Source organism: Flavobacterium sp. P1_E4, assembly GCF_056405915.1.
In genome coordinates, this window is sequence record NZ_JBFUBE010000021.1 from 1 (window position 1) to 55,766 (window position 55,766).

Below are 55,766 nucleotides of genomic sequence, written 5' to 3' on the forward strand. Positions count from 1 at the left end.
CCACAAAAGCATCTATAAAACGCTATAAAACGAACTTGATTATCGGGACTTATAGCGTCTTCTAAACTAGAAAAACGCATCTGATGACGGGAAATTCCTGTGATATGCTGCATTCTTAAAAATACGAAAATTCCTGTTTTGACACAACTTTTTTGTTATATTTGGTGATATACAAACGGAGGTTTTTTCACAGACTGACGTTATGCGTCAGGCTAAAACAGACGTAAAAAAGACAAATGAAATTATTTATAAAAATACTTTTACTGACAATATTTGACTTCATCATTATTTGGTTTTGGGTAAAACAAATTGACCCTAGTCCAAGTATGGCAATTGGTATAATGATAGTAATTCCAACAGTAATTATTATTAACCTCGCCATAGCTTTAGTATTTTACTTTACTAAAAAAGAATACTCGAAACTTTTTTTAATAAACTCTTTAATTTCGGCAATTGTGATGAATTTTTTATTTACAAAAGGGATAGACCGAAATGTAAATAAAAATCTTGAAATGTGGGATTTTAATGTAAAGGACACAATTTTTACGATAACACATTGGAAACTACACAACACTTTTGATATTACAGAAAGTACTAATTCGGGTTCATCTACTAGCTTTTTGGACGGAAAAACTATTAAAAAAGATAGTGCCTTTTATTTGAAAACAGACTCAACACAATATAAAATCAAAAACGGATACTTATTTGGATTTAGAAATACTTCAGACAGTATTAAATTGACAAAAATTGAAAGATAACTAAGTACTAAGCAAAAAAAAGCCCGAACGCATAACAGCCACAACGGATTTGGGCAATTGGCTTAATGGAAAGTTAGTTTTGTATTTATGATGATTTACTTCGTCTATTCGTCCCGCAAAAAAAGCGGGACTCGGGTGGCAAATCCGAAGAATAGGCTTAATTTAGTCCCAAACCTGCTGGTAGTACCAGAACGCTATTCTGGATTGCTACGTTAACGATAAACAACTTCCTATAATTCTGACTTTTATAAGTTGTCATTCTAACAAAAAACATTAGAATTTAAAACTGAATTCGTATATTGCTCTGCTAAAATCAACTATGCCAAGCATATACATTTTAAAATATCTGCTTTCAAACGTTTTTCAATTCATTTTAATAGAAATCATCTAGATTATGAAAAAATCATTAATACTCTTCATTGTATTCTTAGCTTTTACAGCGTGCTCAAAACATCAAGGACAAAAAAATGTTGCTATCACTGGAATTGATTCCACATTGCGCCCTGGTGATAATTTTTTTAAATATGTAAATGGTAAATGGTACGATTCTGTACCAATACCTTCTTCTCAAGCTGGAGTTGGTGTCTATATGTTTATGAATTACCCACAACGAATACGCCTACAAGGAATATTGGACAGTATTTCACAAAGCAAGAATCCAGAAGGAAGTGTAGCACAAAAGGTAGGAGACTTTTATGCATCAGGTATGGATACTGTAACCATTGACAAACGCGGTTTTACACCTATCAAGCCCCTACTTGCCAAAATTGAAGCAATCAGCGATTTACCGTCCTTAATGAATTTTATAGTTAATGAAGTAAAAGTGGACAATTCTTCTATTATAGCTTTTGGAGTGTCACCCGATGATAAAAATAGCAGTATGAACATTGCTCACGCCTATCAAACAGGTATTGGTTTGCCTGACAGGGACTATTATTTCAAATCAGATTCATCAACTGTTGCCATACAGGAATCCTACAAAAAATACCTTGTTACATTATTTCAACAAACAGGTAGCAATGCCAACGAAGCTAAAAAGAACGCTAATCTGGTTTACGATATTGACAAACAGCTCGCCGTTTCGCATAAAACAAAAGTTGAACTTCGAGATGTACAAGCAAATTATAATAAATTAGCTGTGACAGATCTTGTAAAAAGACAACCCAACATAGGCTGGACTGTTTTTTTAAATAATTTAGGTATCAAAACCGATTCAATTAATGTATGCCAACCTGCCTATTATGATGCCCTTAATAAGCTCTTAAAAACCATACCCATCAATAACTGGAAAATTTATTTGAAAGCAAATTCTATAGAAAGATATGCAGATGATTTAGGTAAACCTTTTGTAGATGCCTCATTTGAGTATACCAAAGTGCTTTCTGGTCAAGCTGTTCAAAAATCACGTGGCGAAAAAATGGCTAATGTCATTGACAATTACCTAGGCGAAGCCTTGGGGGAATTGTATGTAAAGAAATATTTTTCAGAAGATGCCAAAAAACGCATGTTGATCCTCGTGAATAATCTACAAAAAGCATATGCCATAAGAATTGACAAATTGGAATGGATGAGTCAAAGCACAAAACAAAAAGCTAAAGAAAAACTGTTCGCCATTACTAAAAAAATTGGATATCCAGATAAATGGAAAGACTATAGCAATGTACATATAGCTAGGCAAACCTATTTTGAGAATGTTCTTTCGGCCGCTACAGCTGCATATCAATTTCAATTAGCAAAATTGGGCAAACCAGTCGATAAATCAGAATGGTTTACAACACCTCCAACAGTTACCGCATATAATAACCCTACTGCAAATGAAATTGTTTTTCCTGCAGGTATTTTACAACCCCCGTATTTTGATAATAATGCAGATGATGCACTTAACTATGGAGGTATTGGAATGGTTATAGGCCACGAAATAACCCATACTTTTGATGATCAAGGTGCTCAATATGACAAGGATGGCAACTTAAAAAACTGGTGGACAAAAGATGATTATACAAAGTTTAAGTCAAGAATACAACAGGTTATCGATTTGTACAGTACATATACCGTTTTAGGCGATTTACACATTAATGGCGCAATGACAGTTGGCGAAAATACGGCAGATATAGCTGGAATAGCAGTTGCCTATGATGCTTTTAAAATGACTCAACAAGGAAAAGGGAACACAAAAATTGACGGTTTTACTCCAGACCAACGCTTCTTTCTTTCTTTGGCCAAAATATGGAGAGTAAAAATGAAAGACGAGTACCTACGTTTGTGGATTAACAATAATCCACATTCTCCACCAAATTGGCGTGTTAATGGTCCTTTGATGAATACTACTCCTTTTTACGAAGCATTTAATGTACAACCTGGGGATAAAATGTTTTTGCCGAAGAAAGATAGAATAACAATTTGGTAGTACTAAGACAAAACCAATGGACTTTCGCGAAGGCTGATATTGGCATTATGCAATTGCAAACCAAATGCAACTCTTGAAAACTTGATGAATTATGCCCAAATTTAAAAATTAGTCAAATGAAAAATTTCAACAATAAAGTAGATGATTACATTGCAAAGTCAGCCGAATTTGCAAAACCAATTCTCAATTACTTAAGAGAACTTGTTCACGATACTTGTCCCGATATAGAAGAAGATATTAAATGGGGAACTCCTCATTATTCATACAAAGGTGATCATCTGTGTATGATGGGGGCTTTTAAAAATCATTGTTCTTTTAGTTTATACAAAGCCGAACTAATGAAGGACAAAACTATTCAAGACAGTGTAATGGCTGGCAAAAAATTTGGCTATATGGATAAGCTGAAAGACATATCTGAATTGCCCACAAAAAAAGTTTTAGTTGCTTATATAAAAGAAGCAATGGAGCTTAATGCAAACGGAACGGCAAAACCAAAACCAGTAAAAGAAAAACCAGCAGAAGAAGTTGTTGCACCGGAGGCATTTATTAATGCATTGACGAAAAATAAAAAAGCAGGTTCTGTCTTTGAAAGTAAATCGGCATCGTTCCAGAAAGAATACATCAAATGGATTGCAGAAGCCAAAACGGACGAGACAAGAGACAAAAGAATAGAGCAAGCTCTTGATTGGATAGCAGACGGGAAGGGCAGATTTTGGCAGTATGCAAAAAAGTAAGTAACTGACAAAAAATGCCTCCAAGTAACACGGCCGAAGATTGCAAAATGGGTTGGACATAAAATTAGAGAACGAACAACTATCTGAGCTGTCTAAGAAATAATTTGTCTTTATTCATCACTCAAGAAAAATAGAAAACTATTAATAAAATGAAAAGAATTCAAGATTATTTTACAATTTATAAGCAATCGGCATGGGAGAAGGATACCGAAAGTATGATTGGATTGTATGATGACAACGTTGTCATTCTTGATATGTGGGAAAAAGGACATCAAACAGGCTTGACAGAATGGTCTCTTGCAATAAAAGATTGGTTAGGTTCCTTAGGAGAAGAAAAAGTCAATGTTATATTTGAAATGATAGAAATTCACGAAGGTGATACTGTTGGGTTTGGAAGTGCTATAATTACATTCCAAGCAATTTCAATAAGTAATATTATTATAAGAAGTATGAAAAATAGAATTACCCTGGGATTTATCAAAAATAATGATACATGGAAAGTAGTTCATCAACACACTTCAGCTCCTATCAATTCCGATCTCGAAGCTATTCTTAATTTTTAGATAAAATGGAAAAGGGCCCTACTACGAACAAAATGTATATGCCATTGCTGGGCGCAGTTTAAATTCTCAATTCAATTTTCAAAATGACATTTTGTTTTGCGAGACAGTTTAGCATTTCAATTATTAAGAGATATGCGATTGTTTAAACACGACTAGCCATTGTTTTAGGAAGAGTCACCATTGTTTCGATACAAAATGCCATTGTTTGAACACGAACTGCCATTGCGACAGTCTAGATTGTACTTTTTTTTAAATAATGAGGTAACGGGTTCAAATAATACCATTTGTTTCATAAGTAAAAGATGTTCCGATAAAAACATATCAATTTTAGTCTCAACTACTCTCTTTGGCAACGAACACCTATCTATATAACAAAAAAAATGCAGCTTTTACAACATGGGTAACTAAAACCGGAGCTTCGTTACAAAACAAATAATAGACTAAAAACCAATATATTAAAGCAAAATTTTAGAAATATTTTGTAAATTCATACCTTTAAAAAATTATGAATTATGCGAATAAATTACTTTCTACTTTTTTGTTCAATTTTAATTTGCTGTTCATGTACAAAAAATAAAACAGTAAATAAAATTAAGTCCGTGTCTAGTAACTTTAGTTGCACCACACCCGAAGTTACAGACAAAAATTGGTATTCGTCAGGAAAAAAGGCTCCCATATTTACAGGTCTAGACGGTCTTCATTTTCCTATATCCACAAAAAAAACAGAAGTTCAAAAATATTTCGATCAGGGACTGATGCTTTCCTTTGGGTTTAATCATGCTGAAGCTGCCCGCTCCTTTTTTGAAATTACCCGACAAGAACCTAAATGCGCAATGGGTTGGTGGGGTTTTGCATATGTTCTTGGGCCAAATTACAATGCAGGAATGGAAAAAGATAATTTTCTAAGAGCTTACAATGCTTTAAAAAAGGCAAAATTATATTCGCTCTCTTCCTCAGAAAAAGAAAAAGATTTGATTAATGCCTTAACTTATCGCTATTCCAACGACACCACTATTGTGCGTTCCGTACTCGATTCATCTTATGCTGTCGCCATGCGTAAAGTGTATAAAAAATATCCAAAGGATGTAACTGTTGGTTCACTGTTCGCCGAATCATTAATGAATCTGCATCCCTGGAATTTATGGAATAAAGACGGAACAACTCAGCCTTGGACACCTGAAATAATAGCAGTTCTCAAAAATTGCATACAATTGGAGCCAAAACATCCCGGCGCAAACCATTTTTACATACATGCCGAAGAAATGTCCCAACATCCCGAAAATGCAGAAGCCAGTGCAGACTTACTCCGTAATTTGGTTCCTGGTTCTGGGCATTTATTGCATATGCCATCACATATTTACATAAGAACCGGGCGTTATCACGACGGTGTTACAACCAATCTAAAAGCAGTCGAAACTGACAGTTCCTATGTGGATGCTTGCCATGCCCAAGGGGCGTATCCCCTAGCCTATTACCCTCATAATTATCACTTCATTGCTGCTTGTGCCACCCTTAGTGGAGAAAGTAAAGTTGCCCTAAAAGGTGCAATAGCAACTGCAGACCACGCCCATAAAAAATTACTTCTCGATCCAGCGTGGTCCACTTTACAGCATTATTATTCAATTCCTTGGTATGTGGAGGTAAAGCTTGGTCTATGGACAGCTATTATCAATAGTCCTGCTCCCAAAAAAGAGTTGGAATATCCATTGGTGGTTTGGCACTATGCCCAAGGAATGGCTATGCTTTCTAAAAACCAACCCAACGAAGCAAAAAAACATCTTGCCATAATGAGAGAAATAATGACCGATCCCAAAATAAAAGATTTGACAATTTGGGGCATCAACAAGGTATTTGACTTATGTGAAATAGCCTCGAAAACTTTGGAAGGAGAAATTAACGCCAAAGAAAAAAATTATGCCAAGGCCATTCCACTTTTGAAAGAAGCTGTCGCAAAAGAAGATTTACTGAACTATAATGAACCGCCGGATTGGTTTTTCTCAGTTCGCCATCATTTAGGCGCTGTTTTGATTGATGCAGGAAAATATAATGATGCCGTAAAAATATATGAAGAAGACTTAAAAACCTTCCGTAATAACGGCTGGGCCTTGAAAGGACTAATGAATGCCTACGAAAAGCTTGGTGATAAAAAAAGATATGAAGAAGCAAAAACTCGCTTTAATGAAGCTTGGAAATATACTGATTTTGAAATTAATTCTTCAAGGATATTATAAAACCTAAATTAACTTGAGTTCAATTAATAATTAGAAGCACCACATTTGATGTATTCAAGACCATTAGTCCCGCTATCCACTTCAATCTTATAAGCCGAACCCCGGCTTATAAGGATTTTTGTTTCTATCGGGGCTAAAAGGAGAAATTTAGTATTTTATCCATCATCCAAAAAAGGAAAGACTGCCATAATCGAACACAGATTAAATTAATCATATCTACTTAAAAACCAACTAATTTTCAACAAACAGCAATGCATTTTTGTTATATTTTCCTCTATATTCCAATGGAGACATCCCTGTAATTTTTCTAAAAACTTCACGAAATGCTTTTACATCAGAATAGCCTACTTCATACATTACTTCATTAACAGTTTTGCGATTTGTTTCAAAAGCTTTTTTGGCAAATTCAATTTTTACCCGTTGAGAATATTCAATGGGTGTATTCCCTGTGGCTTTGATAAATCTTCGGTCAAAATTCCTCCTTCCTATATTGAAAGTTGAGGATAAATTGTCAATTATTATTTTTTCATTCAAATTTTTCTCAATATACTCTTGTGCTTTTAGTATTTCTACATCATCATGCTTTTTTTGACCTGAGAAAATAGAAAATTCTGACTGCGTACTTCTGTCTATTTCTATCTGAAAAACTTTGGAACAATAAATGGCCGTTTGTCTGTCATAATATTTTTCAACCAAATAAAGCATTAAATTCAGAAACGAATAAGCGCCACCATTAGTGTAAATTCCTTTTTCATCAGTGATCAGTTTATCTGTCCGCAAATTTACTTTTGGAAACATTTTTCTAAAGTTTTCCGCAACCGACCAATGGGTAGAGCAATTTTTTCCATCTAATAATCCAGATGCCGCAAGCATAAAGGCTCCCGTGCAAATTGTAGCTATTTCCGCTCCATTTTTATATTGGTCAACTAACCATTTTACTAGTAAATCATTTCCTTCCAACGCAAGATTATAGTTGTGATTCAAAGATGGTATAATGATAAGATCGGTTTGGGATATAGCCGAAATTGAAGTATGGGGTTTTACCGTGAATAATCCATCGTTGAAATCTACCGTTTCAGAAATCCCAGCTAACTGAATGACAAACAACTGATTATTACCCAAATCTTTCCAATAATTATTAGCTTTGTTAAAAATTTCAAATGCACCCGAAATGCTGCTTAGATTGTTGTTCCCGTTTGGAACTACTATTGTTAAATGTTTCATTATTTTTTTTTCATATAAAGATATAAATATTACTTGTCCAAATCAACCCATCATAAAGTCTATTTAGCACCTTATAAAAGCTAATATTAGACATTAAATTTGAAGTACAAAACTTTAAATAGTTACTTTACAGCAAATTAAATAATAATCAATATGGCAAAGATGACTGTGATTTACAAAACACCAAAGGATAAAGATTTTTTTGAAAGACATTATTTTGAGGTTCACGTTCCATTAGCAAAACAATTACCTGGTCTAATAAAATATGAAATAAATACTGGGGCTGTTGTTTCTACAACAGGACATTCAGAACCTTATCGAATAGCCAACTTATATTTTAACTCATTTGAAGAAATGATGAACGCTTTTCGTTCTGATATAGGACAAAAATGTGCTGCCGACAGAAAAATTTTAGCAGACAATGAAGACGTTCAGATTTATTTGTATGATACCAAAAATACCTAATAACAACAAACATAAAATCAAAAAAAAATGGCAACAACAGAAACATTTCTAAAAATGACATTCGACAGATGGAATGGATCCATTACAAATTGGGATAAAATTCTCAATAGCTTAACTGATGAAACCCTGCAAAAGGAAATTGCTCCCGGCAAAAACAGAGGTATCTATCTATTGGGACATCTCATTGCTGTACACGATGAAATGCTGATCCTATTGGATATGGGCGAAAAACAATACCCTGAATTGTATGAACCCTTTATTAAATCTCCCGATAAAGCAACAGCCCAACTCCCGTCTATAGTAGAATTAAGAAGCTTTTGGACTAAACAATGTGAGGTATTAAAAGAAAAATTTGACAGCTTGAAACCAGAGGAATGGTTTGAAAAACATACTGCTGTTTCTGCCGAAGATTTTGCCAAAGAACCACATCGCAATAAGTTAAATATCATTATTACCCGAACTTCTCATTTGCAATACCATTCAGGACAATTAGTCTTACTCAAATAATTTCCAAAAAAAAACAACAATGGCGACAACAGATTTTACAACTACAATATTAGTTGACAATACTCCAAAAGAAGTATTCAATGCCATCAACAATGTTCGAGCTTGGTGGCAAGGAGAAATTGAAGGCAGCACCGAAAAATTGAACGATGAGTTTATCTATCGAATGGAAGAAATTCATTACTCAAAACAGCAAATAGTAGCGTTTATTCCAAATGAAAAAATAGTTTGGCTTGTAACCGACAGTAAATTAAATCCACTTAAATTCAAAGATGAAAGCGAATGGACAGGTACAAAAATCATTTTTGAAATATCTGAAATAAATAATAAAACTCAAGTCCGTTTTACTCACGTTGGTTTGATTCCCACATTTGAATGTTACGGAGACTGCTCGTGGGCTTGGGGACAGCTTATTGAAGAAAGCTTGTTTAGCCTAATTACAACTGGTAAAGGTATAAACGTTTTTGGATAGAAAATAAAGCATATGCCAACGAAAATCAACTTAAATTAAAGTTATAGTTAGTTAAATTTGGTCTGTTCATTTATTCAGTTTTATTACCTTAGCGTGATAATTAAATGTTCCCCAACCAACTTTTGGGCAACACTTTTTCACTGCAAATAGTAAATAGAAAAAAATGACAAAAATTGCTTTAATAACTGGCGCAACTTCAGGAATAGGAAAGGCTACCGCAATCAAATTAGCCGAAAATGGATATAATTTAATAGTGTGCGGAAGACGTGCAGAGAAACTGGAAGAATTAAAAAATTCAGTATCAAAGACAGTAAAAATTCACAGTTTGATATTTGATGTTCGCGATAGAAAAGAAGTTGAACTTCAAATTAATTCGTTACCGAATGAATGGAAAAATATTGACGTTTTGGTAAACAGTGCAGGAAATGCACACGGACTCTCCACTATCCAAAATGGAGATATTGATGATTGGGATGCAATGATTGATGGAAACGTAAAAGGATTATTATATGTATCAAGAGCCATAATTCCGCAAATGGTGGAAAGAAAAAAAGGACATATCCTAAACTTGAGTTCTATTGCCGGAAAACAAACCTATGCAAACGGTGCCGTTTATTGCGCTTCAAAAAAAGCTGTGGAAGCCATAAGTGAAGGGATGAGACTTGACTTAACCGAACACGGAATCAAAATAACCAATATCGCTCCAGGTGCCGTTGCAACAGAATTTTCGGAAGTTAGATTTAAAGGGGATAAAGAAAAAGCTCAAAAAGTGTATGAAGGCTACGATCCATTATTAGCGGAAGATATAGCCGATTTTATATCTTATGCAGTCAACGCTCCAAATCGAGTAACTATTGCAGATGTAACAATATATTCTAAAGCACAATCTGCACCGACAACCATTTATAAAAAATAAAAAAAATGACAAACAAAAAAACTGTTCTCGTTATAGGTATAGATCCGTCGATAATTGATTTTACTACACCCGAATTTGCAGCAATGCCAGGTCTTACAGCTGAAAAGGTTGAGATGGGAATTAAAAATTCAGTCGCTCAACTTAACGAAATTGGATATGATGCACATTTATGCTGGACTGATTTTGGAGAGACGGCAATCGATGTTATTAAAAATCAATTAGAAGAAAAACATTTTGATTGTGTACTTATTGGTGCGGGAATCAGAAAACCAGAATCCAATTTTATATTTTTTGAAAAAGCAATCAATGCAATTATTGAATTTTCGCCCAAATCAAGAATTTGTTTTAATACGAATCCAATGGATACAGTTGCTGCGGTTCAACGATGGGTAAAGGCTTAAATTAAAACTTCTCCAAATTTTGAAACGCTTATAAAATTCAAAAAAAAATCAGAAGCCATTAAAATAGCCTCGCTTAATTATTTTTAAGCGAGGTTGTTTTTTTATAACTTAAAACTAATGAACACATTATTATAAAAATAAATTTGCATACAATAAGTACACTTACTATATTTACACTTATTAATTTAAACAAAAAATAGTAATGTGGACAAAATCATATTCAATCGTATCAAATGAAGTTAGCAAAGAGCAAATGTGGAAACTTTTCTCTGATGTGAATAATTGGCATACTTGGGACAGCGGAATTGAATTTGCAAAATTAGAAGGCAAATTTGAAAAAGGGAATCATTTTATGTTTCAACCAAAAGGTGGCCCAAAACTAAAAATTGGAATAATTGAAGCTATTGAAAATCAAAATTTCACTGACTTCACTAAATTTCCATTAGCAAAAATGTTTGGTGAACACACGTTTGAAGACACTCCAAATGGACTAAAAATTACAACAACTATGAAAGTGGAAGGGATTTTGAGTTTTCTTTGGATAAAATTGGTAGCACAAAAAATCGTGGACACCTTACCTACTGATATGGAAGTGCAAATAAAAACGGCTTCAAAACTATGAGCAACGTTAGATATTGGATAGCCACAATCTCAAAAGAACACACAAGTCGAGGTGTTGCTGGTGGTTTTATGCAAGTGTGTCACGGCAAAGAGGCTCCTTTAAAACGAATGAAAAAAGGAGATTACTTGCTTATTTATTCTTCGAAAATCACAATGGAAGGAAACGAGAAATGCCAAGCGTTTACTGCAATTGGAAGAATAAAGGATGATGAAGTGTATGAATTTCAAATGACTGAAACCTTCAAACCATTTAGACGAAACATTGAATTTTCAGAATGTGTGGAAACCTCAATTATTCCATTAATTAATGATCTTGAATTTATTCCAAACAAAAAATCTTGGGGATATCCATTTCGCTTTGGTTTCTTTGAAATTAACGAAAATGATTTTAACTTTATAACTTCCAGAATGCTTCAAAATCAAGCAACTTCTCAGATTCCTTTAAACCAATAAATACAAATGAGTAAATCCACAGACAATACTTTTAGTGTAGAAAAACCAGAGGAAAGTTCAGGCTTTTTATTATGGCAAGTTACCAACCTTTGGCAAAGACAAATAAAAAAAGCATTGGAACCTTACGGACTGACACATTCACAATTTGTATTATTGGCTAGTATTCATTGGCTATCACTCCATCAGCAGGAAGTAACACAAATAGTGCTTTCCAACCACACCAAAATTGACCCAATGACAACCTCAACAGTTTTGAGAACTTTACAACAAAAAGGTTTTATTCAAAGACAGGAACATCAAACTGATACTAGAGCAAAAACCGTTGGACTAACCGAAGAAGGGAAAGAAATTATCAAAAAAGCAGTGATAACAATCGAAAAATTTGATACCGATTTTTTCTCCATACTCGGTACTAAAACAACCGAATTGAACCAAAATTTAATAGCGTTACTTGGTCAACAATAGAAAAAAGTACAGAATAATAATGAGTCAATTTAGATAAGATGAGAAAACAATTTGGTGCAAAAGCAAAAAAATCTGACATTGAAAAATATTCAAAATCAAAGTATTGGAATGGAAAAATCTTCGAAAATTTAGAAGTGACCAAAATGAATATAAGCATTCAAACCTTACCGAAGTTATTATACAAACAATTTTGTAAAAAAGAAGCTAGAGAACCTCAGAAACCCTTATCTATTATTCCATTCGATAAAAAACTTTTTATTCAACCACATCAATCTATGCGAAGCATTTGGTACGGCCATTCGGCAATACTGATGCGATTAGATAATAAAACAATCCTAATCGACCCTATGTTGGGTTCAAATGCGGCACCTATTGCTCCTTTTGCAGTTCAAAGATTTAGTCAAAATACATTAGACCTCATAGATGAATTTCCAGAAATAGATTTAGTCTTAATTTCCCACGATCATTATGATCATTTGGATTATGACAGTATTCAAAAGCTAAAAAGCAAAACCAAACAATTTTATGTGGCATTAGGAGTTAAAAGACATTTGGTCTCTTGGGGAATTCCAGAAGATACAATCACCGAATTCGATTGGTGGGACGAAAATCCATTTGGAGGAATCCAAATCACCTTCACTCCTACCCGACATTTTTCTGGCAGAGGATTGGCAGACAGAGCAAAATCACTTTGGGGTGGCTGGGCATTAAAAACTGCTAATGAAAACATTTGGTTCAGTGGTGATAGCGGTTATGGTGAACATTTTAAAGAAATAGGCACGCGCTTAGGTCCATTTGATTTTGGTTTTATGGAATGTGGCCAATACAATGAAAACTGGCACCAAATTCATATGTATCCTGAGGAAAGTATACAAGCCTCAATAGACGCTAATGTAAAAAATATGATGCCGGTGCATTGGGCAGGTTTTGCCTTGGCTCAACACACTTGGACAGAACCTGTAGAACGTTTTACTCAAGACGCAATTAACAAAAATCGCAACTATTGTTTACCAAAAATTGGCGAATTATTTGGGCCTGATCATTCAGCAAAAGACACTTGGTGGGTAAGCAAAATCTAAACAAAAAGGCAAATACTAAATAAGCTATACAAAACATCATACGAATGAAAACATCTTTGCTATCCATTATTCTAATTGTCTTCTTCAACTCAGCTCACGCTCAAGTCAATCCTGAAATTACCAAAATAGGAGTTCCTATAGAAATGCTCTTTCCGGAAGGAAAATCCAAAGCATTAATTTTGAGCTACGATGATGGACGCTCTGAAGACAGAAGATTGGTCAAACTAATGAACAAATATGGATTAATAGGGACATTTCATCTCAATTCAAATAAACTGGGACTTACTAATTACCTCAACAAAGCTGAGATAAAAGAGCTTTTTACTGGTCACGAGGTTTCGGTTCATTCGGCGAATCACCCAAATTTAACTGCCTTATCCAAAATTGATATCGTTTATGAAATTGCTGAGGACAGAAAAGAATTAGAACGATTAGTCAATTATCCTGTTAGAGGAATGGCTTATCCCTTTGGTAATTATAATGACTTTTTAATTGAAACCATCAAAGGATTAGGGATTGAATATGCCAGAACGGTTTATGATTCTTATAACTTTGACATCCCCAAAGATTTCCTTCAATGGCGACCAACTATGCACCAATTTGGAAAAGCATACTCAGAACCCAATAACCCAGAAAATGACAGAAGAGAATTGGAACATTTTTATCAAACCATCAATGAATTTCTTCAAACCAAAAATTTAGCGTTAATGGATGTTTGGGGACACAGTTATGAAATTGGGAGCGATGAAAATAAGTGGAATGAAACGGAGAAATTCTTCAAAATGATTTCCAATAATCCCAGCATTTATTATGCAAAACAAATTGATGTTGTCGACTACATCAATGCTTTTAACAATTTGAAAATTTCTGTAAACAAAAGCATAGTAATGAATCCAAGTTCATTGACTATCTTTTTTAAGAAAGATGGAAAAACCTATTCCGTTTTACCCGGAAAAACAATCGTTTTATCAAACGAATAAAACAAAAAATATAGTTATAAAAGATAAGCCCCGAATCATAACAAATTCGGGGCTTTTCTTATTTTATAATTAATCTACACTTATTTCAATTGAGAACTATCGACTCTTGTTGGAGTATCTTTTCCACTAATAATTGACGATGAACTTATTGCAATAGCCTTAATAATCTCGGTCATATTAGCGATGTCCAATGTTTCAATTTCATCATCGGCAGTGTGATAATTCGGCTCGCTATCCATTTTTGAAGTTGAAATCGTATGTGCTGGAACTCCTAATTTAGCCAAAGTTGCATTGTCTGAACGGTAAAATAATTGCTCCTGCGGATACGGATCAGGATAAAATTTAAAAGCAGTACCTGTCAAATTCTTTTGCAAAATTTCTCCCATATTCGATTTTTCAAACCCGGTAATATAAGCAGAATTCTTTCCCCATTTAGACTCGGTTCCAATCATCTCCAAATTGAACATAGCAATAACCTTATCAGCATTTAGTTGTTTTGAGAAATATTTAGCACCAAAACCTCCCAATTCTTCAGCCACAAATGTGGTAAAGATGATAGTTCGTTCGTTGTTGTTCTGCTTTTTAAAATAATTGGCTAGCATAATAACTGCCGTACTCCCTGCAGCATCATCATTCGCTCCATTATAAATAGAATCCGTTGCAGGATGCGGCATTCCTTCTTCTGGAGAACCTACACCAAGATGATCGTAATGACCCGAAAAAATAACATATTCGTCTGGTTTGCTTTTCCCCGGCAATACTCCAACCACATTATTTAGCATTTTTTTGGAGATAGTATTGCTAAGCTCAATTGAAAAAGTAGTCGCCTCTGGAACTCCAAAAACAAATAAAACAGTATTGTTTTCTGGATTAGCCTTAATTCTGTCAATATGTTGAATATTAGGCAACACCTTGTCAAAAGAAGCATCAACAAGTACCAAATAACTTTTGGTTCCATTATAATACTCATTAAATTTTTGACCTAGATTATCACCTTTGTTGATTTTTACAACGGCTATATCGCTTTTCTCCGTTAAAGAAACTTGGGGTTGGTATGAAAATGTAACGACTTTAGAATTATCGATTTCTTTTCCATCAATGATTATTTTGGATGCAGTTGCTTTAGACTCCGTCATAGCAAACTCTTGTCTAAAATTGGCTGCTCCCATAAAAGTTTGCAATCCTGCTTTTTTAAATTCAGATTCAATAAAAGCCGATGCTTTATCAATACCAGGAGTAAAAGTTCTTCTCCCCTGCATATCGTCTGCGGCAAGGACTTTTTCAATTCGTGTTACTTCGCTGGAAGTAATAATTTTATCAATAGATTGTCCATGCACACTACTGCATAACGTTAAAACAAATACACTTACAATAATTTTTTTCATATTTTATTTTACATATAATTAGGTTAGCACACCAAAAGTATACTATTTATTTGTAAAAAAGAGGAATATTTTAGGAGTTTTCGCCTAAATTCGATTCTGATTTTGAAGCAGAAAGATTTGGCATTTTTGGAGGTTTTGTTCCCGCTATTCGTTTCAATCTCTCTCGTTGAAAAAACGAGAGAGGATTTTCACTACACACGAGCGAAGCGAACTGGCTAAGCAATCGGGGCTAAGGGTTAGCATTCTACCTTTTTACCAACATTTAAAAAATAAAACGGCAATTATGCTCCGACAAAAGGAGGCAATAAAGCCACAATATCATTATTTTTTAGAATTTGATTGTTGACTTTGTCAATTATCTTTTGATTTACGGCCACACTAAAAGGAAATTGACCAAGCTCATATTTTTTTTCCAATTCGGTTAATAATTTACTTAACGGTAAATCCGAAAAATCTATTTTTTCACCACGGCATCTGGTACGTTCTACCAAAGCACCAAAATACTTTATCACAATCATTCGAAAACATTTAAATTTTGTAAAATAAATTCTTCTTCCAAAAATGCATCCGAAAGCATTTCTGCTTTCATATACGAAGTTAACGCCGAAGCATTTTTAACCACTTCGCCAATTATGATAATCGCTGGTGAAGCAATTTCGTTCTTTTTAACTAAGCCTTCAATATTACTGATTGTTCCTATAACTTTCTTTTGGGACTTTTGGGTACCGTTTTGGATAATTGCAATTGGTAAATCATCGGTTCTATTATTTTGGTACAAAGCAACAATCTCATTCAGTTTATTCATTCCCATCAAAATAACCACAGTCGCAGAAGATTGTGAAGCTAAGTTAACATCCTTCGACAATTTATGATCCGAAGTTGTTCCGGTAATTACCCAAAAACTCTCAGCAATCTTTCTTTGTGTCAAACTAATTCCGTTGGAAGCTGGCACACCCAATGCAGATGATATTCCTGGAACAATTGCAGTTTCAATTCCAAATTGCAATGCAAAATCAATTTCTTCGCTTCCTCTTCCAAAAACAAAAGGATCTCCTCCTTTTAAACGAACAACGTGACCATACTTTTTGGCCATTAACACAATCAAATCGTTAATTTGATCTTGGCTGTATGCATGACAACCAAAACGTTTTCCAACAAATATAATTTCAGCATGTTTGGCATACTGCAATAACTCTTCATTGACCAAGGCATCATACAAAACAACATCAGCTTCTTCTAATGCTTTTATCGCTTTAAGGGTAATCAATTCAACATCACCTGGTCCAGCTCCTACTATTGTTAACTTTGGCTTATTTATTTGTATCATGATCTCAAGGTATAAATGGTACTATTTTCGAAATAACTAAGTATTAATACTTATACAAATATAAGTATTTAAAATATTGACAAAAATAAATTTGCTTATTATTTTCTAAAAAAGAACCATTTTTGACTATTAGACAAAAAAAAGCCCAAAACTTGAGATTTTGGGCAAATTCTTAATCTTAAACTAATTATTCAATAGGCAAAACAAGAGTAGCTGTTATCGCTTCCAAAACCTGAAAAGCGGTTTCGGCCATTTTATTTCCTTTGGTATCCAATAGCGGATTTACCTCAACAACCTCAATACAAACTACTTTCTTGGACTGAATAATTTGATTGATAATGTCGATAATCTCATATTGATCAAATCCTCTTGGAACGGGAGTTCCAGTTCCAAACGAAATCAAATCACAATCCATGGAGTCTACGTCAAATGAAATATATAAAACGTCACAGTGTGCTAATTTAGACAAAGCTTCATCTACACAAATTTCTAATCCTCTATAGCGAACCTCATCTACTTTATAGTTTCGAATATGCAGTTTTTCGATTTGCTTATCTTCTGCTTCTTCGGTATCCCGAACACCAAAATAGACTAAATTTTCAGCCAAAACTTTCGGTCCATCAATACCAATATTTTTCATTTCGTCCCAATGTTCTTGGGTATCCTTAGCAACATTATTGACTTGACAGTCTAAATTATCGTCACCAAGTACGGCCGCCAATGGCATTCCATGAATATTCCCGGAAGGTGTTGTGTAAGGAGAATGCAAATCAGCATGTGCATCAATCCATATGACACCAACTGTTTGCTCGGGATAAGCAGCTTTTATGCCGCTAATGGTTCCCAAAGCCGAAGAATGATCTCCAGATAAAACTAATGGAAAATAATTATTGGTTAAGCTCTTTTTTACAGCATTATTAACACGTGTACATTGTTCAACAACATGTTCAATTCTTTTGGCAACAGAACTGCGGTATTTATCATATATGGATTCGTTATGTGTTTTTACATCTTCAAATTCATATTCATTAAAATAATCACTGTTCTTGTTTATCGCCGCAATTTCTATTGCATCAATCCCCATATCAGATCCACGGGTTCCTGCCCCAATATCCGATCGGTTTTTGATAATCTTAATAACCTTATTCATTCCTATAGATTATTTAAAATCATTTAAAGCTTTTTCAATAATGACAAGACATTCTTGAATTTGAGCTTCAGTAATTACCAATGGTGGAGCGAAACGTATTTTGTTACCATGAGTTGGTTTTGCCAATAATCCGTAATCTCTAAAACGAAGACAGATGTCCCAAGCCAAATCTGAATCCTCTCCACTGTTGATTACAATGGCATTCAACAAACCTTTTCCTCTTACCAAAGAGATTAATGGATTACGTTCTGCAATTTCGTTAAGGCCTTTTCTCAAAATGATTCCTAATTTTTCTGCATTTTCAGATAAATTTTCTTCACGAACAACCTCAAGAGCGGCAATGGCAACTGCAGCAGCAATAGGATTTCCACCAAAAGTAGATCCGTGTTGTCCTGGTTTGATAACATTCATGATTTCATTATTGGCCAAAACTGCTGATACTGGATAAACTCCTCCCGAAATTGCTTTCCCCAAGATCAAGATATCTGGTTGCACATTTTCATGATGTACCGCCAATAATCTACCAGTTCTGGCAATACCAGTTTGAACTTCATCAGCAATAAACAATACATTGTGTGCTTCGCAAAGTGCTTTGGCTTTCGCTAAATAACCTTCACTAGGAACATAGACTCCAGCTTCTCCCTGAATAGGCTCCACCAAAAATCCAGCTATATTTTTTGATGATTTCAAAGCGTTTTCCAATGCTTCAGTGTCATCATAAGGTATCTTTATAAATCCTTCAGTGAAAGGACCGAAGCTTTTTCGAGCTCCTTCATCATTTGAAAACGAAATAATAGTTGTAGTTCTTCCGTGAAAATTATTCTCACATACAATAATTTGTGCTTGATTTTCAGAAATTCCCTTTACTTCATAAGCCCATTTTCTACACAATTTCAAAGCCGTTTCTACGGCTTCTGCACCTGTGTTCATTGGTAACACTTTATCGAAACCAAAATAATTGGTTATATACTCCTCATAAACTCCTAATTGGTCATTATAAAATGCACGTGAAGTCAATGTCAATCTTTGTGCTTGTTCCATCATTGCTCCAACAATTTTTGGATGACAATGTCCTTGGTTCACTGCTGAATAAGCCGATAAGAAGTCAAAATATTTTTTCCCATCAACATCCCATACATAAACCCCTTCGCCTTTCTCTAAAACAACCGGCAGTGGGTGGTAATTATGGGCTCCATATTTATTTTCTTTTTCAATTAAAACTTCTGATTTGGAAGAAAGTTCTTGCGTTGTATGTGTCATGATTAGTTGGTTTTTAGAATTAAGAAAACAAAAGTAATTAAAATTTTTATTTTCAAGCAAAAAAAACTTATTTTTGACTTAAATCTAACATTTTGAATTAAAAATTATTTTTTTTAAACAAAAAATAAGTCATATTTTTAATTTAACATTTAAGTGGATTTTCATCAAAAAATATAAATAAAAAAATAATTACTTTTATAACCCTAAAAAAAGTGATTTTAACTTTAAAAAAACATAAAAATGGATATATTAGATGAATTTGACATCAATATTATAAAAGAATTAGAAAAAGATGGACGGATGGCCTTCTCGGCAATTGCGACCAATTTAAAAATATCAAATACGATGGTTCACCAACGTATCAATCGTTTATTAGAAAATGGAATCATAACTGGAATCAAGCCTACTCTAGACGAAAAAAAAATAGGCTATGATTGGGGTGCTTTCACTGGAATCACATTAAAAAAAGACCATGATTCCTCAAGAGTTATTGAAGAATTAAAAAAAATACCTGAAATCACAGAGTGTTATTTTATAACTGGTTCCTATACTCTTTATATAAAGATGATTGCCAAAGATCATGAACATATGAGAAAACTACTTTATGAACAAATTGACAACATACCAGGAATTGCAAAAACCGATTCATTAATTGAATTGGGCTGTGCTTTTAAACGAAATATAAGCTTGTAAATAAGCTAAAATATTAAAGTCATATAAGTTAATTATTTTTAAAAAAAAACAAAGTCAAAAGTTCATTTAAGATTAACTACATAACTTTAAAATGAATATTTAACTTATTTGCACTTTTTATCAACTTGACAGGCTTTTAAAAAAAACTTATATGACTCATATGGTTAAAATAAATACTGTCTGTCTTAGAATTTAGTGTTCATTTTCAAGTTTTAAACTTAAAAATATGCAAAAATGTAAATACATAATTTCTCTGTTATGGTTGATAATATTTAGTTTCAACAACAATGCTACAGCCCAAAAGCTAGATAGCAAAGAAATTAATCGGCTTCAAAAATTAGCCCAACAAATCACCATCATTAGAGATAACTGGGGAATTGCACATGTTTATGGAAAAACGGATGCCGATGCCGTTTTTGGAATGCTGTATGCACAATGCGAAGACGACTTCAAGAGAGTCGAATACAATTATATAGACAAACTGGGACGACTGGCAGAAATAAAAGGAAAAGCTGCTTTGTACAATGATTTGGAAATTCGCTTGTTGATAGATGAGGATGAAGCCAAAGCCGATTACAAAAATGCAGCTCCTTGGCTCAAAAAATTATTGAATGGCTACGCAGACGGCATCAACTTTTATTTGCACAACCACCCCGAAGTTAAACCGTTAATAATTACCCATTTTGAACCTTGGTTTCCTTTGTTATGGACTGATGGCAGTATTGGTGCGATAAACACCGCTGGCTTATCTGATGCCGAGCTGAAATCATTTTATGGAAGTGACGACAAAGTCACCTACACAGAAAAAGTAAAAGATATGCAAACGGGTTCGAATGGGTTTGCAATAGCTCCTTCAAAAACAGCCAATGGGAATGCCATTTTATATATTAATCCACACACCACTTTTTACTTTAGACCCGAAATACAAATAAACAGCGAAGAAGGATTGAATGCCTATGGAGCGGTAACTTGGGGGCAATTTTTCATTTATCAGGGATTTAATGAAAACTGCGGCTGGATGCACACTTCTTCCAATGTAGATGTGGCCGACATGTACGCTGAAAAAATAGTTACCAAAGACAAAAAACTATTTTACGAATACGACCATAAATTATTCCCTGTTATCGAAAAAAACATTACAATCAGCTATTTAGAAAACGGCAAATTAATTCCAAAAACATTCAAAACTTATTTTACGAATAACGGCCCTGTTATGGCTAAAAGGGAAGACAAATGGATTAGTCTAAAATCCAATAACCGTTCAATGAAAAGTTTGGAACAAAGTTGGTTGCGAATAAAATCCAAAAGCTTTGATGATTATAAAAAAGTGATGGAATTGAAAGCCAACACTTCCAACAACACAGTATATGCCGATAACAAAGGAAATATTGCCTATTGGCATGGCAATTTCATTCCTATTCGGGATAAAAACTTAAACTGGGCCAAAGTTATTGACGGAACTACTTCGGCAACACAATGGCAAGGTTTGCACAATCCGTCCGAAACGGTACATCTCTTCAATCCAAAAAATGGTTGGTTACAAAACTGTAATTCCACTCCTTACAGTGTTGCGGGGATCAACAGTCCAAAAAAAGAAAATTATTTGACCTACATGGCTCCTGATGGTGAAAATTTTAGAGCAATAAATGCTGTTCGTCTATTAAGCAAAGGCACTGATTACACATTAGACAAAGTAATAGCTGATGGGTATGACACAAAACTTTCGCTTTTTGAGGTATTAATCCCTGCCTTGGTTTCTAGTTTTGAAAAAAATATACAACCCGAAAATCCTCTTTATAATGAATTAATAGAACCCATTACGGTATTAAAAAAATGGGATTACTATGCCAATGAAAGTTCTGTTGCCACAACTTTGGCAAACGAATGGGGATATAAATTGAATCCTATTATTCAAAAGTCATATGTCGATCAAGACGAAATGGATCAAGTTGAAAATACAATCCAATTTGCTAAAACTGCAACTGCAGAACAACTTATTCCTCAATTGCAAAGCGTAATATCCGAGCTAAAAACAAAATTCGGTACTTGGCAAATCCCATGGGGAGAACTCAACAGATTTCAGCGCTTCTCTGGCGATATTAATCTGACCTATAATGATACATTCGAAAGTTTACCAATAGGAAATACAACTGCTCTTTGGGGCTGCTTACCAGCTTATAAAAGTAGCTACCAAATTGGAACTAAAAAAAGATATGGCTATAGTGGAAACAGTTTTGTTTGTGCTGTTGAATTTGGTGCAAAAATAAAAGCCAAATCTCTTTTGGCAGGTGGAAATAGTAGTGATCTAAAATCAAAACACTTTATGGATCAAGCGGTAATGTATCAAAAAGGCCAATTCAAAGACGTCTTGTTCTACAGAGAAGACATTGAAAAAAATGCCGAGCGTACTTACCATCCCGGAGAATAATTCATAAAATAATTTCATTTTTAAAATTCGAACAAAACCTTGAAAGTTAATTCTTTCAAGGTTTTTTTATAACATTTTTATTTAGATATTTGTAAAAAACAAAGCCATGAAATGAGCATGACTCTAAATTGGTCGCAAGCACTAATGAAGGTATGCGAATTACATATGACCAATAAAAAACAATAAATATCTACATATGAAAAACTTAAAATACATAATTTTCGGAATGGTATTATTTGGTGGTCAAGCATTTGCACAATTAAAACCGGTACAATATAAAGATGGAAACCAGATTCTAAATGGTTTTAAAATTTCACCTGTAAAGAGTAGTACTCAAAAACCGGGCATCTTAATCCTGCCAGCCTGGAGGGGAATTGACAAACTCTCAAAAGACACTGCCGACAAACTTTCAAAAATGGGATACTACGCCTTTATAGCTGATATTTATGGCGAAGGGAATTACCCAAAAGACAATAATGAAGCAGGAAATAGTGCCGGATTTTATAAAAAGAACTTTGAAGCCTATCAAAAAAGAATTTCTTTAGCCTTACAACAATTAATTGCAGCTGGAGCCAATCCAGAAAACATTGTGGTTATCGGATATTGCTTTGGAGGAACTGGAGCACTTGAAGCAGCTCGTGGTAATTTGAATGTAAAAGGAGTCGTATCATTTCATGGAGGCTTAGGCAAAGACAATTTAAGACCTACTGAACCTATTACCACAAAAATTTTAGTATGCCATGGAGCCGATGATCCGTTTGTGTCTTCGGAAGAGGTTTCAAGCTTCCAAAAAGAGATGAAAGACTCAAAAGCCGATTGGCAAATGATTTATTATGCCAATGCTGTCCACTCTTTTACCAATCCAGAATCTGGAACTGATAATTCAAAAGGTGCCGCTTACAATGAAAAAGCATCTGAACGATCTTTCGAGCATTTCAAATTATTCTTAAACGAAGTATTAAAAAAATAATAACTTAATTATCCCAATCTCTAAATGAAAAAAGTCCTAACCCTCTTGTTGTTTATCACAACTATTTCCAGTTTTGCCCAAAAAAAAGCGGTCAGCAACGATGACCCGACAAAGTTCATGAACACCATAACAGCCGATAAGCTAAAAACAAGACTCTATATTGTAGCTTCAGATGAAATGGAAGGTCGTGACACAGGGTCCAAAGGGCAAAAAAAAGCTGGAAAATATCTTATTGACCAATACAAAAAAAGTAAAATATCTTATCCAAAAGGAGCTACAAGTTATTACCAACCAGTACCGGCGGCTTACTTGAATGCCAAACGCAATGAAAACCTACCTGATTCGGAGAATATCTGGGCGTACATTGAAGGTTCTGAAAAACCAGACGAAGTTTTGGTTATTTCAGCGCATTATGACCACGTTGGCGTGAAAAACGGTGAAGTATATAATGGTGCCGATGATGATGGCTCTGGAACAGTTGCTATCCTTCAAATTGCCGAAGCTTTTCAAAAAGCTAAAAAGGAAGGATACGGGCCAAAACGTTCTATTTTGTTTCTTCATGTAACGGGCGAAGAGCATGGTTTGCACGGATCACGTTACTATTCCGAAAACCCATTGTTTCCAATAGCCAATACTATAGCCGATATCAATATTGATATGATAGGTCGTCGTGATGTAGAACATGCCAAAACCAACAATTATGTTTATGTAATTGGTGCTGATAGATTGTCTAGCGATTTGCACAACATTACAGTTGCTCAAAACGACAAATACACACATTTAGACTTAGATTTCAAATTCAACGACCCAAAAGACCCAAATCATTTCTACGAGCGTTCTGATCACTATAATTTTGCAAAATTAGGCATTCCATCTGTGTTTCTTTTCAGCGGTGTGCATGAAGACTACCACGGAAAAGGAGATGAGCCAAACAAAATAGAATATGATGCCTTGGCAAAAAGAACTCAATTGGCTTTTGTAATTGCTTGGGATTTGGCCAATAGACCAGAAAGAATTGTAGTTGACAAACCTATTCAGTAGTCTTCAGAATCCGTTTTCAAAAACAAAATAAACAAAGAGCTTTGGAGCAATTCAAAGCTCTTTGTTATTTTAATATATTTTCAAAATGATTAGGGCGAGACCCCATTATAGAAAGTGGGCTATCTTACATACCGCTTATTCGCCCACTTTCCATAATGCGGTCGGGTCATACGCGCTACTTCGGTAGCTTGCTTCTACCCCTCTCGCAAGCCGATAGGAACCTACAACAAAGTCCTAACAAAAGAACTAGAATAATAATTTCATAAAAAAAAGCTTCAAATTTCTTTGAAGCTTTCTCTATAAAAATAATTGATTACAAATCTTCTTTTACATCAGCATCTGGAGCATTCTTCTTTATGGATTCAATTCCGTTATCGCGTGCCGAAACCGACTCATACATTTCACTGCTACCAATAATTTGACCGTTGGATGCTTTAAGGTTAAAATAAAACTTTCCGTTTTTGGCTTCCAACTTATCAAATCTTTCATCCACTTGAGAATTCTTTCTCACAGACTCGATTCCGTTTTCGCAAGCTGCTTTGGTTGAATAACCTTCACTTGCAAGAATAACTTGTCCATTTCCTGCTTTTAAAACAAACTGAAACTCATCATTCTTTCTTTTGCTAACTAAAAATGTTCCCATAGATTATTATTAAATTGGTTAATTATAAGCAATTTAGCAAAAACTAATTTATTTTAAATTAAGAAATTGATAATTATTCCTTCACGAAACTTAACTCCACAAAAAAAGCCTCGAATTTCTTCGAGGCTTTTGCCTTTTGGGTGGATGACCGGGTTCGAACCGGCGACCCTCGGCACCACAAACCGATGCTCTAACCAGCTGAGCTACAACCACCATTTGCGCTTAGCGGTTGCAAATATAGAACAAATGTTTACTTCTACAAACAAAAAATTAAAAAAAATTAAACTTTTTTACTTCAAATCCCCTAAACTATTGACTGCCAAATATCTTTCAACAGTAAAACCTTCGGCATGTTCAACGCCAGTTAGCCTTCCTAAATCCCTAGAACGGTAATTCAGGCTTTCCAAGAAGTTTTTACTTGATATTGGTGACTCTGGTTCTTTCGAATTTGGATCATAAAATTGGGAGCGGTACGCCAAAATAGATTCGATTTTCTTATCCGTGAATCCAGTAATGTCTACAACAAAATCAGGTTCTATGTTTTTCCATTGTATATAATGATAAACCACTTTGGGTCTCCATTGTTTTTGGATTTCACCATCAAGAACCGTTTCAATTTTCATCAAACCAGATAAAAAACAAGCATCCGAAACTAATTTACTTCCTTTTCCGTGATCGATATGTCTATCGTCTATTGCATTACACAATACAGTCTCGGGTTTGTACTTCCGGATCATCTTTATGATTTCCAATTGATGCTTTTCGTCATTGACAAAAAAACCGTCCCTCATATTCAAATTCTCACGGACAGAAACCCCTAATATCTTTGCAGCATCACTCGCTTCCTGATCACGAATTTCAGCGGAACCTCGAGTACCCAGTTCCCCACGGGTTAAATCAACAATTCCAACCTTTTTACCCAAGGAAACCTCTTTTAAGATTGTTCCGGAACATCCTAATTCTACATCATCGGGATGTGCTCCAAATGCAAGTATATCTAATTTCATCTATTTTTATTTTAATGTTAATAAGAGAAAATCTAAATTATGTTCTCAATATTCAATTTCTAATTTACTGTAATCTGCAATCTAAAATCCCCTCTTCATCGTCATTGATTTATTTACGCTTTCCTCCCACTCTTTTTCGGGGATGCTGTCTTTTGTGATTCCGCACCCCATAAATAAATTGGCTTTAACCGTTTTAAAATCTAGATCCATTTCAATTTCCATGCAACGCAAATTGACAAACAAATCAGAACTGGTTTTATCCGATGTGGAACTACTGTTCAGTTCACCCAAATAACCAGTATAAAAAGTCCTGTCATAATTTTCATTGTCCAAAATAAACTGTTTGGATTCCAATTTTGGCAAACCACAAACTGCTGGAGTCGGGTGCAACAAACCAACAACTTCTTTTAAATTCTTAGTCGAATTTAATTGACCCGAGATATCTGTTTTTATATGCCAAATACTTCCCGCTTTTATACTGTAAGGTTCCGAAACTAAAATTGAATTTGAAACTTTATTCAACTCAGAAACAATATAATCGGTAACGAATTGCTGTTCTTGTTTCTCCTTATCTTGCCACACAACCTCCTCATAACCAGTGTTTTTTTGTGTTCCAGCTAAAGCCATTGTTTTAAAAATATCATCTTCCACTTTTAACAATTGCTCTGGCGTTGCACCTATCCAAATTCCAATCTTCGGATGGAAAAAACAATACACAAAAGCCGCAGGATATAATTGAACTAGGTTTTCGAAAGTTGTAACCAAATCAAAATCAAGCAAATAAACAGTTTCCTTTCGGGACAAAACTACTTTCTGAAATTCATACTCTTGAATTGCCTCAATTCCTTTGGCAACTAATGTTTCAAAATTTGCCTTGACAATTTCATTGGGAGAAGCAAATTCTTTTTCATTTTCAGAAACCTCTTTTTTATCAAATGCAAAACGCTTTATTTCGGAATACTCTTCAGGAATAATATAATTTCTATGTCCATCAAAAGAAGAAAAAACAAAACCTTTTTCGGTAAAATCAACTACATCATACAAATTATCATTTTGCTGAAACATTCCAATCACAATTTCCGAATTGGGTTTGATATACAAAACAAAAGGTAAGTTTTGCTGTTGTTGCTGAATCACTTTTTCAAAAAAATTATTCATAACATTATTTCTCTTTCGTCAAAACCATATTTGTCAATTTGCAAAGCGAAACTAAATTCCCAGCTTCATCCGTGATTTTAATTTCCCAAAGATGCAAACTTCTCCCTTTATGGATAATACGGGCAGTACCAATAACAAAGCCTTCACGAATACTTTTTAGATGATTGGCCGAAATTTCGATACCACGTACTTCTTGGTTTTTATCATTAATAAAAAAATGAGAAGCTGCACTCCCAACACTTTCTGCCAAAGCCACTGAAGCTCCTCCATGCAACAACCCCATAGGTTGATGTACTGATGAATTCACAGGCATTTTGGCAACAAGAAATCCATCGCCTGCATCTATAAACTCGATATTTAGTGTTTCCATCAAAGTGTTTTTGGAAAACTGATTGCAATATTCGAGCATTTTATCTTTATCTATTGTCATATCTTGATTTTAAAGATTGTAAAAATACGCTAAATTGATAATTCAAAAAAGAAATAAATGAAATGCTAAAGAAAGTAAAAATCTAATCCTCGTAACAAAGCCAAAAATCTATTTTATTGCTATTTTTACAAAAAAATAAAACGAAATGCGTCGAATCACCTTACTGTTTTTAACTGGAATTATACTTTCATTTTGCTCTTGTCGTAGTGATTTTGAAACCGTAGCCAGTACAGGTGATTTAACTTTTTCAAAAGACACCGTTTATCTGGACACTGTTTTTACCAATTTGAGTTCGAGTACGTATGCTTTAAAAGTGTATAACCATTCCAAAAATGACATCAACATACCGCTCATTAAATTTGCCAATGGAGCAAACTCAAAATACCGAATGAGCGTTGATGGCGCTCAGGGAAATCAAGGAAAAATGTTCGAAAATGTTACACTATTAGCCAAAGACAGTCTTTATATTTTCATAGAAACAACCGTAGAAAGCGATAACACTACTCCAACTGAATTTCTTTATACCGACCAAATTGAATTTGACAGTGGTGCAAATCTTCAGAAAGTGGAATTAGTGACTTTGGTACAAGACGCCATTCTATTATACCCAAACCTCAATACAGACGGAACTACAGAAACGCTCCCAATTGGAAATGAAAAGATAAGTGGTTTTTATTTAGACAAAAACGATCCTATTCATGGAAACGAACTTATTTTCACCAACAAAAAAGCCTATGTAATTTATGGATATGCTGCCGTTCCCGAAGGTGAAACCGTTACTTTTGAAGCTGGGGCAAAGGTTTATTTCCATTCTGATTCCGGTCTCATCGTACCCAAAAACGCTTCTATTCACATTAACGGTAGCAAATCCACAACTGATAAACTAGAAAATGAAGTGTTTTTCGGTGGTGATCGTCAGCAACCTGATTTCGGTTATATTCCAGGACAATGGGGTACTGTATGGCTACAAAACGGAAGCACCAATAATACAATTCAAAATCTAACACTCAAAAACGCTACAGTTGGACTATTTATCGAAGGCAATGACGGAACAACCATGCCTATAAAAAATACCCAGATTTACAATTGCACCCATTATGGAATTCAAGCCAAAAATGCTTTAATAGAAGGAGAAAACATTGTTATTAATTACACAGGGCAAGCCAGCTTAGCCTGTACCTACGGTGGAAATTACAAGTTCACGCACTCAACCTTCAATAATGACTGGTCTAGTCCTGAACAAGTGGCGGTATATATTAGCAATTATATAGATGGTGCCACTCCAGAAACCAAAGACCTTACTGGAGCAACTTTCAATAATTGCATCATTTATGGTTCGTATTCGAACGAAATGCTTTTGGATAAAAAATCAGGAGCTGCTTTCGAATACCAATTCAATAATTGTTTAATTAAGTCTAGTGTTACCAAAGATCCAGATTATCAATTCGACACCGATCCAGTTCACTACAATGATATTATTCTCAATAAGGACCCAAAATTCTTTAATCCCAATATCAATAATTTCAATATCGACGATACTTCATCCGCTTTCGCAAAAGGAAATTCGGCTTATTTAATTCCACTTGATATTCTAGGAATTACCAGAACATTACCTCCCGATTTAGGAGCTTATCAAAACAAGCCATTTCCTAAATAAATAATTTTAAATACTTTTTAAGTAATCCCTAATTACAATAAAGCATCTAACAATTCGAATATTTTTTCTTTTTTCAAAGGCTTAGTGATATAACTATCAAAACCTAATGACAATATTCGTTCTTCATCTTCTATTGAAGCATGTGCTGTTTGAGCAATGATAGATAGATTAGGTTTAAGATTTTTAATATTTTGAAAAGCCTTAATTCCGTCCATTACAGGCATTTCTATATCCATAAAAACTAAATTGATTTCCTGATTTTTACACATATCTACTGCTTCTTGCCCATTGCTTGCTCTAAGAATCGTGTAATTTCTAGCAGTTAAAATCTTCTTTAATAATATAAAATTCACATTATTATCTTCTGCAATCAAAATGATTTCATTCCCTAAACTAGTAGACACATTATTTTTAATCTCGGGCAAAACAATTGATTGTGGATCAGCATATTCAAAAGGAAGTGTTACCACAAACACTGTTCCTAATCCAACAACAGAGTCGACTACTACAGACCCTCCCAAAAGCTTAATATAAGCCTTGGAAATAGCCAAACCTAATCCCAACCCACTTGCTTTAGCGGTCGAATTTGAATCAACTGTTCTAAAACGATCAAAAATATACTGCAAACCTTCTTTAGGAATTCCTTTACCAGAATCCTTAACGGTAAGTTTAATTATTTTTTCTACTTCATTGATTTCATATCCAAAAGAAACAGACCCAAAATCCGTAAATTTAATAGCGTTACCTATTAAATTTAGCATAATTTGCTTTAATTTAATTTCATCTGTCAAAATCAGCTGAGTTAGAGGACTTTTACTAGGAATGATATGCAACTCTATTTTCTTATTTCTAGGTATAGTTATCGCTATAGATTCCTGCAATTCTTTAAAGCATTTATCTAAATCAACTTCACAAATCTTTGGTGTAACTTGATTGGCATCAATTTTTGACATTTCAATAAGATCTTCAATAATAGAAACTAAATCATGCCCACTTTTATTAATAATCATCAAATATTCATCTCTTTCCGCATCGCTTATATTCTGACTCCTTATTAAATCACTAAATCCAACAATAGCATTCATGGGAGTTCTTATCTCATGAGATAAATTGGCCAAAAAAGCAGACTTAAGCTCTCCATTTTCTTCAGCTATGTTTCTTGATAATATCAATTGTTCTTTTTGGCGGATATTAATTTGAAAAAGTTTACTGATATATCGAAACTCACCTCCATACTTTTTTAATTTATTGATTGCATTTCTATCTCCAATTTCAAGAAAAGAAGTCACTATTTTTAATGGATCAAAAAACCATTTATTCAATAAATAGCCCAAAAAAACTACACTAAGTATTGATAAAAGTAACACTATCAAAATATTTTTAATTCCCAAAGAAAAATTCAAATCAAAATCTCTGTCAAAAAATAGTTTCGCAATGACTTTATTATTGCTGTCTTTTAAATTAATTTCGGCTCTAATCAATTTAGAACTAATTTCTGGCGCATTAGTGTTATCAGTTAACAATTGGGCTTTAGAATGCGTCAAATTTCCAATATAATCAACATACCCTTGATCTAAAATTCGAACTAAAAAAAGATATCCTAAAGGTGCTTTTTCTTTTGTAGGATCGTTTGAAGCATTCAAAATTGTACCAAACACTTCAAAAACACCATCTTCGTTTTTAATATAATAGCGAATATGCTTGTTTATATAAAGCTCTGAAAATTTCTTTTCAGGAACAAAATCAATTATTCTAATTCTTTTTTTACCAAAAAAAACCAGTTGCTTATCTAAATTATATCCTCCAATAAAAACCCTATTATATTCAAGCAGTTTAGTCATCTGACTATCGAAATACTTCGTGTTTTGACTATTGACTGCATTAACCAATTCATCTGAATTAGAAATAATACTAATTAAATCTGTTAGGTTTTTTGAATTTTGAAGAAAAATAGTTTCTGTTTCTTTTTGAAAATCATTCGAAGTGTTTTCATAAACTTTATCCACATTATCATTCAAATAAAAATCAAGAACATAAGAAAAAAGTAGAGCAAATAAAATTGTTATGCCCAACAGAATTAAAAATCTCCAATATGTACTTACTATTTTTTTAAGATTCATGATAAGGGGTTAAGAAATGACTAAAAAGAAAAAATACAATTTAACAAATAACAAACGATTATAAAATTCCTCATAAGTTCATTTAGACTGAGGCGCTAAAAATAGTAAAAAAACTATTCAGTATTTATTTATAAATCCCTAAAAAATAAAATCCAGAAACTATTTTGTTACAATACTTGAGTGTATTCCAAACATTTAAGAAAATTAAACGTTCATTTCAAGAATAGTTAGGAATACACAATGGATTCCGATACAACTGACACTTGCAATAATCTAGGAAGTAGATTAACGTAGTACCTAAGAAGTAAAACAGAAATATTAGAGCAATACATTTTTGAAAAAGAAAACATTAACCAATCTCTCGGTATCGATAACTACAATTTCAAAAGGAATTTATTTGGTTAAAATAACAGATGATTCAAAATCTATCAATAAAAAGATAATAATCAACTAATTAAAAGTTTAACACCATTAAAAAAAGCGACATAATTGTCGCTTTTTTTAATGGTCGCTTGATATTCTGGGAATCAGCAGAACACTTCCGCCAGATTTAGGTGTGTATCAGAACAAACTGTTTCCTAAATAAAATCGAAAATGGTAGTTTTTATGATTTAATAGAAGAGCTTATGATTTTTTGAGCACTATTAGATGCAATAATTAACCCACCAGCGAGCATAATTATATCTTTTATTACCAATCGTCCAGCTCCAGACAAATATGGAAAACCATATTGAGGAGTCTGAAAATCTCCACCTAAATTTGGAACGTAAACTTCTGGAGTTGTTATTAAAAATGTTAGTGTGGTAATTGACATACCAGCAGTTAAAATCCCTCCCCAAAATCCTATTCTAGGAAACCAAATACCCAGCAATACAGATAGCCCGATAATTACGATAACGGATCCCAGACCATAAGAAAAAGTATAGGTTCCATTACTTATATGCCAATCTATATTCTTTTGTACTGTTTTGCCTTCTAGATTTTTATACAAATTATATTCTGCTACAGTTTCTCCTCTATCATTTTTGGCCGTATTACCCGTGTTATGATAAAAGAATTTCATAAAAGGACTGTTTATAACGAATGGCACTATCCCATCGGCCTCATAGTTGAAAGCTTTCAAGCCTCCAATCCAAACCATTACAACAAATATTGCAACCCTTATAAAATCGATAAAATAACTTTGCCCTGAAGCAAAAAATTTAGTGATACTTTCCATTTCGTAATTGTTTTTGATTAGAATACAAAGGTATATAACAATTTAAAATACAAGAATGGACTAAATAGGGTTTTGCATGGACTGTTTAGCCACAATAGAAATTCCAACATCTTCTCTAAACTTTTTTGGTGAAACACCAACTCCTTTTTTAAAGTATCTGCTAAAATAAAATTCATCTTCAAAATTGAGTTCACTTGCAATTATCTTGATGGGCTTATACGTTAAATGCAATAGTTTTTTAGCTTCCAACACAATTCGCTCCTGAATTAGTTTAGACGGAGATTTTCCGAAATTTTTTTTGATTTTTTTACTGAACGCATCTTTCGACAAACATAATTTGGAAGCATAAAACTCCACTTCTTTTGATTCTAGAAAGTGCTTGTCTAATAAAGATTGGAAATTTAAAATATCGTCATGTTTAGCTGATTCTTTTACAAAATAAGCCTCATTTAGCAGTTTCTCTTTACTACACAGAGCCAAAATAAGCTGGAGATAAGATTTAACAATTGAGATATCCGAATTCAACTCGGAAAGACCCAAAATCTGCATTTTCTGAATAATCGTATTAATCTCATCGTAAACCAGATCAGAAACCGCTACAAAAGGCTGTTGATATATATTATTAAACAAAATCCCATTGCATGCAACCTCTTTTTTGTGGTACTCAATACAGTAGAAATCTCCATGAAATTGAATAATATTTGCAAATGCTGTCGAAGAATCATGCCAATTCAAACACTGATAGGGAGCTAAAAAAAGCAAATGCCTACCTGTTGATTCATATTTCGTAAAATCGACAGAAAAAGAGGAAGCCCCGTCAACCATAATAATGTTATAATATGGGGTTTTAATTTCGGCTACCGTAGTAAATGATTGAAATTGTTTGATTTTAATTAGTGAATCCAACATGCTTAATTTTGTGTTACTCGTAAAATTACTGCTAACTCAAAACATACAAAACTCACAAAGCTTGGATATATGTAAAAGTCTATTTTTTACTTGTTTATTTTTCTCTTTTTGTAAAGTTATAAATTATTTCCCATTTGCGCTTTTTTATTACAACAAGGCTAAATACAGCGAACTAAAGGATGCTGATTCAGGCAGTTTTTTTACCTTTTTAAATTTTCAGAATACTTTGCTTTTCACATTTGCTCTTACTATATATTTAACCTAAATTTGCACCGTTAAATACAACAAACTACACAACAATGATCCATTTCTTTGAAAACCAAAGCAAAACTGTTTTTGCCGTACAAACGCAAAACGAAATTTCGGCTCAAGACATTTCAAAACTCAACTGGCTTTTTGCCGACGCAAATAAAATAGAGAAATCCGCATTGACGGATTTTTTTGTTGGACCACGTGCCACCATGATTACTCCTTGGAGTACCAATGCGGTAGAAATTACTCAGAATATGGGAATTTCAGGAATCATTCGCATTGAAGAGTTCCAGAAAGCAACGGCTGATTTCAATGATTTCGATCCTATGCTTTCGCAAAAATATACTGAGTTAAATCAAGATATATTCACGATTCATATTCAACCAGAAGCTATTTTGGATATTGATGATATTGCTGCTTATAACAAAACTGAAGGTTTGGCTTTAAGTCAGGAAGAAGTAGAATATTTGGATAATTTATCAACCAAATTAGGTAGAAAATTAACGGATTCAGAGATTTTCGCTTTCTCTCAAGCCAATTCAGAGCACTGTCGTCACAAAATTTTCAACGGAACTTTTGTTATTGATGGTGTAGAAAAAGAAACTTCTCTTTTTAAATTAATCAAAAAAACATCTCAGGAAAACCCTAACGATATTGTTTCGGCTTACAAGGACAACGTTGCTTTTGTAAAAGGGCCAAGAGTACAGCAATTTGCTCCAAAAACTGCCGACAAACCTGATTTTTACGAAATAAAAGAATTTGATTCGGTTATCTCCTTAAAAGCAGAAACACACAATTTTCCAACAACTGTAGAGCCTTTCAACGGAGCTGCAACAGGATCTGGAGGAGAAATTCGTGACCGTTTGGCTGGTGGACAAGGCTCATTGCCAATGGCAGGAACTGCAGTTTATATGACTTCTTATTCTCGTTTGGAAGAAAACAGACCATGGGAAGATGCTGTAACTGAAAGAAAATGGTTGTATCAAACCCCAATGGATATCTTGATAAAAGCTTCAAATGGAGCGTCTGATTTTGGAAATAAATTTGGACAACCGCTTATCACAGGTTCAGTTTTGACTTTCGAACACCAAGAAAATGACCGTAAAATTGGTTACGATAAAGTAATTATGCAAGCCGGTGGAATTGGTTATGGAAAATTAGATCAAGCCATCAAACACAAACCACAAGAAGGAGACAAAATCGTTATCCTTGGTGGAGAAAATTATAGAATTGGAATGGGTGGTGCAGCTGTATCATCGGCAGACACTGGAGCTTTTGGTTCTGGAATCGAATTAAACGCTATACAACGTTCCAACCCGGAAATGCAAAAACGTGCTGCCAACGCCATTCGTGGTTTGGTAGAAAGTGACAATAACCCAATCGTTTCCATTCACGATCACGGAGCAGGTGGACACTTAAACTGTCTTTCGGAATTAGTGGAAGAAACTGGAGGTTTAATCGATTTGGACAAATTGCCAGTTGGCGACCCAACCCTTTCTGCAAAAGAAATCATTGGTAACGAATCTCAAGAAAGAATGGGATTGGTTATTGGTAAAAAAGATATTGATACGTTACAACGAATTGCAGACAGAGAGCGTTCTCCAATGTACCAAGTAGGAGATGTAACTGGTGACCACCGTTTTACTTTCGAATCAAAAACTACTGGTTTAAAACCAATGGATTATGCTTTGGAAGATTTCTTTGGAAGTTCTCCAAAAACGGTAATGACCGACAATACAATTAACTACAATTATTCAAATTTAGAATATAACGTAAAAAACATAGCAACTTACTTAGAGCAAGTATTGCAATTGGAAGCTGTTGCCTGTAAAGACTGGTTGACTAACAAAGTGGATCGTTGCGTTGGCGGAAAAGTAGCCAAACAACAATGTGCTGGACCCTTGCAATTACCTTTGAACAATGTTGGAGTAATGGCATTGGATTACCAAGGAAAAGAAGGAGTTGCAACCTCAATTGGACACTCGCCTATTGCTTCTTTGATTGATCCTGTTGCAGGAACAAGAACAGCAATTGCTGAATCATTATCAAATATCGTTTGGGCTCCAATCAAAGACGGAATGAAAGGTATTTCTCTTTCGGCCAACTGGATGTGGGCTTGTAAAAATGCAGGCGAAGATGCTCGTTTGTATTCGGCCGTTGAAGCTTGTTCAGACTTTGCAATCGAATTAGGAATCAACATTCCAACTGGAAAAGATTCACTTTCGATGAAACAAAAATATCCAAACGACGAAGTAATCGCACCGGGAACGGTAATTATTTCTGCTGGTGGAAACTGTATCGATATTAGAAAAGTAGTGGAGCCTGTTTTACAAAAAGATGGAGGTTCTATTTATTATATCAATTTATCTCAAGACGACTTCAAATTAGGAGGTTCTTCATTGGCACAAACGCTGAATGCAATCGGAAATGATGCACCGACTATTAAAGACGCTGCATTCTTTAAAAATGCATTTAATACATTGCAGGAATTAATTTTAGACAATCAAATCTTAGCAGGACACGATATCGGAAGCGGTGGTTTGATTACTACTTTACTTGAAATGTGTTTCGCTGATGTGAATTTGGGGGCCAAAATTGACTTCTCTGTTTTCGAAGAAAAAGACATCATCAAATATCTTTTTGCCGAAAATATAGCTGTTGTTTTCCAAGCCAATTCAGACGAAACGGTTGAAGCTAAGTTGAGCGCCAACAATGTATCTTTCTTCAAATTAGGAAATGCAACAAGTGAAGCAACTTTAGACTTTGGTCCTTGTAAATTGGATATTGCCAAATACAGAGATATTTGGTTCAAGACTTCTTTCTTGTTAGACCAAAAACAATCTAAAAACGGAACTGCACAAGCACGTTTCGACAATTATAAAAACCAAGTATTAAACTATACTTTCCCAACTCATTTCACAGGAAAAAAACCTATAATCGACGCATCAAAACCAAGACCGAAAGCAGCAATCATTCGTGAAAAAGGAAGTAACTCTGAGCGTGAAATGGCTAACGCAATGTACTTGGCTGGATTTGACGTAAAAGACGTTCACATGACCGATTTGATTTCGGGACGTGAAAATCTGGAAGACATTCAATTCATTGGAGCTGTTGGTGGATTCTCAAATTCAGATGTTTTGGGTTCTGCCAAAGGTTGGGCAGGAGCTTTCAAATACAACGAAAAAGCAAACACAGCATTGAAAAACTTCTTCAAAAGAGAAGACACTTTATCTGTTGGAATCTGTAACGGTTGTCAATTATTTATGGAATTGGAAGTGATTAACCCTGAGCATGAAGTTCACGGAAAATTACATCATAATGAAAGTCACAAACACGAAAGTATTTTTACTTCCGTAAAAATTCAAGAAAACAAATCGGTGATGTTATCGACTTTGGCAGGAAGCACTCTTGGAGTTTGGGTTTCACATGGTGAAGGAAAATTCAATTTGCCATACGCAGAAGATCAATACAACATCGTTGGAAAATACGGTTACGAAGGATATCCAGCCAATCCAAATGGATCAGCTTTCAATACCGCAATGATGTGTGACAAAACAGGTCGTCACTTGGTAATGATGCCTCATATTGAGCGTTCCACTTTCCAATGGAACTGGGCACATTATCCAAAAGACAGAAATGACGAGGTTACTCCTTGGCATGAAGCTTTTGTGAATGCCAGATTGTGGATTGAGAAAAAGTAAAATTCAAAAAATATAACTTTTAAAAGCTTTCAGTAATTCAACTGAAAGCTTTTTCTTTTTTAAACTAAAAATTCTTACTTTTATCAGCTAAATAAAATCATTTTTTTTGTAAATTCACAAAATCAAAACATAGCTATATGAATCATAATCAATGCTTAAACTGTGAACAACCTGTAACCGGTAATTATTGCCAAAATTGTGGACAAAAAAACAACACACATACCATTACCCTAAAACACTTTTTTTTCCATAACATTATTCATGGTGTTTGGCATTTAGAAAAAGGTATTTTTCTAACAATAAAAGAAACGTTTACAAGGCCTGGACAAGCGGCATTAGATTACATTAAAGGTAAAAGAGTAAAATACTATAATGTTTTTTATCTCATTCTAATGTTAATCGGTTTAAACATCTTAACAGTCCATTATCATCATGAAATAAATCCGTCATCAGTGCCTAAAAATGTAGATAGCGGATTAAAACTTATAACCTTTTTATCAAATAATCTAAAAATTCTATTGTTTGGTTTCGTTCCTTTAATTGCTTTAAATGCTTTTATAATTTTCAAAAAATTAAAACTCAACTTAGCGGAACATTTCATCATTGGAGGAATTAATTTATTGGGAATTTTAGTTTTATGCTTATCCGTAAACTTGTTATCACTTTTGGACACGTTTGAGAAAATTGAATACTTTATAAGTCTTATTAAACCATTCTTTTACTTATTTATTATTTTATTCCCTCTTTGGACTTATTTTAATGCTGCTTATAAAAAATATTCCATTCTAGGATTTAGTTGGAGAATACTTGTGTTTTATATGGTTCTATTTATAGAGTTTGTCTCCCTATTTACTCTTCTTATGTATATTTTAACTAATCAGACTTCTATTAATTTAAAATTATAACAGCTACTTCATTGAATATCAAGTGTTTTTGATTTTAGTTTTTTGTTTGATTTGCAAAGACTTTAAACAATCGAAATCATTTTTTATATAACAACCCGTCTCTTACTATTTTTAGAGACGGTTTTTTCATAAAGTTTTGTTTGAAATTTTGTTTTCTTTTTGATCATAACAAAAAAGCTAAATACCTCCCCTTAGCCCCGGTTGAAGTGGAAATCCTTATAAGCCGGGGTTCGGCTTATAAGATTACAACGAAAAACGGGACGATATTAACAAAAAAGCCTGATATTTCTGCTCCTAAATCAATGTCATATTAATTATATTTGCAAAAAACATAACCCCAAAAGCCCCCAATGAATACCATTAAAAAAAATCTTTTTATTATAAGCCTACTACTTTTAATAAATCCAGTATTTGCACAAATTTCAGATGAATCTTTAAAAACTAATCCCCTGTTAGAATTGTATGGTTCTAATGTAAAAACTCTTGGACTAAAAGGAAATGTAACTCAAATGCATGAGCAGCAATTTTCGATAAACGCAAAAGGGAACACAACAGGTGATTCTGAATTGATCAATAATTTTTATAAATTTAACACTGAAGGCTCAACCAAAGAATTTGAGCAAAATTACAAGTACATACTCTCAAAAAAGCATTTTTTCAGCTACACCAACAAAGGTTATATTTCACATATAGATATTGAGACTATCAATGTAGCCAAAGATAAAGACACAACCGAAACCAATTTGGAAAATGAAACTCAAACTCCAGCTTTTTCTTCGGCAGATTACAAATATGTCCAAAAGAAAAACATTTTGTACAAAGGAGAAGAAGTCACCGAAAGTTCACCAAAAAAGACAACTACCAAAAAAGAATACTTTTATCATTTCAATGATGACAATCAAATTTACCAGATTGATTATCAATCAACAAATTTAACCACAAAATACATTTACGATTCTAATGCATTAGTAAAAGAAATAAATACTTTTAAATCGGATATTTTATCCCATAAAAACATTTACAAATACGACCGCAATAACAGGCTAATTAACATAACTACAATCAATTCGGATAACAATACAAAATATCCAAATCAAGAAATAATTATAACATATAAACTGGACGAAAACGGAAACGTGATCGAGAAAAAAATGATAACCTATCTTTATAACAATAAAGGTACCAAGGAGTTTCTTGAAGGATTTTTAAATTTATATAATTATACCTATTTGTAGTTTTTTATCTAAAATTCCGTTTGTATCTTAGCCAAAGAATAAACACTATAACTTTAACCTAAAAAGCAACGCCCCTTGCTTTTTAGACTTTTTAAATTAACCTACACCCATGAAAAAAATTACTTTATTGCTTGCTGCACTTGTATTGAGTGCGACACATTCTTATGCTCAACTTAAAGTTACCAAAATCAGAAACAAAGACAAGGACCACTATATCGCTACGGTTATTGGTTATCCTGTTACTGGTCTTTATACTTATGTAAATCAAGTTGAACCTACGACAATCCTCAATCCAGATGGCACAGGAATTATGCAAAATGAAGATCTTGTCAAAGAAAACATCATTTGGGGAATCGAATGTTCTGAATCTGGAGTTCCTATTTTCAAAGAAGGATTCAATAGTGCTTCATATTCTTTTTGGTACAAAAAAAGTGATACAGCCAAATCCAAATCGGATGAGGAAAACGAGTGGATTTTACAGTCCTTTTCAATTCATTATGACAAAAAGAAAATGTTCATTTCTGGAGAGAGAGTAAAAGAATATATTGAATAAAAATATAACGAATCGAAAATCGTAAATACTTGTAAATCCTCTATTTCACAAGTTATTTTGCTCCTAAACTAATTCAAAAAAGCACTTTTCATCGTACAATTCATTTAATTTATACAATTTTAAGAAATCGATTTCGTTGATTACCAATAATGTAATTATATTAATCGTAATTAATCATTGGAAAATAAAAATTATTATTAATTTTTATTTAATTTGCGAAAAAATTTAACAATCATACAATGAGAACGATTACCCGTCTTTTTGATTTTCCTTACTATCAGCTAGAAAATTACAACAAATTAGATGCTTTGGTTACGAAGCAAGATGGTGTTTGGGTGAAAACCTCAACCCAGGAATATCTTGATAAGGCCAATGCAATTTCTAGGGCATTGCTAAGAATGGGTATCCAAAAAGATGACAAAATCGCTATCATTTCAAGCAATAATAGAACGGAGTGGCATATTATGGATATTGGTATTTTACAAACCGGTGCCCAAAATGTACCTATCTACCCGACTATTGCTCAAGAGGATTATGAATATATTCTAAATCATTCTGAGGCTATGTATGTATTTGTTTCGGATATTGAGGTATACAATAAAGTAAGCAATATAAAAGCGAATGTACCTTCATTAAAAGATGTTTTTTCATTCAATGAAATTGGAGGATGCAGAAACTGGACAGAATTATTAAATCTAGGCGCGGACAAAAGTAATCAAGATGTTGTTGAGGATAGAAAGAACAATGTAAAATCTGATGATTTAGCAACAATCATTTATACATCGGGAACAACAGGACGACCAAAAGGAGTTATGCTTTCTCATAGAAATATTGTTTCAAACGTGCTTAACAGTGCGTCCAGAATTCCTTTTGAGGCTGGGAAAAGTGTGGCATTGAGCTTCCTTCCTATCTGTCATATTTTCGAAAGAATGATTTTATATCTGTACCAATATTATGGTGTCTCTGTATATTTTGGAGAATCCATAGACAAAATCAGCAGTAATTTAAAAGAAGTAAGACCAACCGTAATCACTGCCGTGCCAAGACTTTTGGAAAAAGTATACGATAGCATTCTTGCAAAAGGAACTGAATTGAAAGGAATCAAAAAAATGCTTTTCTTTTGGGCCATCGATTTAGGACTGCGTTACGAGCCTTATGGAGCCAATGGTTATTGGTATGAATTCCAATTAAAAATTGCCCGCAAACTAATTTTCAGTAAATGGAAAGAAGGTCTGGGAGGTAACTTAGATTTAATGGTTTCTGGAAGTGCCGCTTTACAAAAAAGGTTGTCACGCGTATTTGCAGCTGCCGAAATTCCAGTTATGGAAGGTTACGGATTAACCGAAACTTCTCCAGTAATTACTGTAAATGACATGAGAAACAGAGGTTTCAAAGTTGGAACTGTCGGAAAAGCCATTGACAATGTAGAAGTAAAAATTGCCGAAGACGGTGAAATTCTTTGCAAAGGTCCAAACGTTATGATGGGTTATTACAAAGATCCTGTGAAAACAGCAGAAACTATCATCGACGGTTATTTCCATACGGGAGATATTGGTAATGTTGATCAAAATGGATTTTTGACCATTACTGACCGCAAGAAAGAAATGTTTAAAACTTCGGGAGGTAAATACATTGCGCCACAAATTATTGAAAACACCATGAAACAATCGCGTTTTATCGAGCAGATTATGGTTATTGGTGATGGAGAAAAAATGCCAGCTGCGTTCATTCAACCTAGTTTTGAGTTCATAAAAGAATGGGAAAAACTACATGGAATTGAAGTTGGAAAGACAAACCAAGATATAATTTCAAATCCAAAAGTAATTGCGCGTATTCAGGAAGAAATTGATCATATCAATCCGAAATTTGGAAATTGGGAACAAGTAAAGCGTTTCGAATTAACACCCGAAGTTTGGTCCATTGACGGCGGACATCTTACTCCTACCCTAAAATTAAAAAGAAAAATTATATTGGAAATTTATAAAAAGCAATATGAAAAAATATACGGTCACCCACTGTAGCCTTTTATAACTTAAAACCTCAAAGTCCTGATATTTACTATCGGGACTTTTTTTTTTGTATTTAAAAACTTCTTACCTTCACTATAATTTTAAAAAAATATTATGAGAATCAGAATCTACACAATGCTTTTCATCAGCCTCTTTATGATTGTAGGATGTAAAGAAAAAACCGAAGATACCATTAAAGCCAATTATCTGGATTTCTCCAAAAGAGACGATCAATTTACAGGCGGCATCAAAATGATTCCTATCACCACTCCAAAAGGAACTTTCAAAGTTTGGACAAAAACAGTGGGAAACAACCCAACCATCAAAGTGTTATTGCTTCACGGAGGCCCAGGTCTCACTCACGAGCTCTATGAGTCATTTGACGGCTATTTCCCAAACGAAAGCATTGAATACATCTACTATGATCAATTAGGCTCTTATTACAGTGATCAGCCTAATGACAACAGTCTGTGGACAAACGAACGATTTGTGGAAGAAGTGGAACAGGTTCGAAAAGCACTAGGTTGCGACAATACCAATTTTTATGTTTTGGGACAATCTTGGGGCGGAATCCTTGCGATGGAATACGCTTTAAAATATCAAAAGAATCTCAAAGGACTGATCATTTCCAATATGATGGCCAGTGCACCTGCTTACAATAAATATGCAGATGAAGTTCTTGGCCCAAAACTTCCAAAAGCTGTTTTTGAGCAGATTAAAACATTTGAAAAAAACAAAGATTATACCAATCCAAAATACACCGAACTACTTTTTAAATATTATTATACAGAGCATATTTTAAGAATGCCAATTGACAAATGGCCAGAATCCATAAATAGATGTTTCAAACACATCAACCCAAATGTGTATGTGTATATGCAAGGTCCAAGTGAATTTGGAATTACCGGAAATGCCACTTTAAAAGATTGGGATGTCACTGCCCGACTCAAAACGATTAGCGTTCCTACTTTGGTTATTGGCGCCAAATACGATACGATGGATCCCAAACACATGGAATGGATGTCTCATGAAGTGCAAAACGGACGATTTTTATATTGCCCTAACGGAAGCCACCTTTCGCAATACGATGACCAGAAAAACTATTTCAAAGGAGTCATTCAGTTTTTGAGAGATGTGGATAATGGGGATTTTAAGAAAAGATAATAAAAATCAATCTACTTCATTAAACAGAAAATCATAATCCATAATCATGATTTTCTGTTTATTTTTTTTGTGTTATAAAATCATAAATTTCTGTGGTTAAGTTTTCAATTTCTTTATTCTTAGACAAAATTTCCCATGAAAAATTTTTATCAAAAACTAACTCGCTTAATTCACGTTTATTAACAATTGTTCCAAAGGAATCATCTGGTTTCACTTCGTAATTAGATTGATTAAGAATGGATTTTTTTGAAATATTACCCATTTTTTTTCTTAATTCTTCTAGAAATTCTCCAACATATTTTTTCGCAAAATCTGAATAATTAACTTCGGATAATRCTTCTTCAATTTTTATTAAAATTTCATCTTTATGTGACTTGACTAACGTTTTATTACAAAGATCAATTAGAATTTCTTTCCACGTTTCATTGGTCAAAAGGTTTTCCACCTCTCTTATATTCCAAATAACTTTAGGAATAAAATTATCTGTTTTTGCATCTTCTAACTCTTTCAATCTAATTCCTTTTTTACTACTTTGTTTAGATGCATCTGAATCTGCTAAAAGAAATATTCTATTACTAATTGCCAAAGCTTTTATGTCCTTTAAAACAACCTGTACATCTTCTTTTTCCACTTTATCATCAAAAATATAATGATCAATATTAGAACCTGCATATTCAAAAAATGCAAAATCGATATCCTCTTTTATATTGACATACTTTTTCTTATCATTTTTTAAAAGATAATCTGTATATGATTTTAAAAATGCCTTTATATAATTTCTATCAGATATTCCTTCAACCCAAATACTACAATTGGCCATGAAAACAGATGAATTATTCACTCCTAATTCCTTAAGCAATTTGTTATCACCTCTATTTACATTTTTTATAGTAAACTGTTTATCATTCAATTCATTATTTCTTGGAGAAAATGAATAAATAGAAACATTTTCTTTTTCAATTGTTAGATCTAAAAAATGATTTGAATGAGTACTAATTATATATTTCAGGTTCTTATTCGTTAAATCTTTATTAGATGTAATTTGCTCTAAAAACAATCTTTGCATTCCTGGATGCAAATTAAGTTCTGGCTCATCAATAAAAATAAACGATTCAGGATCCGCCATAAAGATCTTATACATTAGTACAATTAATGCTTGGATACCATCACCTAAATCATATAGCTTTTTAGTTTCTTTATCCCCTTCAACGTGTATAAGAATTAATTCGGATTCATTAATTCCTTTTTCATTATCATTTTTATCGAATTTTGCTACAATGTCAATTTGTTTGCTATCAAAAAAATTGGCACTTAAAAATTTTTCAAAATTATCAAACTGAATTCTTATGGCTTTTTCTGAATTTCTTGAATTCAATATATCTCTATATAAATGTAGTCCAGTAAAAATTTGAACACTGTTATCTATTCTATAATTTTGCAGATAAGTATGAAGAAATATATCTTTTTCAATCTTTTCATAATCATTTGTACCTGGTACATCTAATTTCTTTTCTGAACCATATTTTATTATTTGAAATAGTGAATGTGCCGTTCTTAAAGTTGGTATATAATACTTTTTAGGCTTAAATTCTTTCGTATATGTTACTTCTATTTTAGAATAATTCTTCAAAAAATCTTCTTGCATATCTGTATAACGAACCATTTCATCAAGCCTATTTTTGTTATCTTTGATAACAGAGACAAAATTATCTTCTTTCAATTTAACAAGCCTATTTCTTTGAATTTTGTCAACTTTCGGGTCTATATTTACTCCTCCTACAGCACTTCTATAAATTCGAGCATTATACTTATCTAAAAAAGTTTGTATTTTTTCTCTATTAAAAATTTCAACATGTAAATTGTACTCATCAATAAGTTCTCTTCTGAGCAATAAATCATTAATTCCAACATATGAATTTAGAGACATCAACTGTCTCATAAATCTACTTTTACCACAATTATTCGCTCCAACAATTATATTTATAGAATTAAATTTTGGAAAATATTTTATTGAATGATCTTCATCATTTAAAAAATAATCTTTAAACTTTTCAGAATTCTCTATAATTAAATCATAAGTATGTTTCATAATTTTATCTTTTATAATCTGTCTAAAAAACAAATCCAACTCCTCATTCAACTTCTTCCAACTCTCAACTTACCAATATTTTACTTGTTAAATTGTATTTTTTCTAATTAAACTTAAAATCAGTTTTTCTCAAATATAATTACAATAAATTTCATACAATTACAGAAATCCATAAACAGCTAATAATTCCGTTTATCTCTTGCAAATCAAACAAAAAATCCGAAACCAGTCGCTGTTTGAATAGGTCAATGGGCTTCAAATCAACATTGGTATCTCCATTGAAAAACATCAAACGGATCATCCAGATCACTAATTAATAAATAAAAATCGCAATTTATTACGCATGCATAATATTTACCAAACTCCTTATTTCAAAGGAGTTTTTTATTTATATTTATAAAAAATTAAAAAAAAATGAAATTTATTATGCACGCATAGTATTTTTTTTATTACATTTGAAAACGATATAGTAAAATATGAAAAACAAAACAATAGATTATATCCTAAGAGCAACTTGGCAAGCCGTATCAAGAATGTACAACGAGGAAGCCAATAAATATGACGCAACAATGGCAACTGGATTTGCCCTATTAAGCATCGATAGAGAAGAAGGAACACCTTCAACGGCATTAGGGCCAAGAATGGGAATGGAAGCTACGAGCTTGACCAGAACCTTAAAATCGATGGAGGAAAAAGGATTAATCATCAGGAAGAAAAATCCAGAAGACGGCAGAGGAGTTTTGATCTATCTAACTGATTTCGGTAAAGAAAAAAGAGAGCTTTCTAGAAATACTGTTTTAAGATTTAATGAATCCGTTAGAAAACATATCTCGGAAGAAAAAATAAACAATTTCATAGAAGTAGCAGAAATCATCAACGAACTAATTCAGAATAAAAACATATTTAATCAACCAGAAAACGATAATGATGATATCGCCAAGATTCAAAAGCATTAAAAACTAATGAAGAATTGCGATAACATATTCAATTAAAAAAAAATAGTAACTAAGTATGAAATCGCCATGATTTTCATTTATAAACACTAATAAAATTAATCATGGAGATACCATATTACCAAAATTTAAATATTAACTTTATATGAAACGCACCATTAAAAAAGTAGCAGTAATCGGATCCGGAATTATGGGTTCGGGAATTGCTTGTCATTTTGCCAACATTGGAGTCGAAGTCCTGCTTTTGGATATTGTCCCAAGAGAATTGACTGATGCCGAAGCCAAAAAAGGGCTTACACTTGAAAGTAAAATTGTTCGCAACCGTGTGGTAAACGAACATTTGGCCAACTCATTAAAATCGAAGCCCTCTCCTATTTACAGCCAAAAATTCGCAAGCAGAATCACGACTGGAAACACTACGGACGATATGGCCAAGATTGCCAATGTGGATTGGATCATCGAAGTGGTTGTGGAGCGTTTGGACATCAAGAAATTGGTTTTTGAGCAAATTGAAAAATTCAGAAAACCGGGAACTTTGGTAACATCAAACACTTCTGGTATTCCGATTCACTTCATGAGCGAAGGACGCAGCGAAGATTTCCAAAAACATTTCTGCGGTACTCACTTTTTTAACCCTGCGCGTTACTTAAAATTATTCGAAATTATTCCTGGTCCGCAAACTTCTTCTGAGGTTTTAGACTTCTTAACCATATACGGAGAGAAATTCTTGGGTAAAACTTCGGTTGTTGCCAAAGATACTCCGGCATTTATCGGAAACCGTATTGGTATTTACGGAATCCAAAGTTTATTCCACTTGGTAAAAGAATTGGGATTGACCATTGAGGAAGTAGATAAATTGACAGGACCGGTTATTGGTCGTCCAAAATCGGCTACTTTCAGAACTGTGGATGTTGTTGGATTGGATACTTTGGTACATGTTGCCAACGGAATCTACGAAAACTGCCCAACAGACGAACAACACGAATTGTTCAAACTTCCTGAATTTGTAAACAAAATGATGGAAAACAAATGGTACGGAAGTAAAACAGGCCAAGGTTTCTACAAAAAAGTAGATAGAGACATTCTTTCTTTGGACTTGGATACTCTTGAATATCGTCCTGCCAAAAGAGCTTCTTTCGCTACTTTGGAATTAACAAAAACAATCGACAAACCAATCAACAGATTTAAAGTTTTAGTTAAAGGAAAAGACAAAGCAGGTGAATTCTACAGAAAAAGTTTCTCTGGAATGTTCGCTTACGTTTCCAACCGTATTCCTGAAATCTCTGATGAGTTATACAAAATAGACGATGCCATGAAAGCAGGTTTTGGATGGGAAAATGGTCCATTCGAAATTTGGGATGCCATTGGTGTTCAAAATGGAATAGAAATCATGAAAGCGGAAGGTCTTGAGCCTGCTGCTTGGGTTACCGAAATGATTGCTTCTGGAAGCACTAGTTTTTATACGGTAAAAGAAGGAGCTACTTATTTCTACAATATTCCAACGAAATCGCAAACTAAAGTTCCAGGACAAGATGCATTCATCATCCTGAACAACATTCGCGAAAGCAAAAAAGTTTGGAGCAATAGTGGAGCTATCATCCAAGATTTGGGTGACGGAATTTTAAACTTAGAATTCCAATCCAAAATGAATACTATTGGTGGTGACGTTTTAGCTGCGATCAATAAAGCGATAGATTTATCCGAAAAAGAATACCAAGGTTTGGTTATTGGAAATCAAGCAGCGAATTTCTCTGTTGGTGCCAATATCGGAATGATATTCATGATGGCGGTGGAGCAAGAATATGACGAATTGAACATGGCTATCAAAATGTTCCAAGACACTATGATGCGTGTACGTTATTCAGGAATTCCTGTTGTTGTTGCTCCTCACGGAATGACTTTTGGTGGTGGTTGCGAAATGAGCTTACATGCTGATAAAGTGGTTGCCGCTGCAGAAACGTATATGGGATTAGTTGAATTTGGTGTTGGTGTACTTCCTGGTGGTGGTGGATCTAAAGAAATGGCTTTAAGAGCTTCTGATTTATTCCATAAAAACGATGTGGAATTGAACGTGCTTCAAGAATATTTCTTGACTATCGCTATGGCAAAAGTATCGACTTCAGGTTACGAAGCTTTTGATACCGGACTTTTACAACATGGTAAAGATATAATTGTAGTAAACAAAGACCGTCAAATTGCCGAAGCTAAGAAACATGCTTTATTAATGGCTGAAGCAGGTTATACACAACCTATTAGAAGAACTGATGTTAAGGTTTTAGGTAAACAAGCATTGGGAATGTTCTTAGTTGGAACAGATCAAATGGAAGCTGGAAAATATATTTCTGAGCACGATAAAAAAATCGCCAACAAACTAGCTTACGTTATGGCTGGTGGTGATTTATCTGAAGCGACTCTAGTATCTGAACAATATTTATTGGATATCGAACGTGAAGCTTTCTTGTCACTTTGTACCGAAAGAAAAACATTGGAAAGGATACAGTTCATGTTAACAAAAGGGAAACCACTAAGAAATTAAGAGATGAAAACAGCATACATAGTAAAAGCATATAGAACAGCCGTTGGGAAAGCACCTAAAGGAGTTTTTAGATTTAAAAGACCTGATGAGCTTGCTGCAGAAACCATTCAATACATGATGAATGAGTTGCCTGATTTTGACAAAACACGTATTGACGACGTTATGGTAGGAAATGCCATGCCGGAAGCAGAACAAGGTTTGAACGTAGGACGTTTAATCTCTTTGATGGGATTAAAAGTAGATGATGTACCTGGAGTTACCGTAAACAGATATTGCGCTTCAGGATTGGAAACAATCGGAATGGCAACTGCCAAAATCCAATCTGGGATGGCACATTGTATCATTGCCGGTGGAGCCGAAAGTATGAGTTATATTCCAATGGGAGGTTACAAACCTACTCCGGATTATGCTGTCGCAAAAGCGGGACACGAAGATTACTACTGGGGAATGGGATTGACATCGGAAGCGGTGGCAAAACAATTCAACATTTCTCGTGCAGACCAAGATGAATTTGCTTTTCAATCGCACAATAAAGCTTTGAAAGCTCAAGCTGAAGGTAAATTTGACAAACAAATTGTGCCTATCACAGTTGAACAGACTTTTATCAATGAAAATGGTAAAAAAGAAACCAAATCATACGTTGTAAACAAAGACGAAGGCCCAAGAGCTGGAACTTCTTTGGAAGCATTGGCTGGTCTTAGAGCTGTTTTTGCTGCCGATGGAAGTGTAACAGCTGGTAACTCTTCTCAAATGAGTGATGGTGCCGCTTTTGTACTGGTTATGAGCGAAGAAATGGTAAAAGAATTAAACCTTGAACCTATCGCTCGTTTGGTAAACTTCGCCTCTGCAGGTGTTGAGCCAAGAATTATGGGAATTGGTCCTGTAAAAGCAATTCCAAAAGCGTTGAAACAAGCAGGATTGACTCTTAATGATATCGATTTAATTGAATTGAACGAAGCTTTTGCTTCTCAAGCATTGGCAGTTACCCGCGAACTGAACTTGAATCCTGATATTATCAATGTGAATGGTGGAGCTATTGCCCTGGGTCACCCTCTAGGTTGTACTGGAGCCAAATTATCTGTTCAATTGTTTGATGAGATGAAACGCAGAGGAAGCAAATACGGAATTGTTTCTATGTGTGTGGGAACTGGACAAGGTTCTGCAGGGATTTATGAATTATTGTAATTAAAAAAGTCTATTACTTAAAAAATAAAAAAATGAGCGACAAAACAAGAGGTGGTCAATTCATCGTAAAAGAAACAAAATGTGAAGATATTTTCACACCAGAAGATTTCAATGAAGAGCAATTAATGATGCGTGACTCTGTAAAAGAGTTCGTTGACAAAGAATTGTGGGCACACAAAGATCGTTTTGAGAAAAAAGATTACGCTTATACACAAGAGTGTATGAAAAAAGCGGGAGATCTTGGTTTCTTAAGCGTATCTGTACCTGAAGCTTATGGCGGAATGGGAATGGGATTTGTAAATACTGTTTTGGTATGTGATTATATTTCGGGGGCAACGGGTTCATTCTCGACTGCTTTTGGAGCCCACACTGGAATTGGAACAATGCCAATCACTCTTTACGGAACTGAAGAACAAAAACAAAAATACGTACCTAAATTAGCCTCTGGAGAATGGTTTGGAGCGTATTGCTTAACTGAGCCAGGTGCTGGATCGGATGCTAATTCTGGAAAAACTAAAGCTGTTTTATCAGAAGACGGAAAAACATATTCAATCACTGGACAAAAAATGTGGATTTCGAATGCAGGATTCTGTTCTGTTTTCATCGTATTCGCAAGAATTGGTGACGACAAAAACATCACCGGATTTATCGTAGAAAATAATCCAGACAATGGAATCTCGATGAATGAAGAAGAGCATAAATTAGGTATTCGTGCTTCTTCTACTCGTCAGGTTTTCTTCAATGAGACTAAAGTTCCTGTTGAAAATATGTTGTCTGAAAGAGGAAATGGTTTCAAAATCGCAATGAACGCCTTGAACGTAGGTCGTATCAAATTGGCTGCTGCTTGTTTGGACGCACAACGTAGAGTAATCACAGGAGCGGTGAACTATTCTAATGAAAGAATCCAGTTTAACACTGCAATTTCTCAGTTTGGAGCTATCCGTTCAAAATTGGCTGAAATGGCAACTTCTTGCTACGCAGGAGAAAGTGCTTCTTACCGTGCAGCAAAAGATATTGAAGAGCGTATTACAGAGCGTGAAGCTGCTGGTGCTTCTCACCAAGAGTCAGAATTGAAAGGTGTTGAAGAATATGCTATCGAGTGTTCTATCTTGAAAGTAGCTGTTTCTGAAGACGTTCAAAACTGTGCAGACGAAGGAATTCAAATCTTTGGTGGAATGGGGTTCTCAGAAGACACACCTATGGAAAGTGCTTGGAGAGATGCTCGTATTGCTCGTATCTACGAGGGAACAAACGAAATCAACAGAATGCTTTCTGTTGGTATGTTAATCAAAAAAGCAATGAAGGGGCACGTTGATTTACTAGGACCTGCTTCTAAGGTACAAGAAGAATTAATGGGAATTCCATCTTTTGAAACTCCTGACTATTCTGAATTGTTTGCTGAAGAAAAAGAAATGATCGGTAAATTGAAAAAAGCGTTCCTTATGGTTGCTGGTGGAGCGGTTCAAAAATACGGTCCAGACTTAGATGCACACCAACAATTATTGATGGCTGCCTCTGATATCTTAATCGAAATCTATATGGCCGAAAGTACGATCTTAAGAACAGAAAAATTAGCCAAAACAAACGGTGCTGACAAAATCAAAGAACAAATCGCTATGGCACAATTGTACTTGTACCAAGCAGTTGATATCATCACTCAAAAAGGAAAAGAAAGCATTATTTCTTTTGCAGAAGGCGATGAACAACGCATGATGTTAATGGGATTACGTCGTTTTACTAAATACACTAACATGCCAAATGTGGTTGGTTTAAGAGAAACGATCACCACTAAATTAGTTGCAGAGAACTCATACTGTTTCTAATATAAAAATCTTTTTTAGTTTTTATTTGTAAAAAGCCGCTATTGTCCCTGAATGACAAAGCGGCTTTTTTATTGGGATGAAGGTTTGGTTTGTTAAATAATCTTAACTGAAATTATTACTAATCACGTTCTAACTTATCAATATCTATATCCGTAAGGTTTTGAATATTTCTTGTGATTTTTTCAATGCTCCAATCCCACCATTTCAATTTTAAAAGCCTTTCAATAACATCATTTGAGAATCTTTTTTTGATTTCAGTTGCGGGATTTCCTCCAACTATTGTATAAGGTTCAACGTCTTTGACTACGGTTGCGTTTGTGGCAATAATAGCTCCATCTCCAATGGTCACACCAGCCATAATGGTTGCGTTGTAACCTATCCAAACATCGTTGCCAATATGGATATCTCCTTTTTGAGGATATTGCTTCCCCTCCATTGCATTTTCCCAACCTTGACCGAAAATAGCAAACGGATAAGTTGTTAATGCATTTGTCAAATGATTGGCTCCATTCATAATGAATTTCACATCGGAAGCTATCATGCAAAATTTACCAATAATCAGTTTGTCTCCGATGAAATCAAAATGATATTTTACATTTTTCTCAAAGTTCTCCACATTTTCAAAATCATCATAATAGGTATAATCACCAACTATAATATTTGGATTTTTCACAATATTTTTTAGAAAACAAAGTCGGTCATAATTTTGAAGTGGGAATTTTATATTTTTATCCGGGCCTGTCATTTTGATAGTTGATTGTTTAGATAATTTGTTAATTGCAAGTCTATTGTAATAAACAATGAATTCAATTCAGTAAGAATTAGAATTTCACATACTCAATTTATTGGCATTAACACTGCCCAAATATAATGCTAAAATGGTTACAAGCAATAAGTTGTTTTCGTCATACTATTTGATATTTCGTGTGAATACACCCAAATACAAAACAGCAATAAAACATTGACAATAAACAACTTAAAACCAGTTAAAAATAATACTAACCTGAATTCAATTATTATTTGGAGCAGAAAGATTAGGCATTTTTAGGCCACATTGGTCCCGCACACGAGGCTGAAAGCCGAACTGGCGAAGCAATCCGTTGCAATCTCACTCGTTGAAAAAACGAGAGAGGATTTCCAATGCTATCGGGGCTAAAGGGGAGAGATTTGCTTCGCCTGTTCGCTATCGCTCGGGTGGCTTTTTTATCATTATCCCAAAAAAACTCTGTACACTTTACAGACTGACTTATAAAATTTCACAATATGACTGCTTAGAAATTACCACAAAATTGTACTAAAAAGCGTATAAAATAAATATTATAATTACAAAAAATACTTTAAGTTCAATTTGAATCATTTAATTAATTAACCAAATTAAAAAACATTATGTCAAATTTATTAAACAATCGTGTTAATGTCACGTTAACACCGGCGCAGATGACGGCGGTTAAAACAGCTTTTCAAACCATTATTACCAACCTTCCTTTTCTGGTGGGCTTAACAGCTGATGAGCGCAAATCATTACAAACGATTGATGTTGCGAACAAGGCGTTTACCGAAGATGCAATTAATGCCGCCATAAATAATAGTACTTTGGTTCCTGGTTATGTCTCGGTAGCTGGGATGCAGAGCGATTTATCGCTTTTTGTCCAGCTGGATGAAATCTCGGGATTGGCAACACAGTTGTGTGAGCGAGTGGAAGACACCAAAATGCTGGCAGGAAGTGAGGCCTACCAAGCGGCGCTTACATTATACCGTGCTTTTGGAACGGCTGCCGATACGGGTGTTTCTGGTGCAGATTCTATTGTGGAGCAACTTAAGAAACGCTTTCCGAACAATAGCGGTAGCCCAACTGCCAATGCAGCCCCTCCTGCTCCGGTTCAATAAAAAACAATTGCAGTTACAACTTGCCCCATTAGGATACTAATGGGGCTTTTTTTATGGCTAAAAATTTAGCAGGCATATCCACTTTTAGGACATTTTTTAGGAATAATGGTGTTTATAGGTAGTTGTACTACTGATTTATAGTAGTAGGACTATTGATTTACAGTAGCATTACTACTGCTTTTACATAGCAATACTACTGTTTTATAGTAGCAATACTACTGTTTTATAGTAGCAATACCGCTGTTTTACAGTAGCTATACTACTCCTTTTCAGTACCAAAACTCCCCATTTACAGTAGTAATGCCACTGATTTAAAGTAGCTATGCCACTACTTTACAGTAGCAACAGCATATTTTTATAGTACTTATATGATCTTTTTTAGTAATAATTAATTTATATTTGAGTTATTATCCTATAATAAATGGTAAATAATGAAAAGCAACAACAAAAAACACAGCACAGATAGAGGCGAGCAATACCCAATAGTGGGCAATTTTATCAGTTACCATATCGCGCAGCAGGGACTCACAAAAGCGGCCGTTGCCAGATCTTTAGATATACTCCCCAACGGACTGGCGGCTTATTGCAAAAATGACACCTTGCAGTTTGCTGTTTTGTGGAAACTAAGCCTAGTGCTGAAACACAATTTCCTTGCCCAATTGGGTGAATACCTACCCTATCGTTTTGAAACCATACGTGAAAAAGCACTCAAGGAGCAACTAGCCGAGAAAGATGCCCTAATCCAAAAAATGGAAATACAACTGGAATCTTTTAGGGAAATAATGAAGTCCTGATAAATGATATGTGTGGCGTTTTATTTGATAAATAATGTTATGTTTGTCACACATATCTCCTCGAAATTGGGTGGCTTTGTGTGATTTTATGACACACATACTAGTTACCTGTCATTTTAGAGAAAACCAACAACATAAAACAAGTTATGAAGCTTTATATATTTTCAATATTGACTATCTTTTTATCCGGATTTGTTTCTTGCCAGAATAAACCAATTCAAACAATTGAAGAAGTTAGTAATGCAAAGCTAAATGAAGCTAAAGTTTACATATTAAAAAAACAAAAGATCAATTCAGAATTTGATTATTCAAAATTAAATGATATTGATGCTCATTATGGCAGATTTCCTAAATTTAAAGAATCCGACGACATCATATCTGCTTTTGAACCTATAAAAGGTCAATATAATTATTATCAATTTATCGCAACTTATAAGGGAAATAGTCACAATGATGGCGGACCAACTTTAATTAAAGAATTTCACGACATTTTGATTATTAAAACTGATTCCAAGAATCAAATCATTGATGCATACCAATATACTTTGGAATGGTCTGAACCAGATTTTCAAATTGATGTTTATAAAAGTACAGCTAAGAATTTAACTCTGACCGACAACTTACAATTAAACACTTTAAAATTGAATCGTACTTATGATCTTTGGGACGAAAAAGACAAAACGCTTAATGAGAATGKAATTATTCGCCTTAAATAAAAACGACAGGTAACACACGCTACAACGGATTTGGGCAATTTGGCTTAATGGAAAGTTGGTTTTGTATTTGTAATGATTTGGCTAATCCGAATAACGGGCTTAATTTAGTACCAAACCCGCTGTAGTACCAGAACGTCAGGCTGTGAAAAAACCTCTTTTTTTTCTCAAAATCTTCAAATTTTACAATCCTACAATTCAAATAAAGCCTTCTGAGAAGGCTCTTTTTTTAAGCTACTAATTTTATCGGATAAAAATTGTGCCTTGCATTTAGCTTTAAATAGATCACTTTTATTA

Annotated in this window: 49 protein-coding genes and 1 tRNA gene; 34 read left to right on the forward strand and 16 right to left on the reverse strand. The window is 34.0% G+C overall.

Features of this window, described 5'->3' with window-relative positions:
• The first annotated feature begins 236 nt into the window (after nucleotides 1–236).
• From AC1DY0_RS16070 to AC1DY0_RS16090, 5 genes are all read left to right on the forward strand, one after another.
• Nucleotides 237–758 (forward strand): hypothetical protein, encoded by a 522-nt coding sequence (locus AC1DY0_RS16070; protein ID WP_477189600.1) that lies wholly within the window; start codon nucleotides 237–239, stop codon nucleotides 756–758.
• A 394-nt stretch (nucleotides 759–1,152) separates the two neighbouring features.
• Nucleotides 1,153–3,165 (forward strand): M13 family metallopeptidase, encoded by a 2,013-nt coding sequence (locus AC1DY0_RS16075; protein WP_477189601.1) that lies wholly within the window; start codon nucleotides 1,153–1,155, stop codon nucleotides 3,163–3,165.
• 116 nt (nucleotides 3,166–3,281) lie between these two features.
• Entirely contained in the window at nucleotides 3,282–3,899 is a 618-nt protein-coding gene (locus AC1DY0_RS16080) for a YdeI/OmpD-associated family protein (RefSeq protein WP_477189602.1), read from the forward strand.
• A 149-nt stretch (nucleotides 3,900–4,048) separates the two neighbouring features.
• On the forward strand, nucleotides 4,049–4,462 hold the full coding sequence (locus AC1DY0_RS16085) for a nuclear transport factor 2 family protein (protein ID WP_477189603.1): 414 nt from the start codon (nucleotides 4,049–4,051) through the stop codon (nucleotides 4,460–4,462).
• Nucleotides 4,463–5,061: 599 nt separating this feature from the next.
• Nucleotides 5,062–6,693 (forward strand): tetratricopeptide repeat protein, encoded by a 1,632-nt coding sequence (locus tag AC1DY0_RS16090; protein ID WP_477189604.1) that lies wholly within the window; start codon nucleotides 5,062–5,064, stop codon nucleotides 6,691–6,693.
• A gap of 231 nt (nucleotides 6,694–6,924) precedes the next feature.
• Here AC1DY0_RS16090 and AC1DY0_RS16095 read toward each other — a convergent pair whose 3' ends face one another.
• On the reverse strand, nucleotides 6,925–7,917 hold the full coding sequence (locus AC1DY0_RS16095) for a GlxA family transcriptional regulator (protein ID WP_477189605.1): 993 nt from the start codon (nucleotides 7,915–7,917) through the stop codon (nucleotides 6,925–6,927).
• A 153-nt stretch (nucleotides 7,918–8,070) separates the two neighbouring features.
• On the opposite strand from AC1DY0_RS16095, the gene AC1DY0_RS16100 reads away from it, so the two are divergent.
• The 10 genes from AC1DY0_RS16100 (at nucleotide 8,071) to AC1DY0_RS16145 (ending at nucleotide 14,273) form a co-directional block, all read left to right on the forward strand.
• Nucleotides 8,071–8,382 carry an EthD family reductase gene (locus AC1DY0_RS16100; RefSeq protein WP_477189606.1) on the forward strand — a complete coding sequence of 104 codons (312 nt, stop codon included), beginning with the start codon at nucleotides 8,071–8,073 and terminating at the stop codon, nucleotides 8,380–8,382.
• Between the two features lie 27 nt (nucleotides 8,383–8,409).
• Nucleotides 8,410–8,889: a DinB family protein gene (locus AC1DY0_RS16105; RefSeq protein WP_477189607.1), complete on the forward strand. Its 480-nt coding sequence runs from the start codon at nucleotides 8,410–8,412 to the stop codon at nucleotides 8,887–8,889.
• A 19-nt stretch (nucleotides 8,890–8,908) separates the two neighbouring features.
• On the forward strand, nucleotides 8,909–9,358 hold the full coding sequence (locus AC1DY0_RS16110) for an SRPBCC family protein (protein ID WP_477189608.1): 450 nt from the start codon (nucleotides 8,909–8,911) through the stop codon (nucleotides 9,356–9,358).
• 163 nt (nucleotides 9,359–9,521) lie between these two features.
• Nucleotides 9,522–10,274 carry an SDR family NAD(P)-dependent oxidoreductase gene (locus AC1DY0_RS16115; protein ID WP_477189609.1) on the forward strand — a complete coding sequence of 251 codons (753 nt, stop codon included), beginning with the start codon at nucleotides 9,522–9,524 and terminating at the stop codon, nucleotides 10,272–10,274.
• Nucleotides 10,275–10,279: 5 nt separating this feature from the next.
• Nucleotides 10,280–10,675 (forward strand): hypothetical protein, encoded by a 396-nt coding sequence (locus tag AC1DY0_RS16120; protein ID WP_477189610.1) that lies wholly within the window; start codon nucleotides 10,280–10,282, stop codon nucleotides 10,673–10,675.
• Between the two features lie 202 nt (nucleotides 10,676–10,877).
• Entirely contained in the window at nucleotides 10,878–11,297 is a 420-nt protein-coding gene (locus tag AC1DY0_RS16125) for an SRPBCC family protein (protein ID WP_477189611.1), read from the forward strand.
• The gene (locus AC1DY0_RS16130; RefSeq protein ID WP_477189612.1) at nucleotides 11,294–11,749 is read left to right on the forward strand and encodes an EVE domain-containing protein; all 456 of its coding nucleotides are present in this window, start codon (nucleotides 11,294–11,296) and stop codon (nucleotides 11,747–11,749) included. The genes AC1DY0_RS16125 and AC1DY0_RS16130 overlap by 4 nt, the downstream gene beginning before the upstream one ends.
• Nucleotides 11,750–11,755: 6 nt before the next feature.
• The gene (locus AC1DY0_RS16135; protein WP_477189613.1) at nucleotides 11,756–12,214 is read left to right on the forward strand and encodes a MarR family winged helix-turn-helix transcriptional regulator; all 459 of its coding nucleotides are present in this window, start codon (nucleotides 11,756–11,758) and stop codon (nucleotides 12,212–12,214) included.
• Between the two features lie 38 nt (nucleotides 12,215–12,252).
• On the forward strand, nucleotides 12,253–13,293 hold the full coding sequence (locus tag AC1DY0_RS16140) for an MBL fold metallo-hydrolase (RefSeq protein WP_477189614.1): 1,041 nt from the start codon (nucleotides 12,253–12,255) through the stop codon (nucleotides 13,291–13,293).
• A 44-nt stretch (nucleotides 13,294–13,337) separates the two neighbouring features.
• Nucleotides 13,338–14,273 (forward strand): polysaccharide deacetylase family protein, encoded by a 936-nt coding sequence (locus AC1DY0_RS16145; RefSeq protein WP_477189615.1) that lies wholly within the window; start codon nucleotides 13,338–13,340, stop codon nucleotides 14,271–14,273.
• Between the two features lie 80 nt (nucleotides 14,274–14,353).
• On the opposite strand, the gene AC1DY0_RS16150 is transcribed toward AC1DY0_RS16145, so the two are convergent.
• The 5 genes from AC1DY0_RS16150 to rocD form a co-directional block, all read right to left on the reverse strand.
• Complete coding sequence (locus AC1DY0_RS16150) at nucleotides 14,354–15,658, reverse strand: M28 family metallopeptidase (protein WP_477189616.1); 1,305 nt, start codon at nucleotides 15,656–15,658, stop codon at nucleotides 14,354–14,356.
• Between the two features lie 281 nt (nucleotides 15,659–15,939).
• A complete protein-coding gene (locus AC1DY0_RS16155) occupies nucleotides 15,940–16,176 on the reverse strand; it encodes a MoaD/ThiS family protein (protein WP_477189617.1) in 237 nt (78 codons plus the stop codon).
• Nucleotides 16,173–16,985 (reverse strand): uroporphyrinogen-III C-methyltransferase, encoded by an 813-nt coding sequence (gene cobA, locus AC1DY0_RS16160; protein ID WP_477189618.1) that lies wholly within the window; start codon nucleotides 16,983–16,985, stop codon nucleotides 16,173–16,175. Before cobA ends, AC1DY0_RS16155 begins: the two co-directional genes overlap by 4 nt.
• 187 nt (nucleotides 16,986–17,172) lie before the next feature.
• Complete coding sequence (gene rocF / locus AC1DY0_RS16165) at nucleotides 17,173–18,135, reverse strand: arginase (protein ID WP_477189619.1); 963 nt, start codon at nucleotides 18,133–18,135, stop codon at nucleotides 17,173–17,175.
• 9 nt (nucleotides 18,136–18,144) lie between these two features.
• Nucleotides 18,145–19,395 (reverse strand): ornithine--oxo-acid transaminase, encoded by a 1,251-nt coding sequence (gene rocD, locus AC1DY0_RS16170; protein ID WP_477189620.1) that lies wholly within the window; start codon nucleotides 19,393–19,395, stop codon nucleotides 18,145–18,147.
• Nucleotides 19,396–19,635: 240 nt separating this feature from the next.
• Between rocD and AC1DY0_RS16175 the strand changes: the two genes are divergently transcribed.
• The 4 genes from AC1DY0_RS16175 (at nucleotide 19,636) to AC1DY0_RS16190 (ending at nucleotide 24,527) form a co-directional block, all read left to right on the forward strand.
• Complete coding sequence (locus AC1DY0_RS16175; RefSeq protein WP_477189621.1) at nucleotides 19,636–20,088, forward strand: Lrp/AsnC family transcriptional regulator; 453 nt, start codon at nucleotides 19,636–19,638, stop codon at nucleotides 20,086–20,088.
• 226 nt (nucleotides 20,089–20,314) lie between these two features.
• Nucleotides 20,315–22,516, forward strand: coding sequence for a penicillin acylase family protein (locus tag AC1DY0_RS16180; RefSeq protein WP_477189622.1), 2,202 nt, complete (start codon nucleotides 20,315–20,317; stop codon nucleotides 22,514–22,516).
• 196 nt (nucleotides 22,517–22,712) lie between these two features.
• Nucleotides 22,713–23,486, forward strand: a complete 774-nt coding sequence (locus tag AC1DY0_RS16185; protein ID WP_477189623.1) for a dienelactone hydrolase family protein — start codon at nucleotides 22,713–22,715, stop codon at nucleotides 23,484–23,486.
• Nucleotides 23,487–23,510: 24 nt separating this feature from the next.
• Nucleotides 23,511–24,527: a M28 family peptidase gene (locus AC1DY0_RS16190; protein ID WP_477189624.1), complete on the forward strand. Its 1,017-nt coding sequence runs from the start codon at nucleotides 23,511–23,513 to the stop codon at nucleotides 24,525–24,527.
• Between the two features lie 313 nt (nucleotides 24,528–24,840).
• Here AC1DY0_RS16190 and AC1DY0_RS16195 read toward each other — a convergent pair whose 3' ends face one another.
• The 5 genes from AC1DY0_RS16195 to AC1DY0_RS16215 form a co-directional block, all read right to left on the reverse strand.
• Nucleotides 24,841–25,170 carry a YegP family protein gene (locus AC1DY0_RS16195; RefSeq protein ID WP_477189625.1) on the reverse strand — a complete coding sequence of 110 codons (330 nt, stop codon included), beginning with the start codon at nucleotides 25,168–25,170 and terminating at the stop codon, nucleotides 24,841–24,843.
• Between the two features lie 139 nt (nucleotides 25,171–25,309).
• A tRNA-His gene (locus tag AC1DY0_RS16200) sits at nucleotides 25,310–25,383 on the reverse strand.
• A 77-nt stretch (nucleotides 25,384–25,460) separates the two neighbouring features.
• Nucleotides 25,461–26,177 carry a bacillithiol biosynthesis deacetylase BshB1 gene (gene bshB1 / locus AC1DY0_RS16205; RefSeq protein WP_477189626.1) on the reverse strand — a complete coding sequence of 239 codons (717 nt, stop codon included), beginning with the start codon at nucleotides 26,175–26,177 and terminating at the stop codon, nucleotides 25,461–25,463.
• A gap of 81 nt (nucleotides 26,178–26,258) precedes the next feature.
• Nucleotides 26,259–27,335 carry a chorismate-binding protein gene (locus tag AC1DY0_RS16210; protein WP_477189627.1) on the reverse strand — a complete coding sequence of 359 codons (1,077 nt, stop codon included), beginning with the start codon at nucleotides 27,333–27,335 and terminating at the stop codon, nucleotides 26,259–26,261.
• 4 nt (nucleotides 27,336–27,339) lie between these two features.
• Nucleotides 27,340–27,765 (reverse strand): PaaI family thioesterase, encoded by a 426-nt coding sequence (locus AC1DY0_RS16215; protein ID WP_477189628.1) that lies wholly within the window; start codon nucleotides 27,763–27,765, stop codon nucleotides 27,340–27,342.
• Between the two features lie 145 nt (nucleotides 27,766–27,910).
• Here AC1DY0_RS16215 and AC1DY0_RS16220 point away from each other — a divergent pair, with 145 nt between their 5' ends.
• A complete protein-coding gene (locus AC1DY0_RS16220; protein WP_477189629.1) occupies nucleotides 27,911–29,422 on the forward strand; it encodes a hypothetical protein in 1,512 nt (503 codons plus the stop codon).
• Nucleotides 29,423–29,454: 32 nt separating this feature from the next.
• Here AC1DY0_RS16220 and AC1DY0_RS16225 read toward each other — a convergent pair whose 3' ends face one another.
• Nucleotides 29,455–31,542 carry a response regulator gene (locus AC1DY0_RS16225; protein WP_477189630.1) on the reverse strand — a complete coding sequence of 696 codons (2,088 nt, stop codon included), beginning with the start codon at nucleotides 31,540–31,542 and terminating at the stop codon, nucleotides 29,455–29,457.
• A 334-nt stretch (nucleotides 31,543–31,876) separates the two neighbouring features.
• On the opposite strand from AC1DY0_RS16225, the gene AC1DY0_RS16230 reads away from it, so the two are divergent.
• Nucleotides 31,877–31,996 (forward strand): T9SS type A sorting domain-containing protein, encoded by a 120-nt coding sequence (locus tag AC1DY0_RS16230; protein WP_477189631.1) that lies wholly within the window; start codon nucleotides 31,877–31,879, stop codon nucleotides 31,994–31,996.
• A 150-nt stretch (nucleotides 31,997–32,146) separates the two neighbouring features.
• Here the strand turns inward: AC1DY0_RS16230 and AC1DY0_RS16235 are convergent, their stop codons facing one another.
• Entirely contained in the window at nucleotides 32,147–32,761 is a 615-nt protein-coding gene (locus AC1DY0_RS16235) for a DUF417 family protein (protein WP_477189632.1), read from the reverse strand.
• 60 nt (nucleotides 32,762–32,821) lie between these two features.
• Entirely contained in the window at nucleotides 32,822–33,670 is an 849-nt protein-coding gene (locus AC1DY0_RS16240; RefSeq protein WP_477189633.1) for a helix-turn-helix domain-containing protein, read from the reverse strand.
• A gap of 299 nt (nucleotides 33,671–33,969) precedes the next feature.
• Here AC1DY0_RS16240 and purL point away from each other — a divergent pair, with 299 nt between their 5' ends.
• The 6 genes from purL to AC1DY0_RS16270 all read left to right on the forward strand — a co-directional run bounded on the left by purL (nucleotide 33,970) and on the right by AC1DY0_RS16270 (nucleotide 43,489).
• Nucleotides 33,970–37,623, forward strand: coding sequence for a phosphoribosylformylglycinamidine synthase (gene purL, locus AC1DY0_RS16245; protein WP_477189634.1), 3,654 nt, complete (start codon nucleotides 33,970–33,972; stop codon nucleotides 37,621–37,623).
• Nucleotides 37,624–37,760: 137 nt separating this feature from the next.
• Nucleotides 37,761–38,528: a DUF3667 domain-containing protein gene (locus AC1DY0_RS16250; RefSeq protein ID WP_477189635.1), complete on the forward strand. Its 768-nt coding sequence runs from the start codon at nucleotides 37,761–37,763 to the stop codon at nucleotides 38,526–38,528.
• Nucleotides 38,529–38,878: 350 nt separating this feature from the next.
• A complete protein-coding gene (locus tag AC1DY0_RS16255; protein ID WP_477189636.1) occupies nucleotides 38,879–39,763 on the forward strand; it encodes a hypothetical protein in 885 nt (294 codons plus the stop codon).
• A gap of 109 nt (nucleotides 39,764–39,872) precedes the next feature.
• On the forward strand, nucleotides 39,873–40,316 hold the full coding sequence (locus AC1DY0_RS16260; protein ID WP_477189637.1) for a hypothetical protein: 444 nt from the start codon (nucleotides 39,873–39,875) through the stop codon (nucleotides 40,314–40,316).
• A gap of 239 nt (nucleotides 40,317–40,555) precedes the next feature.
• Complete coding sequence (locus AC1DY0_RS16265; protein WP_477189638.1) at nucleotides 40,556–42,337, forward strand: AMP-dependent synthetase/ligase; 1,782 nt, start codon at nucleotides 40,556–40,558, stop codon at nucleotides 42,335–42,337.
• A 102-nt stretch (nucleotides 42,338–42,439) separates the two neighbouring features.
• The gene (locus tag AC1DY0_RS16270; RefSeq protein ID WP_477189639.1) at nucleotides 42,440–43,489 is read left to right on the forward strand and encodes a proline iminopeptidase-family hydrolase; all 1,050 of its coding nucleotides are present in this window, start codon (nucleotides 42,440–42,442) and stop codon (nucleotides 43,487–43,489) included.
• Between the two features lie 58 nt (nucleotides 43,490–43,547).
• Here AC1DY0_RS16270 and AC1DY0_RS16275 read toward each other — a convergent pair whose 3' ends face one another.
• The gene (locus tag AC1DY0_RS16275; protein ID WP_477189640.1) at nucleotides 43,548–45,578 is read right to left on the reverse strand and encodes an AAA family ATPase; all 2,031 of its coding nucleotides are present in this window, start codon (nucleotides 45,576–45,578) and stop codon (nucleotides 43,548–43,550) included.
• A gap of 476 nt (nucleotides 45,579–46,054) precedes the next feature.
• Here AC1DY0_RS16275 and AC1DY0_RS16280 point away from each other — a divergent pair, with 476 nt between their 5' ends.
• From AC1DY0_RS16280 to AC1DY0_RS16295, 4 genes are all read left to right on the forward strand, one after another.
• Nucleotides 46,055–46,534, forward strand: coding sequence for a MarR family winged helix-turn-helix transcriptional regulator (locus AC1DY0_RS16280; RefSeq protein ID WP_477189641.1), 480 nt, complete (start codon nucleotides 46,055–46,057; stop codon nucleotides 46,532–46,534).
• 142 nt (nucleotides 46,535–46,676) lie between these two features.
• Complete coding sequence (locus AC1DY0_RS16285; protein ID WP_477189642.1) at nucleotides 46,677–49,067, forward strand: 3-hydroxyacyl-CoA dehydrogenase/enoyl-CoA hydratase family protein; 2,391 nt, start codon at nucleotides 46,677–46,679, stop codon at nucleotides 49,065–49,067.
• A gap of 3 nt (nucleotides 49,068–49,070) precedes the next feature.
• Nucleotides 49,071–50,252 (forward strand): acetyl-CoA C-acyltransferase, encoded by a 1,182-nt coding sequence (locus tag AC1DY0_RS16290; RefSeq protein WP_477189643.1) that lies wholly within the window; start codon nucleotides 49,071–49,073, stop codon nucleotides 50,250–50,252.
• A 32-nt stretch (nucleotides 50,253–50,284) separates the two neighbouring features.
• The gene (locus AC1DY0_RS16295; protein ID WP_477189644.1) at nucleotides 50,285–52,075 is read left to right on the forward strand and encodes an acyl-CoA dehydrogenase family protein; all 1,791 of its coding nucleotides are present in this window, start codon (nucleotides 50,285–50,287) and stop codon (nucleotides 52,073–52,075) included.
• A 118-nt stretch (nucleotides 52,076–52,193) separates the two neighbouring features.
• Here AC1DY0_RS16295 and AC1DY0_RS16300 read toward each other — a convergent pair whose 3' ends face one another.
• A complete protein-coding gene (locus AC1DY0_RS16300) occupies nucleotides 52,194–52,820 on the reverse strand; it encodes a CatB-related O-acetyltransferase (protein WP_477189645.1) in 627 nt (208 codons plus the stop codon).
• Between the two features lie 641 nt (nucleotides 52,821–53,461).
• On the opposite strand from AC1DY0_RS16300, the gene AC1DY0_RS16305 reads away from it, so the two are divergent.
• From AC1DY0_RS16305 to AC1DY0_RS16315, 3 genes are all read left to right on the forward strand, one after another.
• On the forward strand, nucleotides 53,462–53,962 hold the full coding sequence (locus AC1DY0_RS16305) for a hypothetical protein (RefSeq protein ID WP_477189646.1): 501 nt from the start codon (nucleotides 53,462–53,464) through the stop codon (nucleotides 53,960–53,962).
• Nucleotides 53,963–54,393: 431 nt separating this feature from the next.
• On the forward strand, nucleotides 54,394–54,756 hold the full coding sequence (locus AC1DY0_RS16310; RefSeq protein WP_477189647.1) for a hypothetical protein: 363 nt from the start codon (nucleotides 54,394–54,396) through the stop codon (nucleotides 54,754–54,756).
• A 146-nt stretch (nucleotides 54,757–54,902) separates the two neighbouring features.
• Nucleotides 54,903–55,472: a hypothetical protein gene (locus AC1DY0_RS16315; protein ID WP_477189648.1), complete on the forward strand. Its 570-nt coding sequence runs from the start codon at nucleotides 54,903–54,905 to the stop codon at nucleotides 55,470–55,472.
• The last annotated feature ends 294 nt before the right edge of the window (nucleotides 55,473–55,766 follow it).

What these genes read in the sequence shown, in the direction of transcription:
- AC1DY0_RS16070 (WP_477189600.1), top strand. Translation starts at nt 237, where the DNA reads ATGAAATTATTTATAAAAATACTTTTACTGACAATATTTGACTTCATC.
- AC1DY0_RS16075 (WP_477189601.1), top strand. Translation starts at nt 1,153, where the DNA reads ATGAAAAAATCATTAATACTCTTCATTGTATTCTTAGCTTTTACAGCG.
- AC1DY0_RS16080 (WP_477189602.1), top strand. Translation starts at nt 3,282, where the DNA reads ATGAAAAATTTCAACAATAAAGTAGATGATTACATTGCAAAGTCAGCC.
- AC1DY0_RS16085 (WP_477189603.1), top strand. Translation starts at nt 4,049, where the DNA reads ATGAAAAGAATTCAAGATTATTTTACAATTTATAAGCAATCGGCATGG.
- AC1DY0_RS16095 (WP_477189605.1), bottom strand. Translation starts at nt 7,917, where the DNA reads ATGAAACATTTAACAATAGTAGTTCCAAACGGGAACAACAATCTAAGC.
- AC1DY0_RS16100 (WP_477189606.1), top strand. Translation starts at nt 8,071, where the DNA reads ATGGCAAAGATGACTGTGATTTACAAAACACCAAAGGATAAAGATTTT.
- AC1DY0_RS16105 (WP_477189607.1), top strand. Translation starts at nt 8,410, where the DNA reads ATGGCAACAACAGAAACATTTCTAAAAATGACATTCGACAGATGGAAT.
- AC1DY0_RS16110 (WP_477189608.1), top strand. Translation starts at nt 8,909, where the DNA reads ATGGCGACAACAGATTTTACAACTACAATATTAGTTGACAATACTCCA.
- AC1DY0_RS16115 (WP_477189609.1), top strand. Translation starts at nt 9,522, where the DNA reads ATGACAAAAATTGCTTTAATAACTGGCGCAACTTCAGGAATAGGAAAG.
- AC1DY0_RS16120 (WP_477189610.1), top strand. Translation starts at nt 10,280, where the DNA reads ATGACAAACAAAAAAACTGTTCTCGTTATAGGTATAGATCCGTCGATA.
- AC1DY0_RS16125 (WP_477189611.1), top strand. Translation starts at nt 10,878, where the DNA reads ATGTGGACAAAATCATATTCAATCGTATCAAATGAAGTTAGCAAAGAG.
- AC1DY0_RS16130 (WP_477189612.1), top strand. Translation starts at nt 11,294, where the DNA reads ATGAGCAACGTTAGATATTGGATAGCCACAATCTCAAAAGAACACACA.
- AC1DY0_RS16135 (WP_477189613.1), top strand. Translation starts at nt 11,756, where the DNA reads ATGAGTAAATCCACAGACAATACTTTTAGTGTAGAAAAACCAGAGGAA.
- AC1DY0_RS16140 (WP_477189614.1), top strand. Translation starts at nt 12,253, where the DNA reads ATGAGAAAACAATTTGGTGCAAAAGCAAAAAAATCTGACATTGAAAAA.
- AC1DY0_RS16145 (WP_477189615.1), top strand. Translation starts at nt 13,338, where the DNA reads ATGAAAACATCTTTGCTATCCATTATTCTAATTGTCTTCTTCAACTCA.
- AC1DY0_RS16150 (WP_477189616.1), bottom strand. Translation starts at nt 15,658, where the DNA reads ATGAAAAAAATTATTGTAAGTGTATTTGTTTTAACGTTATGCAGTAGT.
- AC1DY0_RS16155 (WP_477189617.1), bottom strand. Translation starts at nt 16,176, where the DNA reads ATGATTGTGATAAAGTATTTTGGTGCTTTGGTAGAACGTACCAGATGC.
- cobA (WP_477189618.1), bottom strand. Translation starts at nt 16,985, where the DNA reads ATGATACAAATAAATAAGCCAAAGTTAACAATAGTAGGAGCTGGACCA.
- rocF (WP_477189619.1), bottom strand. Translation starts at nt 18,135, where the DNA reads ATGAATAAGGTTATTAAGATTATCAAAAACCGATCGGATATTGGGGCA.
- rocD (WP_477189620.1), bottom strand. Translation starts at nt 19,395, where the DNA reads ATGACACATACAACGCAAGAACTTTCTTCCAAATCAGAAGTTTTAATT.
- AC1DY0_RS16175 (WP_477189621.1), top strand. Translation starts at nt 19,636, where the DNA reads ATGGATATATTAGATGAATTTGACATCAATATTATAAAAGAATTAGAA.
- AC1DY0_RS16180 (WP_477189622.1), top strand. Translation starts at nt 20,315, where the DNA reads ATGCAAAAATGTAAATACATAATTTCTCTGTTATGGTTGATAATATTT.
- AC1DY0_RS16185 (WP_477189623.1), top strand. Translation starts at nt 22,713, where the DNA reads ATGAAAAACTTAAAATACATAATTTTCGGAATGGTATTATTTGGTGGT.
- AC1DY0_RS16190 (WP_477189624.1), top strand. Translation starts at nt 23,511, where the DNA reads ATGAAAAAAGTCCTAACCCTCTTGTTGTTTATCACAACTATTTCCAGT.
- AC1DY0_RS16195 (WP_477189625.1), bottom strand. Translation starts at nt 25,170, where the DNA reads ATGGGAACATTTTTAGTTAGCAAAAGAAAGAATGATGAGTTTCAGTTT.
- bshB1 (WP_477189626.1), bottom strand. Translation starts at nt 26,177, where the DNA reads ATGAAATTAGATATACTTGCATTTGGAGCACATCCCGATGATGTAGAA.
- AC1DY0_RS16210 (WP_477189627.1), bottom strand. Translation starts at nt 27,335, where the DNA reads ATGAATAATTTTTTTGAAAAAGTGATTCAGCAACAACAGCAAAACTTA.
- AC1DY0_RS16215 (WP_477189628.1), bottom strand. Translation starts at nt 27,765, where the DNA reads ATGACAATAGATAAAGATAAAATGCTCGAATATTGCAATCAGTTTTCC.
- AC1DY0_RS16220 (WP_477189629.1), top strand. Translation starts at nt 27,911, where the DNA reads ATGCGTCGAATCACCTTACTGTTTTTAACTGGAATTATACTTTCATTT.
- AC1DY0_RS16225 (WP_477189630.1), bottom strand. Translation starts at nt 31,542, where the DNA reads ATGAATCTTAAAAAAATAGTAAGTACATATTGGAGATTTTTAATTCTG.
- AC1DY0_RS16235 (WP_477189632.1), bottom strand. Translation starts at nt 32,761, where the DNA reads ATGGAAAGTATCACTAAATTTTTTGCTTCAGGGCAAAGTTATTTTATC.
- AC1DY0_RS16240 (WP_477189633.1), bottom strand. Translation starts at nt 33,670, where the DNA reads ATGTTGGATTCACTAATTAAAATCAAACAATTTCAATCATTTACTACG.
- purL (WP_477189634.1), top strand. Translation starts at nt 33,970, where the DNA reads ATGATCCATTTCTTTGAAAACCAAAGCAAAACTGTTTTTGCCGTACAA.
- AC1DY0_RS16250 (WP_477189635.1), top strand. Translation starts at nt 37,761, where the DNA reads ATGAATCATAATCAATGCTTAAACTGTGAACAACCTGTAACCGGTAAT.
- AC1DY0_RS16255 (WP_477189636.1), top strand. Translation starts at nt 38,879, where the DNA reads ATGAATACCATTAAAAAAAATCTTTTTATTATAAGCCTACTACTTTTA.
- AC1DY0_RS16260 (WP_477189637.1), top strand. Translation starts at nt 39,873, where the DNA reads ATGAAAAAAATTACTTTATTGCTTGCTGCACTTGTATTGAGTGCGACA.
- AC1DY0_RS16265 (WP_477189638.1), top strand. Translation starts at nt 40,556, where the DNA reads ATGAGAACGATTACCCGTCTTTTTGATTTTCCTTACTATCAGCTAGAA.
- AC1DY0_RS16270 (WP_477189639.1), top strand. Translation starts at nt 42,440, where the DNA reads ATGAGAATCAGAATCTACACAATGCTTTTCATCAGCCTCTTTATGATT.
- AC1DY0_RS16280 (WP_477189641.1), top strand. Translation starts at nt 46,055, where the DNA reads ATGAAAAACAAAACAATAGATTATATCCTAAGAGCAACTTGGCAAGCC.
- AC1DY0_RS16285 (WP_477189642.1), top strand. Translation starts at nt 46,677, where the DNA reads ATGAAACGCACCATTAAAAAAGTAGCAGTAATCGGATCCGGAATTATG.
- AC1DY0_RS16290 (WP_477189643.1), top strand. Translation starts at nt 49,071, where the DNA reads ATGAAAACAGCATACATAGTAAAAGCATATAGAACAGCCGTTGGGAAA.
- AC1DY0_RS16295 (WP_477189644.1), top strand. Translation starts at nt 50,285, where the DNA reads ATGAGCGACAAAACAAGAGGTGGTCAATTCATCGTAAAAGAAACAAAA.
- AC1DY0_RS16300 (WP_477189645.1), bottom strand. Translation starts at nt 52,820, where the DNA reads ATGACAGGCCCGGATAAAAATATAAAATTCCCACTTCAAAATTATGAC.
- AC1DY0_RS16305 (WP_477189646.1), top strand. Translation starts at nt 53,462, where the DNA reads ATGTCAAATTTATTAAACAATCGTGTTAATGTCACGTTAACACCGGCG.
- AC1DY0_RS16310 (WP_477189647.1), top strand. Translation starts at nt 54,394, where the DNA reads ATGAAAAGCAACAACAAAAAACACAGCACAGATAGAGGCGAGCAATAC.